Source organism: Arthrobacter sp. 2MCAF14, from assembly GCF_052115645.1.
Taxonomy (GTDB): Bacteria; Actinomycetota; Actinomycetes; order Actinomycetales; family Micrococcaceae; genus Arthrobacter.
The window spans coordinates 1-53,252 of record NZ_JBFRHB010000033.1 but is presented as its reverse complement, the minus strand read 5'-3'; the positions used below and the strand labels follow the sequence as shown (position 1 = coordinate 53,252).

Sequence of the window (53,252 nt, the reverse complement as noted above, 5' to 3'; positions counted from 1 at the left end):
GAAGCAACAATCAGTAGTTCCTGTCGGCGGCCTCCGGTCTCCAAACTCATTTGCGGGCTCCAACCGCACCAAGTCAACGCGGGGTCACCGGGCGACCATAGAATTTTCCTCCATCCGTGGCGCGGCCGGTAGGCGGCCGATCAACTCATTCGGAATCCCCGGCGTTTCCCTCGACGCAAACGCCCTCATCACTCCCTTCGCCGCGGCGATCCTTGGGCTCGGCCTAAATGAGGCCGCCTACATGGCTGAAATCGTCAGGGCCGGAATAATCGCCGTCGACGGTGGACAAAACGAAGCCGGCGCCGCCTTGGGGATGACGAAATTCCAAACCATGTACCGCGTGATCCTCCCCCAGGCGATGCGCGTGATCATCCCTCCCACCGGAAACGAATTTATCGGGCTGCTGAAGACCAGTCGCTTGTAAGCGTCATCGCAGTTCCCGATCTTCTCTACTCGTCCCAGATCATTTACTCGAGGAATTTCCAGACCATTCCGCTGCTGATCGTCGCCAGCATCTGGTATCTCCTTGCGACAACGATCCTGTCCACAGGCCAGTTCTACATCGAACGCCACTTCGCGCGCGGCACAAAGAACATGCCAATGACCCCTCTGCAACAAATCCGCCACTTTTTCCGCACCCACGCGAAGCCGATGGCACCGGCGACGGACAGGAAGAAAAAATGAATGCAACGCCATCCAGCCCCAGCCGCCCGATGCTCAGGGCAGAGAAAATACATAAGTCGTACGGCCGGATCGAAGTCCTGAAAGGCGTCGACCTCGAAGTCCAAGCCGGTGAAGTGTTGTGCCTGATCGGTCCCTCAGGATCAGGCAAGAGCACCTTCCTGAGATGCATAAACCATCTTGAAACGGTCGATGCCGGCAGGCTCTGGGTCGATGGCGAAGTTGTCGGTTACGAGCAACGGAACGGCAGGCTCCATGAACTCGCCGACCCGGACATCTGCCGTCGCCGTGCCGAGATCGGCATGGTTTTCCAGCACTTCAACCTCTTTCCGCATATGACCGTGATGGAAAACCTCATCGAGGCACCTACGAGGGTCCTGAAGGAATCCAAAGCCGTAGCGGTCAAAAGGGCCGCAAGCCTGCTCGAACAGGTCGGGCTGTCCGACAAGACGAACGCGTATCCTCGTCACCTCTCGGGAGGACAACAGCAACGCGTGGCAATAGCCAGGGCACTATGCATGCGCCCAAAACTCATGCTCTTTGACGAACCTACCTCGGCGCTGGATCCGGAGCTGGTCGGCGACGTGCTGAACGTGATGCGCGAACTGGCAAGGAGCGGCATGACAATGATTGTCGTTACCCATGAAATGGGATTTGCCAAAGATGTGGCCGACCGGGTCGCTTTTTTCAACGGCGGGCAGATCGTCGAAATCGGGCCGGCCCGCCAAGTGATCACCTCACCCGCCCATGAACGTACCAAAGCCTTCTTGGCCTCAGTCAGATAAGCCGGAGACCCACTAAATGACGCAGGCAAACGACCACGACACCATGGAATCCGTAGTGACCTTGCTGTCCGATCTGATCGCTATCGACTCCTCCAACCCGGACCTGGTGCCGGGATCTCCGGGGGAAACGGAAATCGCCGACTATGTCAGCCGATGGCTTGATCGGAGAGGATTCGACATCCACCGGCTGGAAACCAGACCAGGGCGTCCATCGATCGTCGCTATCGCAAGAGGAACTGGAGGCGGACGCAGCCTGATGTTGAACGGCCACCTCGACACGGTCGCACTCAACGGCTACGAGGGAGACCCACTCCTCCCCGTCGTCAAAGACGGGAACATATACGGGCGCGGAGCGTTCGACATGAAATCGGGACTCGCCGCGATGATGGTTGCAGCCGCCACGGTTGCAAACGACAGCCACCGAGGAGACATCATTCTGGCGCTGGTTGCGGACGAAGAGTACGCAAGCGCTGGCACCAAGGAAGTCCTAAGGCAATTCAGCGCTGACGCCGCGATCGTCTCAGAGCCCAGTTACTTGGAAGTCACGATCGCCCACAAGGGCTTTGTCTGGTTCGAGGTCACCGTGGAAGGAAAAGCATCGCATGGATCACGACCTGATCTAGGAGTTGATGCGATCGCCAAGACGGGCCGATTCCTTGTCGGGCTGGATCGCCTGTCAAAGCAACTCGCTGCGGGATACGGCCACCCGATGCTGGGCAACGGAAGCATCCATGCCTCCTTGATCAGCGGTGGCGAAGAACTCTCCAGCTACCCGGCCCGCTGCACCGTCTCGCTAGAACGCAGGACGGTGCCAGGGGAAACCCCCGAGACGGCCGAGGCGGAACTCCGCACAATCCTTGCTGAAGTCGCCGAGGAAGATCCAGACTTCAGCTACGGATTGCGGCGGGTTCAGTCGGGAAACACCTTTGAAACGCAACTGGACCAGCCCATCGTCCAGGCAACCCTGAACGCAGCGGAACGCGTTCTGGGCAGATCTGCCTCCCTGAGGGGGGAACCGTTCTGGACGGACTGCGCCCTCCTCTCCGAAAGGGGCATCCCGTGCCTGCTTTTCGGTGTGGATGGCGGGGGTGCCCATGCCCCCACCGAGTGGGCCTCTTTGGATTCCCTGTGGGACGTCACCCGCATCTTGACCGAAACCGTGCGGGATTTCTGCCGCTGACAGGAACCCACCGGCGCAGAACCCGCCGGCAAACACACTGGAAACCCTGTGCCTCACTACTCAAAAAATGGAGGAAAACACATTGAGCACGAACGCACTCGAAGGTACGGTACGGGGACGCCTTAAGGGTCTCAACATTCAACTGCCCCGCGTCGGTACCCCGCTAGGCAGCTATGCCCCTGCGGTAAGAACAGGGAACCTTGTATTCACTTCCGGCCAACTCCCTCTTGTGGACGGCAAGCTGGAATCGACCGGGAAGCTGGCAGACGGGATCAGCGCAGACCTTGGCTACGAGCTCGCCCGCACCTGCGCACTCAACGCCATGGCAGCTGTCGCGGACCTGGTTGATCTCGATTCAATCGTCCGTGTCGTCAAGGTAGTCGGCTTCGTAGCCTCCGCACCGGGCTTCACTGGACAGCCGGCAGTAATTAACGGGGCCAGCGACGTCTTGGCACTGATTTTCGGAGACCAAGGCGTCCATGCACGCTCCGCGGTCGGCGTAGCCGAACTGCCGCTCGGTTCGCCGGTCGAAGTGGAAATCGTTGTCGAAGTCCGCAGACCGCACCCTGCAATCCCACTGCCCAGCACCAGAATACGAACCATCTAAGGAATGACCCACATGTTTGATATCCAGGCGATCCGAGCAGCAAGACCCGGATGCGAAAACCGCATCCACCTGAACAACGCCGGCGCAGGACTCCTCTCGCGTGAAACACTGACCACCATGACCGGCCACCTGGAACTGGAGGCGAGCATCGGCGGATACGAGGCTGCAGCCAGCGAACAAGGGAGGATCGCCCAGACTTACGCGAACATCGCGGAACTGATCAACGGACAAGCCAGCGAAATCGCGCTATTCGATAATTCAACACACGCTTGGAATGCCGCCTTCTACTCCATGTCCTTCAAAAAAGGCGACAGGATTCTCACCGGTCGGGCGGAATACGGGAGCAATGTTCTGGCCTATCTCCAAATAGCCCAACGGACCGGCGCGGAAATCGTCATCGTCCCTAACGACGAACACGGCCAACTCGACCTCCGCGCCATGGAAAACCTCATCGACAACCGGACAAAACTCATTGGAGTGAGCCACATACCGACGAGCGGTGGCCTCATCAATCCGGCCGCAGAAATCGGGCAGATCGCCCGAAAAGCCGGAGTTCCGTTCCTGTTGGACGCAACCCAATCCGTCGGCCAAATTCCCGTTGACGTCGAAGCACTGGGATGCGACATGCTCACAGCAACGGGTCGCAAATTCCTCCGGGGACCCCGGGGCATAGGGTTCCTGTGGGTCAGGACAAGTGCTCTGGAACATCTTGAGCCGTTCGTGGCCGAAATCGCGTCCGCGACATGGAATGGAGACCGCGGCTTTGAATGGCAGCCCGGAGCGACCCGCTTCGAGACCTGGGAATACAGCTACTCCAACATCCTCGGACTCAGCGCCGCGGTTCGTCAGGCGCTGGACATCGGCATGGAAACCATTGCCCACCGATGCGTTGAGCTGGGCGCATCTCTGCGCAGCCAGCTTGACGCAATCCCGGGAGTGACCACGTTCGATCTGGGTGCCAGAAAAGGCGCCATCGTCACTGCAAAGTTCGACAGCATTCCAACAGATGTTGCGGCCGCGATGTTGGGGAAACAAGGCATCAACGTCTCCACCACGGTTCCGGAGCAGACGCAGTTCGACACCGAAGACCGGGGAGTTCACCCCCTTGTCCGCCTCTCCCCGCACTACTACAACACCGAAGCTGAGATCGCCCAGGCAGTCCGAGCCATTAGTGATCTGGCAAGTCAACGGCTCGCCAACGTCTAGCGGCGGCACTCAGTGGTGGCGCGGGTAAATACCTTGATATAGAGCACGCCATAGAGATTCTTAACGCAGCTCATGAGTGCAGGAACGACCCGTCAAACGAGGAAATTTCCGCTGCGTGCTCAAGTGTCCTGGCAGGTACCACCGTTGAACCGCTGAGCTTGCGAGAGAACCGGCGTCTGATTCTGCTCTGCGAGACGATACTTGCCAGTTTCCACGATGGTCTCGATGAGTTGGTTCAGACCCTCAATTTAATATCCGCCGAAATGAGGCTTTCCATCAGGATCAGCCGAAATGCAAACGGAGTATGGGAACGAGGCTTGGAAGCTCCCGCGAAGAATGCCTTCTCCATCTTAGTAGCTGCGATCGTTTCGGCCCTCATGGTGATGGTCCTTGATGCTCCGCTCACCTGCATCAAGACTTGTGGAGCGAGAGCCTGCATGAGGGTATTTTTCGATTCCACGAAAAACCAGTCCCGCCGCTATTGCGCACGGAGAGGGTGCGCGGCAAGAACCCATTCCGCCAACTTTCGACAACGGAAAGGACAGAAGAACCCCTAACGACTGGCCGATCCAGGTCCATATTAGTACCACCGCGCCGATCAACTCACACGTCCCGCTGTCGATCGCCACGGCCGGGCAGGTCCCTTACTCGGCTGGCTGGGACGTAGGGGAGTGCTGTTGATTTCGCGCCCGGTGGAGTCGGTATTCGCGTGCGGTGATCCAGACGATGAAGATGTCGAAGGCCGTCAGGAGGACAAGGCCCCAGGAGAAGGCCACGGCGATCCTGTAGCCCTGGTACAGGATGAAGACCAGCAGGAACGCGATCATCCACGGGTAGGCCCAGAGCTTGTCCTTCAGGACGGCCCAGACCAGGACGATTTTGACCAGCCCGTGGAGCAGTAGGTAGATCGCGCCGAACAGCGTGGCTGAACCTGAGAGGTTGGAGCTCAGGTGCACCAAGCTGTTCGCCAGGAAGTCGTGCGGATCCTGGGCGAGTTCGTGCTGGGTGAGGAACCGGACCAGATCTCCGATTTGTTTCGGCGTGACCACTAAGAGGAGGATTCCGCCGATCAGTTCCAGGACGCCGTCCAGGCCCTTCAGGATGAGGCTCACGCGAAATGTCCGGTCGAGCAGGGTTGTTTCAGCCGGTTTCGTTTCCATCACACTTCCCTCCGCTACCTCAAGATACATTCTTTCTTATGTGGACACTGCGGGACCTCACTGCGCGGGAACGTCCATTCCCGGAAAGGAATTATTTTCATGAACCGCACGGACGTAGACCATGCCTGATCCCAAAGGAGTTCTCGCAATTGAAACGCATGGCCTGAGCAAGCACTTTGGCAGGCATACCGCCGTCGACGGCCTGACCATGCGCGTGCCTGCGGGAGCCATCGCGGGCTTTATCGGTCCCAATGGGGCAGGCAAGACGACCACCCTTCGCCTGCTCCTAGGGCTGGTGCGACCGGATGCGGGGAGCGCTAATGTTCTGGGCCACTCTCTCACTGAATTCGAGCGCTATCTGCCGCGCGTCGGGGCGCTCGTCGAAGCGCCGGCGTTCTATCCGGGCCTTTCCGGCCGGACCAATCTGGAGGTGCTCGCCCGCCTTGGTGGCCATCCCCGTTCCCGCGTGAGCGAACTGCTGGAAGTGGTGGGACTCTCCGATCGGGCGCGTGATCGCGTCGGAACCTATTCGCTGGGCATGAAGCAGCGACTTGGGGTGGCGATGGCCCTGCTGCCCGATCCGGAACTGCTCATTCTCGACGAGCCAGCCAATGGCCTTGATCCCCTGGGCATCATCGAGATGCGCGAGATGCTGCGCCGTTTGGCCGGCGAGGGGAAAACCATCCTGCTCAGCAGCCACTTGCTCGGCGAGTTGGAACAGCTCACCGACTGGCTGATCATGCTCAATCAGGGGAAGGCCCTGTTCTGCGGGCCGGCCCGGGAGCTGTTGGCCCAACGCGTCGAGGTAGTGGTCGAAGCGCAGGACAGAGTCCAGTTGGATCTGGCGGCCAGGATCGCGGGCGAGGCCGGCTATGCGGTCACGAGGGAGGATCAGCTCTTGCGCATCGCCTGTCCTGCCGGTTTTGACGAGACCTTGAACCGGCAGGCCAGGGAGGCCGGCGCGCCGGACCTGACCATCCGGGTAAGGGAAGCCAGCCTCGAGCAGCTGTTCCTGGCTTTGCTGAAAGGAGACCGCTCATGATTTCCGTGATCCGTGCGTTTCGCAGCGAATTGCTCAAGTTCCGGCGCTGGAGTGTTTTGGCGGTCGCGGGGGCGATGCTGGTGGTGAGCACCTTTATCGCTTATCTGACGTTCCACCAGATCGCATCCGGAGCCACCGGCCGTGAGATGACCGGCCTGATTGCAGCGTTCCCCACACCTCAGGGATTGGTCTCGATCATTGGCCAGGCCCGCTCCGTGATCATTGCCATCGCGCTGGTGATGGTGACAGCCAATCTCGCCGCGGAATGGTCCCAAGGGACGCTGCGCAACCTGTTGGTCTGTGAGCCGCGCCGCCTGCGGTGGTTGGCGGGCAAAATGCTGGCGCTGGTACTTTTTGTGCTGCTCTCGATGCTGCTCACGCTGCTCATCAGCGGCACATTCATCCTTGTCGTTGCCCAAGGACAGGGGATTCGGACGGATGCCTGGACGTCTCCGGAGGGGCTGCAGGTCTTTTTGGCCTTCCTGGGCAATGAGGTACTTTGCCTCATCGGGGTGAGCGCACTGGGCATGGTCATCGCCGTGCTCACCCGTTCGGTCGCGGCCAGCGTCGGGATCGCCCTGGCCTACATCCTGGTGGTCGAAGGCATCATCGCGGTGGTTTTGCCGCAGGTCAGCCAGTGGTTCCCTGGCCGGGTGTTCAACACCATCGTGGGGACCACCGTGCCCCTCGTGGGTCCGACGCCTCTCCAAGGTTATCCGGCGGCCCTGGGAGCAGCGCTCCTGTGGATTGTCGGCTTCGTTGTAGTGAGCGCCGTCGTGTTCCCGCGACAGGACGTTAAAGCGTGACAGAAAGAGCACGCAATGTCCGCTCCGGCGTCGTCGGCAACGAGCGCCTGACCGCACTGACAGGTGCCGTAGTGCTGGTGCTGTCGGTGGCCGAGATCGCCACTGTTCCGACCCTGGGCAACCTGATCGTGGCGCACTTTTTCGTTGGCGTGCTCCTGGCCGGGCCGGTGGTGGCCAAGACGGCCAGTACAGGGTGGCGATTCATTCGCTACTACTCACGGGATCCCGCCTACCGCCGCAAGGGTCCGCCCCGGCTGCTACTGCGAATGATCGCTCCGCTGCTCGTGGTCTCGACGCTCGTGCTCATCGGCAGCGGCATCGCCTTGGCCATCACCGGGCCTGCCCCCGAGATCCTCATCCGGGTGCACGTTGTCAGCTTCCTCATCTGGCTCGCCACCCTCGCTGTGCACGTCTTCGCATACGTGAGGCGGGTACCGCAGCTAATCGCCGAGGACTGGCGGCGCCGCACCGACCCGCAGAAGCGCGGGAAACCGGAGCCATTGGGACGCCGGATGCGCCTTGCGGTCAACATTGCGGTGCTCGTGCTGGCCGCGATCGCTGCGGTGCTGCTTTTGCCGACTGCCGCACCATGGGAGGGATGGCGTGGTCAGGCCGTGACCGGCCCTGGGGTCCTCGCCGTCGCAGTGTGCATCGGGACCGCGATCGCGGTGATGCTCAAGCGCCGCTAGCCGGGGAGGAAGGGCTAAATCACGACGCCGGTGAAGCTCGCACATGCGGCCGCCCGGCTCACACCTAGTCTGTGATGTCGGCGTGGTGGTGGCGCGGGGTTCCGTCAAGGGAGTGTTCGGCCTGGAATATGGCATCGGTAACGAGTTGGCGGACGTGCTCGTTCGCGAGGCGGTAGTACACGCGGGTTCCGGCTTGCCTCGTGGTAACTACGCGGCCGAGGCGCAAATTGGCCAGATGTTGGGAGACTGCTGCCTGGGATTTATGGACCAGATCCGCCAGCTGGTTGACGGGCAATTCGCCGTCGCGCAGTGCAAGAATGATGCGGACCCGGGTGGCGTCGGCGAGCATCGCAAACACCTCGACGGCTAGTTCGACGTACTGGCTGTCCGGCTCCCGGCCGCACACAGCGTTATCTGCATCCATGCTTATATTGTTTCATACGGATAAAATGAGGTATATATATTGAGCAAGGTGCCGTTCGTTAGCTGAGGCTCCTTCGCGGAAACATGCCAGCGACCCCCAACGTCGAGAGACGCCCCGGGTCAGGACAGGCCGCCCCGGCATTAAGGGGTGGTCCCGATTGGCTCCTGGACACAGTCCGGGTTCACGCCGCGAAGTGCCAAAGGTCTTACGAGGAGGGGCATGTGCGGGCCTCAATGCCCGCCCTCCCCGCGGCACGTCCAACAGCAGCAGGAGGTGACGGTTCCATCATGAACGATGGTCATAAACCCAGTCTCCCGTCCCGTTTTTCGGACTCCGCTTCAGCCTCCTGACACTCTGCGCTGATTCGGTCCGGCACGCCGGAGCCTGATCACGCCGGAGCCTGATCCAAGCGGCACGTACGTGCCCACCCTTACGCAAAAACGCCCGCCCATGCCACGTGCCCCGGTGAGGCTTATCCATGACTTTTTTGTGCCCGTTTCCGGGCAGAAGGCCGGTACATCATGACCGAAACCAAGACCCTGCTAGCGCCCTCCGCAGCCCTCGACACGGCCCACGTCGGCGACATCAAGGGTGCCTTCGGCACCATCCGCATCAATGACGAAAAGCCGCGCACGGGCATCAAAGCACGCCTGAAGACCCTGCTGGCGATCATCGGACCCGGGTTGATCGTCATGGTCGGCGACAACGACGCTGGCGCTTTCGGCACCTACACCGAGGCCGGACAGAACTATGGCACGTCGCTCCTCTGGACTCTGCTGCTGCTGGTTCCCGTGCTGTACGTGAACCAGGAAATGGTGCTGCGCCTGGGGGTTGTCTCCGGCGTGGGACATGCCCGCCTGATCCTCGAGCGCTTCGGCAAGTTCTGGGGCGCGTTCAGCGTCATCGATCTGTTCATTCTCAACGCCTTGACCATCGTCACCGAGTTCATCGGCATCAGCCTGGGCCTGGACTACCTGGGCATCCCCAAGATCCCGGGAATCCTCCTTGCCACCGCGGTGATCGTGGGCGCCGCGAGCACCGGTTCCTTCAAGCGTTTCGAGCGCGTCTGCCTGACCCTGGTAGCCGGGTCCCTGCTGCTGGTGCCGATCATCTTCATGGTCCATCCCGACGTCGGACAAGTCGCCCACGACTTCGTTGTACCCGGCATGCCCCAAGGCGCGGACCTGTCCACGGTGACGTTGCTGATCATCGGGATCGTCGGAACCACCGTGGCGCCGTGGCAGCTCTTCTTCCAGCAGTCGTACATCATCGACAAGCGCATCACCCCACGGTTCCTGAAGTACGAGAAGGCCGATCTCTGGCTGGGGATCACCATCGTCATCGTGGGGGCCGCCGCGATCATTTCCTTCACGGCGGCGACCTTTGCCGGCACCCCGGAGTTCGGCAACTTCACCGACGCCGGCGGTGTCGCCGTCGGTCTCGAACAGCACGTCGGAAAGGTTGCTGGTGTCTTGTTCGCCCTGGCACTGATCGACGCCTCGATCATCGGGGCCGCCGCCGTCGGGCTTTCGACCTCTTATGCGCTCGGTGACGTCTTGGGGCTCAAGCACTCCCTGCACCGGAAACTGTCCGACGCCAAAGGCTTCTACGCCGTGTTCGCCGGAGTCCTGCTCCTCTCGGCCATTGTGGTCCTGATCCCGGGCAGCCCTTTGGGTTTGCTCACGGTCGGGGTCCAGGTGCTGGCCGGGGTCCTGCTTCCCTCGGCCACCGTGTTTTTGCTGCTGCTCTGCAATGACAAGCAAGTGCTGGGACCTTGGGTGAACGGTCGGTTCATGAACTTCTTCACCTCGGCTGTGATCGCGGTCCTGGTCATCCTTTCCTTGGTGCTGACCGCCGGGGTGTTGTTCCCGGACATGGGCTCCGAGGCCATCCTGGGCATCCTCATCGGAGGTGCAGCTCTCTCCGCCGTCGCCGGGGTTGTGTTCCTGGTCTACCGCGGAATCCATCCCGCAGCGCCGAGCCCCGATGAAGTCGACCGGTCACAGCGGCCAACCTGGCGCATGCCCCCGATCGCCCTGCTCACCGCCCCCAAATTGTCCACCGGGCACCGGATCGGCCTGACGGTTCTGCGCACGTACCTGCTGGTCGCGATGATCCTGGTTATCGTCCGGGTGGTCCAGCTAGCTCTTGGCGCCTGATGGTTTCCGCGTCATCAAGGCCATTACGCGGATGGCCGATTACAATCTGCTTACCCGCTGGTCGCGCCGCGGACCCAGCCACCACGCCAACCGCGGCGGGGACAGGAGAATTTCATGAATGATGGGCACCACACAAGCTCTCAAGGTCCTCGCCATATGCGCCCCAAGTCCCGGCGCAAGTCCGTCATCCTGATCTCGGCGACGGCGGTCGCCGCAACCGTCGCCCTGGCGGCCGCCGTCGCGGTCACCTATGTGGGCGCGACGGCGGTTGCAGTGAACAACAACGTCCACCGCTCGGATGTCCTGAAGGACCTGAAAACGCTGCCCGCGGCGGTGCCGAAGCTGAGCCAGGACACGAACATCCTGGTCATGGGGCTGGACACAAGAGTTGATGAGAAGGGCAAGCCTCTTCCTCCCGAGATGTATGACGCCTTGCACGCGGGGGATGAGAATATCGGCGGCTACAACTCCAACGTCCTGATGCTCATCCATATCCCCGCGGACGGTTCCAAAGCCACGGGAATCTCGATTCCCCGGGATGACTACGTCCAGGTGGACGGCATACCCGGGAGCGGCCCCTTCAAAGCGAAAATCAAAGAGGCGTACGGCTACGGTTTCGCGGCCGAGAAGACCTCCCTGATCAATTCGGGAAAGCCCGACGACGACGCGACCTACCAGGCGGCGCGCGACGCCGGGCGCAAAGCCGAAATAGCAACCGTGACCAAGTTCCTGGGCAGCGTTCATATCGATCACTTCCTCGAAGTCACCATGGCCGCGTTCTATCAGACGGCCCAGGCCATCGCACCCATCACCGTGTGCGTCAACCGGGCAACCCAGGACACCTTCTCCGGGGCCGACTTCAAAGCGGGCATGCAGCAGATCGATGCCAAGCAGGCCATGGCCTTCGTGCGGCAGCGCCGGGACACCTCCGACCCGACCTACCTCTTCTCGGACCTGGACCGCGAACGCCGCCAGCAGGCCTTCATCGCCTCGGTCTCCCACCAGCTCAAAGACGCCGGGACCTTCACCGATATCGGGAAAATGCAAGGTGTCCTGGATGCGGTGAGCAAGAACATCGTGGTGGACTCGGAATTGAACCTGATCCAGCTGGCCCAGCAGGCCACGTCCCTGACCGGGGGCAACATCTCCTTCTCCACACTGCCGATCACAGGCTTCGGCTGGTCCCCGGATGGCGCGTCCATCAACACCGTGGACGTAAGTCAGGTGCAGGCCACCGTCAAGGAACTCCTCACCCCGGTCCCGCCGGCTCCCGCACCGACGACGACGGCGACCGCGACGACGGCGGCTGCCTCGCCTGCGGCGCCCGCACCCGAAGCGCCACCAGCCTCGGAAGCGGCAACCCCAGCGGCGGCCACCCCGTCAGCACCTGCAAGCAACGTCTACGCGGATTCCACCGGGGCCCTCCAGGGCGGTGCCATCGCCTGCGTGAAGTAGCGCAGCATCGAGGTTGCTCTCTCCGATAGGCTCGGCGAATGAGTGAAAATACCCCAAAACTCGCAGGCTACCTGGACAAGCAACAGCCGGGCCTTTATCAAGCCCTGTCCGACTACGCGGGTCAGGTCACTGCCGAGGCGGACAGGACCGGGATCCCGCGCCGCACCCTGGAGTTGTTGAACTACCGGGCTTCGCAGATCAATGGCTGCGCCTTCTGCCTGGATCTGCATCACCGCCGCGCCATCGGCTACGGAGAGACCGAGCAGCGGCTCTCCCTGGTATCCGTGCATGGCGAGGTGGGGCTCTTCAACGAGGCCGAACAGGTGGCGCTTGAACTGGCCGAACAGATCACGCGGATGAGCACCGCCCGTCCGACCCCCGAGCTGTTTTCCCGGGCGCGGAAGGTCTACACCGAGGAGCAGATCAGCGTGCTGTGCATGGCATGCATCGGCATCAACGCCTTCAACCGCTTGTCCATCCTGAGCGAGCACCCGGTGCGCAAGGCCCGTTCGTCGTCGTGAAGCGTGCCAAGTCCCAGGATTCCCCTTAGCCTCGTGGGGGCTCGGTGCTTGAATTCTTCCGCCTACTGTGCCGCCACAGGTAAAGTCCCCAGCATCCGAGGCCCAGGAACAGAACTGATGCGACAGCCCGCCACCAGACAAAGGGTTGCGAAGACGCGAAAAGGATTGCATAGGCAAAGAACGAAGCGCTTATCCAAGGATTCGGAATCTTGTTGGCCATCGGGCCGCCTTTCGGATACGGAGTGCTTGAAGGGGAGCAGGCTACCAGCCGCGACAAGTGGCGAGGGTGAGTCCGATGCCCGAGAGGGTGCCGACGAGAGACCAGCCAACCACCGCTCCACCTGGGGCAAATACGGTGACGATGTTCAGGCCCACACCCACCGCGCACGTCCAAGTGATGCTCGCAGTGCTTCCGCCGATGTTCAGGTTTGCGACCTGCTTGCCTCCGATGCAGACATGAAGGTACCCGGGACAAGTGCTCGGGTTGTTGTTGGTCCAATTGTGGGATCCCCCATACTGACGCAGAAGGAGTAGTACTTTCCTGCCGGTTCTCGCAGCTCCGGTCTGGCGGCTCCTGCTGGTGACTCTGAGATGGATGGTGATGTGACCGGGGGTTCCGCGGCGCTGGCAGGGGCTAGCCCGGCGAACACCAAACCTGCGCTGACTGCCAGGATTAGTGCAATCTTTTGATGTTTTTCAGGGCGCGGAGGGCTTGCCACGCTTCTCGGTGGGGGCGGCCACTAAAAACTTGAGAGCTACGCGCGATCTTCATTTCAGTCATCCTGTTCTTCCGATTTCCACTCACGGGTTCGTAGGAACATAGCCGCCACCAGCATCAGTAGTCCGCCGATCCAGCCGACTATCGCGAAGCTCCCTCCGACTGCTGCGAATGCGAAGCACGCAGGAGCCGCCAACATCGGTAACATGAAGGTTCTGTTTGCCGCCATGAATTGACCCCTACTTTCACTCGGCGATTGACCAAGGCGCGCGAACACGACCCGCCGCGGGCCATCGATGCTTTGCCTGCCGTAGGATCCAAATGTTCTGGAATAACTGCGACGACGCGATGAGTTGCACTGTTCCTCTTTGAATTAGGATCGGCGCCGGTCCTGTGCTGATCCTAACCAGCCGTTTCCACCTTTTGGTCCGGATTCCGCAGAATTGAGTGCCAAATCTGAATAATTGAGTACCAAAGCGGAGCAAATTGAGTAGTGCGCCGACTGTTCTCTGTGAGTGAGCGTGCTTCGCCTGGAAGCGTAGCTAAGAAGTTGGCGTGACGAGGAACAGATGAGCGTTTTGTGCATGGCGTGCATCGGCATCAACGCCTTCGACCGCCTGTCCATCCTGAGCGAGCCCCCGGTGCGCAAGGCCCGTTCATCGTCGTGAGGCGTGCGAAGCGTAGGCGTGCGAAATGAAGGCGTGCGAAATGATGGCGCGCGAACACGGCCGCCAGTGGTCAGCGTGCTTTGAAATTCACTTCAGAAAGGTTGCGTTGAAGGAGTCCAGGTCAACTACGACCCCGTTGAGGCTTTGGTTGAATTTCTGCTGGACGCCGATGCGCATCGTGGTTGGCGTATTCCATCCACCGTATTGGACCGGCGTCGGGGAACGGTAGTTGGCCGTCCACCTGTTGTAGTTGATGTTGCGGGTATCGGTGTCCCAGAGCGGGACGTCGGAGAACGCTGTGGTGTTGTTCATCATTTGCGGCCACATCCCGGACCCTGAGTAGATCACGGGCCGAACACCCATGCCCTTAACCCCGTCGACCATAGCGCGCGTAATTTGAGGTCCGCCCGTTTCGGCGTCAAGAGCAAAGAACTGGAGCTGGGACGCGTAGGGTCCGGCCGCGTTGATCCCGCCTTGCCAGCAGTTGGGGTCCCGCGTGTATACAGCGATTTTCAGACCAGCGTCGAGGGCCATTTTCAGCTGGGTCTGGGTCCGGGACCAAGTGTTGCAGGTTCCCCATGCGGTGGAGTGCATGACATACAGCCGGAATCCGGCCTGATAGGCCTTCACAAACCAGCTGGGGTCGGTGATGGTATTTGCGGTATCGAGGACTTTCACGGAAGAGTTCGCCGCGTTTGCGGCTGGGGCAAAAGCAAGGCCGAGGATGATCAATAGGGCTGTTACGGCGGCGATGGCGTTTCTGGCAATGGTCCTGATGTTCAAGGGGTGCTCCTAGCGCAGGCATGGATGATTCCGACGCGACGATGTTGCGCAGGTTCCGGCCCCAGCCCCAGGTAGACGACAATGCGTCCTGCATCTGATGTGATGCGAACACCTAGGCTATGCCCGGATTCCCATGGGCGGCAAGCATTCGCGCAGATATTTCGCGCACCGCTTGCGGTCACCCTGGGATTGTCACCGGCGTCCGAAGGCCATAACAAGGGCTACCAGTGCAGCACTCATTAGCACCGCTGCAACCCAGATCCACTGCTGTCCGTCCAAGTTCCCCCCGATCTCAGGTCTTGGCTCAGTCTCGGGCCGTCCGGCCTTCTGCGTCTCGGCTGGACACTTGTGCGCAAGACTACTCCGGGCGTCCAGCAACTGTCAGCGGATTTCCGTAATCGACTTCGGAGGCAGCCGCGAAGGACGTAGGGGCATCACCCAGTGCGTAAGGCCCGCTGCTGACGACTTCCTGACCGGACACGCCGAAATCTTGCATCAGGGATTAGCGTTTTTGAAAATCCATTCGTAGGATTTGCCCTATGTCTATGGGGAAACTAGTTCGAAAAGCAGTTATTCCGGCAGCCGGATTGGGCACGCGCTTCTTGCCTGCCACCAAGGCGATGCCGAAGGAGATGTTGCCGGTGGTAGATGAGCCTGCCATCCAGTATGTGGTTGAGGAGGCCGTAAGGGCAGGACTCAGCGACCTGCTGATGATCACGGGCCGCAACAAGCGCTCACTGGAAGACCATTTCGACCGTGCACCTGATCTCGAACGTACTTTGGAGCTGAAAGGCGACGAAGCCCGTTTGGATGCCGTGCAGCATGCCTCCGGGCTTGGGCCTATCCACTATGTGCGGCAGGGCGAACCGAAGGGCTTGGGTCATGCCGTGCTGTGCGCGAAGCAGCACGTAGGCGATGAACCGTTTGCCGTGCTTTTGGGGGACGACCTGATTGACGAGCGGGATCAGCTTCTGTCAACCATGATCGACGTTCAAGCGAAGACCGGCGGCTCGGTGATTGCCCTCATCGAAGTGGAGCCGTCGCAGATCAGCGCGTATGGCTGCGCCGATATCACGCCCATCGTGGGGGAGGATTACGTCCGGGTCAACAGCCTTGTGGAGAAGCCTTCCATTGAAGAAGCGCCATCAAACCTGGCTGTGATTGGACGATATGTCCTGCACCCGGCCGTGTTCGATGTCCTCGAAGAGACGGGGCCCGGGCGCGGTGGCGAGATCCAGCTGACCGACGCCCTTCAGACCCTCGCAAAGGGCGAAGGCGAAGGCGCGGGCGTTTACGGGGTCGTCTTCCGCGGACGTCGCTACGATACCGGGGACAAGCTCAGCTACTTAAAAGCCGTCATCACGCTGGCGTCCGAGCGGGCCGAATTCGGTGAAGACCTCAAAACCTGGATGAAGGAATTCCTCGGCTAGGACGGCTGCATGCTTAGCCGCGCGTAACGGAGAATCCTGAGGATGGCCGGAGCCAGCTCGTCTTCCATCCGCAGGTACGCGTCGGCGCCCTGTTTGTAGGGGTCCGCGACGTCGTTGTCCGAGGATTTTGCCGCCAGGACGAGGTGACGCACGGAGGAAGCCCGTGCCGGCAGTTCTCGCCATTGTTGGGTGTAGTCAGCGCCCGACGGCGATGCGTCACCTCGTTCTTCAAGGGCCGTCACCATCCGCGCGAACTCGCGGATGGTGAACGTCCGTTTGAGCAGGGAGGCGTCCAACTGCAGAACTTCCCCGCGGTGGTGGGACGCCATGGTGAGTACCAGGTCCGATTCCCTCAAGATCTCCTGAGTGAGCTGGCGCGCGGCAAAGTCTTCGGGTGTGCCGCCGTATGTGCGGATAATGTCCGCTGACAGGGGTTGGATGGGACTGCCCACCATGGCGCGGGTGCCGGCACTGCGGACTTCGAAGCCGCCGGGGAGAACCTGGTCCAGCCCTGCCTGAAGCAATCGTTCGGCTACGGGGGAGCGGCAGATGTTGCCGGTGCAAACGGTCAGTATCCGAACGGGGTGGGGCGATTCCAAAGGTATAGCTCTTTCACTAGCTGGCAGGTGCGCGTGACACCTGTGTTTTACAAGTTAACACGAGAGTCATTATCACGTGTGCCGCATGAGTGCGAAGGCAGCAACACTGAAGGAAACCGCGGCCAGCAGGATCAGAAAAATGATCGGCCATGCCGCACTCGGAATCGCTGGAATTCGTGGAATCGCTGGCAATCCCACCCTGAAGCTGAGCCGCTTGCGGCGTCGCCAATGTCTCCCCATGTTCATAAGTTACCGTAGGCGGAAACAAAGAGGGGTTGTTTCCGGATCACCGGAAACAACCCCTCCTTTTATTTAGCGTTTAGGCTGTTGCTGCGGTTTCGTTCTTTGCGCGGCGGCGGGCCACCACTACAGAAGTCGTGCCGGCTACGAGTGCGCCAGCGCCAACCAAGCCCCAAAGGATCAGGCTGGAGTCCACGCCGGTGTTAGCCAGGCCGGTACCACCGGTGTTGGCCAGTGCTGCTCCACCTGTGTTTGCCAGAGCGGCCGGTGCGGCCGCAACGACGGTTGCCGTGACAGTGTGTCCGGAGCTCACACCAACGGCGGTCAGCTGATAGGTGCCCGCTTCGGTGAGCGTGACTGGCAGAGCGAAAGCGCCGTTGGCGTCGGCCACGGCGGTCACTTCGGTCGGAGCGAGCGAAAGCGAGCTGCCAACTGCCATGACTGCAGCACCGGCGCCCGGTGCTGCTGCGCCCTGCGGCTTGCCGGATACTGTGATGACGATAGTGATGCGGATGGTTTCTCCGGGCTTGAAGCCGGTGCCGGAGAAGGTGATGGTTGCACCGGGTGTAACGATGGAACCGGAAACGGTGCCCGGTGCCGGTGCCGGGTAATCAACGGCCATTGCTGGTGCCGAAGCGGCAAGTGCGATGCTGCCCGCAAGCGCGATCGCTGCAAGTGATTTCTTCAATTTTAGTCCCCCTGAGACCTTGGTACGTGCTTGAGACCTGCTGCGCAATTCATTGTGTTGACGTGATTTCATCCACCACGAACACGTGAACTGAAATCTGAGACCTACCCAAGAGAGAAACTACCATCCTAAGGGTGCTTACTGCAAAGTAAATCCAAACTCGTTACAAAGGGTTAACGTGCCGTCTATCCTGCGGCGCCGCATGTTTCCGATTTGGTAGGGAGAACCACCTTGTCAACGGATTCGACGGTTGGTGTCACTACCACTTCGGGTTGGTTGTGCTGCACGATTTTTCCGAAGGTGAATTCCACGGTGCTGCTTTGTCCAGGTGCCAGCCGCACTGAAAGGGTTGCAACGGGCCTATTGTCGTGTTGCTGTGCGCCGAAGGGGACTTTGTTCCCATCCTGGGTAGCCGTTACCACCTGGGACTGGGCGGGCCCATAGGCGATCACATTGCTTTGGGCCGTACCTGGCGGCACACCAAAGGCTCCACCGCCGGTCACATATCCCGGCAATGAGGTCGCTGCATCAGCGGGAGCCGTGTTAGTGCTGGTGACCTGCACCTTGACGGTCCCGTAACCGTCGGCCGCCGGGCATTCCTGGATGAGCTGCACGGTGCGTTTCACGTAGTAGTCCATTTTTGCGCCAGTGCCATCATTGAAGTAGGCACCGAACTGGGCCGCGGGGACGCTGGGACCGGAAATAGATCCACTGAGCGTGTATTTCCCGAGAGTGGACTGTTCTGCCGTGTCCGCTGACCAGAGCAGCACCCTGTGCTCGGCTACGCCCTTCCCGACGCCAGCCAAGAGATTCTTGGCTTCGCCTTTCCCGGAGGAGAGCGCTCCGAAGATTTCCTTGGCCACGGCGGCGAAGTAGAGGTCCTGCGCTTTTGGATCGTTGATTTGGGCGTACACGTCGGAGAGAACGGTTTTTACAACGTTCTTGCCCGAGAGCTGGGTCGGTAGCTTCCCTTCGGTCAGCGCAAGCATCTGCGGGTCTTGGAGGCTAACGGGTCCTGTGGCGTCGAGGATATAGCCCAGAGCCACCGGGTCGATCGAGACGACGCCGTCCAGGTGGTCACCCTTTTTCTGTTCCCACATCCTCAGTGCCGTAGTAGCCGAAGTGGGAAAATCCGGGGTGAAGTTAACGTCCTGCATAAACGTGCCCATGCGGTCGGTATAGATGCGCTCTTGCTCGGCATCCACGGATACCGCAGGATTGAATACCCCAAGTTCGGCGGCGCTGGTCTCCGCGGAAAGGCTGACTTTTCCCCTGTCGGCAGTAAGCACGACCAAGGCTCCGGGAATACCGCCCGTAGCGCGGGCCTCGGCATTATTCTGGACAAGGAGCAGGTAATGCCGTGGCTTGTCAGATCCCAACATGACGGGGGCCAAGTTCGCCGCGTCGGATGCCGTGTCCAACTCGTCCACAACAGCGCTAAGTTGTTGCCTCACCTGCGTTAATGGTCCGGCGATCTCGGGAAGCAGTTTACCGGCGTCGATAGCGTTCAGCCGCTCGGCCGACGCGCGAACGGCGTTCGCGGATGACGCCACGGCCGGCGCCGCTTTTCGGATCGGCTCCAGATCCGTACCGCTGCCGCTGGGGACTAGCTTGTCCCAATTCACGGCGCTGTAAACCTTCACCAAGGGGGCGACGCCCAAAGTTGCGACATCGTCCGCTGAACGCGCTATTTCCGAGGTCGCGGAGAAGTTTGCGCCCAGCCCTGGAGTCACCGAGGCTAGGGACCAGACAGGATCGGTCGCCGCATCGCGTGCGGCGGCGGTGTGACGGCGTAGCTCGTCTACGGCGGCGGAAGCCTCAGCGGGATGGTTCTGGAGGATGCTCTCCTTAAGTTTGGGCACCAAATGTGTAGATGCTTCAAGTTCTGCCTTGATAGTGGAGGCCTTCGCACCCAGCCAGAGGGCGGCGGCGCCGGCCATCACTACGAAGACCACAAGGCAAACTCCGGCTGTTAGCAACCGCCGGCGACGCTTGCCTGGAACGGAGCTTCGCTTCCCCCTGCGCAGTTCGGGTTCCTCGGGGATGGCTTCTGATTGTTGAGTATCAGTCACGCCTACGGCCTTCCGAGTCCGCGGTAGTGCCAACCGGCGGTACGCCATTTGGCAGCGTCCAGGACATTTCGTCCATCCAGGATCCGGAGTCCGGCGACGCCGCTGCTCACCTCGAAGGGGTCAAGGTCTTTGTATTGCTGCCATTCAGTGAGCAGGAGGAGGGTATCGGCTCCAGCCATCGCCGTTTCCAGGTCCGGTTCATACTGCAGTTCCGGGAAGCGTTTTGCCGCGTTTTCCAAGGCCTTCGGGTCGGTTACGGTGACCACTGCTCCCTGGAGTTGAAGTTGTGCGGCGATGCTGAGCGCTGGCGAGTCGCGGACGTCGTCGCTTTCGGGCTTGAAGGCAGCACCGAGGACCGTGATGTGGTGTCCCAGCAAGCTTCCTCCGCAGAGTTCGCGGGTGAGCTCAACAACGCGCGTGCGGCGTCGCATATTGATGGAGTCCACTTCCCGCAGGAAGGTCAAAGCCTGATCGGCACCCAATTCGCCGGCCCTTGCCATGAAGGCCCGGATGTCCTTAGGGAGGCATCCACCACCAAAACCGATGCCCGCGTTGAGAAATTTGCGGCCGATCCTGTCATCCATTCCGATGGCGTCTGCGAGCCGGGTGACGTCTGCGCCCGCTGCCTCGCAAACTTCGGCCATGGCGTTGATGAAAGAGATTTTCGTAGCCAGGAAGGAGTTCGCAGCTGCTTTGACCAGTTCGGCAGTCGGGTGATCGGTGACCAATCGAGGGGTTCCTGTGGAGAGCGGAACGGCATAGACCTCGTCCAGAACCGAAACGGCAGTGTGATCTTCCGAGCCGTCGGCGACGCCGTAGACCAAGCGGTCAGGTGAGAGGGTGTCCTGTACAGCATGACCTTCGCGTAAGAATTCGGGATTCCATAGGAGGTGTGCCCCGGGTTCACTCTCGGTGACGAGGTCAGCTAGGCGGGAGGCGGTTCCCACGGGGACAGTGGATTTTCCGACCACAATGTCGCCGTGCCGTATGTGGGGGATGAGCGCTTTCACAGCAGCATCGACATAGCGTAGGTCGGCCTGATTTTCACCTTTTTTCTGGGGTGTCCCGACGCATATGAAGTGGACGGCGCTACCCTCGGCTGCGGACATTTCGGTGGTGAAGGACAGCCGTCCCGTCTCCTGCACGTCTCGAAGGAGTTCATCCAAACCCGGTTCGAAGAACGGGGCACGGGCAGCGGAGAGCGTGCTGATCTTTCGCTCGTCCACGTCGATGCCGACCACCTCGTGGCCAAGCTTGGCCAGGCAGGCGGCATGTACGGCGCCGAGGTAGCCGCAGCCTATGACTGAAATGCGCATTATGTTGGCCTTCCCCAGAGGGTTGTTTCTGCGTCAGAGCTGGTTAGTAAGCGCCATGGCCGCCGAAGACGGCTCGGGCGGTGCGGAGCAAGATAATGAGGTCTCCGGCCAATGACCAGTTTTCCACGTAGTACAGATCCAGACGCACGGAGTCTTGCCAGGAGAGATTTGACCTTCCGCTGACCTGCCAGAGCCCAGTAACTCCCGGTTTGACCAGAAGGCGCCGCCGCACGTCCTGTTCGTAGGCCTCCACTTCCTTTGGCAATGGTGGACGAGGCCCCACCAAACTCATCGAACCGAACAGGACGTTGAACAGCTGGGGAAGCTCATCCAAGCTATATCTGCGAAGGAAACCCCCCGTGCGTGTTATGCGCGGATCGTTCCTGATTTTGAAGAGAACGCCGTTTCCTTCATTCCGGTGAGCGAGATCGGCGAGCCTTGCCTCTGCGTCAGCCACCATGGTGCGGAATTTGAGCATCTTGAAGGGTGCTCCCTCAAACCCGACGCGTTCTTGCCTAAAGAGGATCGGACCGGGACTATCGAGCTTCACCATGAGCGCCAGCACTGTCAACAATGGTGAAGACAGAACAATCAGCCCCGCAGAGACCGCCACGTCGAACAATCGTTTCGCGACGCGTTGACCGGCCTCAAGACTAGGCGTAGTGACGTGGATGAGCGGGAGTCCGGCAACCTGCTGTGTGTGGATGCGTGGTCCGGCAACGTCGGTGAGGGCTGGTGCCAGAATGAGACCGATGTTGCGGTCGGCCAATTCCCACCCAAGTTGGCGCAGCGTTCTCGGATTAAGCTGCATCCCCACGGTGACGGCGACGGCGTCAGCTGCGCACCGTTCGATCGCGTTGAGAATCGCGTGTGTCGTCGGCTCATGGCCAAGTACCGGGAGCCCGATGGCGGCCAGTTCTTGAGAGTGGGCGGAGTCGCCTGTCGTGTAGGCGCCGATGGGAGTGTAGCCGGCGTGCTTCTCGCGGACCAGGGTCTCAGCCAGGTGGATGACTGCCCCAGGACTTCCGAGCAGCAGAAGCCGCGACATGCGCCGGCCCTTCTGCCGGTGGATGCTGAGGTGCTGCCGAAGGAGCCAACGTGCCAGAAGGAGACCGCCGAGGCCTGCAGGTAGGGCAATCCCGACGTATCCGCGGGCAGTGTCTACCCGGAAGACGTAAGAGAAGATGGCAACAAAACCAAATAGCCAAAGGGAAGCAGCTGCCACGCGCTTGTACTCGTCAGGTCCTGAGCCGAGGATCCGGCTCTGTCTCGTGTTCCAAGCCCCAAGCATGAGCCACCACGTAATGGCCAGGATTATCGACAACGAAACATAATCTTGTCCGGAAATTGAAACGCCCGAGTCCAGTCCGAACCGGATGCTGTAGGCGCCGGCAACAGCCCAGACGATCACCAAGGCGTCAACTATTCGGAGGGTACGCGAAGTACGCGCCCTCCAGTTTGCCTCTTGACTCAAAGAGTCCCCCATTTCAAATTGAGCGCCGCTTGGATTTCTCAGTTACGGATTTCAGCCAAATTTGATCGGTACCAATCCACAGTGGCCTTGATTCCTTCTTCCAGACCAATGGAAGCAGACCATCCAGCGTTGGAGAGCTTGGAAACGTCCAACAGTTTTCGTGGTGTGCCATCTGGCTTGGAAATGTCCCATTCGATGGCACCGGAGAAACCGACGGAGCTTGCCACGATCTCGGCAAGCTCCTTGATAGTCACATCCGTCCCGGTTCCGACATTCACTTGTTCCGGGCCGTCGTAGTTCTCCAGCAGATGCAGGCAAGCGGCGGCCATATCGTCCACGTGCAGGAATTCACGTCGTGGCGACCCGGTGCCCCAGTTGGTGACCACTGGGGTACTGGACTTGGCCGCTTCGTCGTAACGACGAATCAGCGCAGGCAAAACGTGTGAACCTTCCGGCGAGAAATTGTCGCCGGGCCCGTAGAGGTTGGTGGGCATGGCTGATATCCACGGGAGCCCATACTGTCGGCGAACTGCCTGCACGTGCATGATGCCTGCGATTTTCGCAATCGCATAGGCGTCATTGGTCGGTTCGAGGTGACCAGTGAGTAACGAATCCTCGCGAATTGGTTGCTCTGCGAACTTCGGATAGATGCAGGATGACCCAAGGAAGAGGAGGCGTTCGACACCGTGCTCGCGGGCCGCGTCCAGAACATTCACCTGGATACGCAAATTGTCGCTGAGGAAGTCCACAGGATAGGTGTCGTTGGCGAGAATACCACCCACTTTCGCGGCTGCCAGCACCACATAGCGGGGCTTGCTCCGCGCAAAGAACTCGAAGACAGCGTCGCGGTCCTTGAGGTCGAGCTCGGCCGAAGACTTGCCCACAAGCTGGGTGAACCCTTCGGTTTCCAGCTTGCGCCAAATAGCGGATCCCACCAAGCCGCGGTGTCCTGCTACATAGAATGTCGAGTTACGGTCAAGGCTGCCCGGCGTGAAAGAGATGGGCTCTGACATCAGTTCTTCCAACTGTCGAGATCGACTCCATCGATCCAATGGTTGCCCGCGTGCTTCAAAGCCTCGATATCGGCGTCCACCATGATTCGAGCCAGCTCTGGGGTGTGGACCGTTGCCTTCCAACCAAGTTTCTCTTGTGCTTTCGAAGCATCACCCACCAGGGCGTCTACTTCGGTTGGACGCAAGTAGCGCTCGTCAAAGCGCACGTGGTCTTCCCAGTTCAAGCCTGCGTGCTCAAAGGAGATTTGGAGGAAGTCGCGAACGGTATAGTTGCCGCCGGTGGCCAGAACGAAGTCGTCCGGCTCATCAACTTGCAGCATGCGCCACATTCCCTCTACATACTCGGCCGCGTAGCCCCAGTCGCGAACGGCGTCGAGATTGCCCATGTAGAGCAGGTCCTGTTTGCCGGCCTTGATCGCGGCGACGGCCCGCGTAATCTTCCGTGTCACAAACGTTTCACCGCGGCGGGGCGATTCGTGGTTGAACAGGATTCCGTTGACGGCAAACATTCCGTAGGCCTCACGGTAGTTCTTGGTCACCCAGTAGCTGTAAACCTTTGCGGCCCCATACGGGGAGCGGGGGTAAAAGGGCGTTTCTTCGTTTTGGGGAGGCGGGGTTGCACCGAACATTTCCGAGGAAGACGCTTGGTAGAACTTCGTGTCTACGCCAGACATGCGGACGGCCTCGAGCAGACGAATGGAGCCAACGCCGGTCGTGTCCCCAGTGTGTTCCGGTTCGTCAAAGGAAACACGAACGTGCGACTGTGCCGCGAGGTTGTAGACCTCGTCCGGCTGGATTTCGGCAAGCAGCGTCACAAGGCGGGCTCCGTCGCTCAAGTCCCCGTAGTGTAGGAAGAGCTTTGCCTGAGGGTCGTGTGGGTCTACGTACAAGTGGTCGATGCGGGCCGTATTGAATGTTGAAGCCCTGCGGATCAATCCGTGAACCTCGTAGCCCTTGCTGAGAAGTAGTTCAGCCAAGTAAGACCCATCTTGCCCCGTGATACCGGTGATGAATGCGCGCTTAGTCAAGATTTAACCCCCAAGATGCGAAAAACGTCGAATGCAGCCTAGCGGCCGCGCGATGATGCCAAGCTTGATACGAACTCATCATAGTGTGAGATTGCCACATCCTTCGACAACGTGACTTGCCTAAACCGCAATCCATTGTTAGCCAATTCCGTGCACTTTTCGGGATCCAGTGCGAGTGCTTCCGCAGCCTCCAGAAGCGCTAGAGGCTTTCCTGGGTCGACTCTGATGCCGCCGCCGGACGCATCGATTTCAGACGCTGTGACACTGCCGGGGTCTGTCGCCGCAAGAACTGGAACTCCCGCGTTGAAGTATGAGGTGAGTTTGCTGGGGACCGCCATATCTTTGACGCCGGGCAGCTCATTAACCAAGAGCATGTCGGCAGCAGCGAGAGCCCGTTGGAATTCATCCCCCGGAAGGGGACTTATAAAATCGACGTGCGCCACTTCCACCGCGGATGCTTCCAAACGCTGACGTTGATTACCATCGCCCATGAGGACAAAACGCACTCGGCTTTGCCGTTCATCGGCCAACCGGGCAGCCGCAACCACGTTCTCAAGTCCCTGTTTCTGGCCCATGTTTCCAGCATGCAGAACAATTATGTCCTTGGACGACCAACCCAGGCGCTCGCGCATTTCTTCCTGCCCGGATGCTGGTGATGGAGGCAAATGTGTCCAGTTTCGAATCACCCACGTGCGAGCAGACCGGATGCCGAGTTCAACAATCATGTAGTTCTGAAATCGCTCGTGGATCGCGACAACGCCATCGGCCGCGCCAAGTATCGACGCCTCCACTTTGGCCATAATTCGCCCCATCCTTGCGCCACTTGACCCCGTCTCAACGATGCCGCGGCTGTAAAGATCCTGGACCCAGATCCCAACGGCGGGTCGGTTTGGGCTGAGCCGTGCACGCAGAATCGCAAGACCAGAGGAAAAGAGTGCCGGGCTTACCACCACCACGACGTCCGGCCGTTCCCAACGGGTGAGCATCGACCTTAACCCGAAACTAAGTTCCATGTGCATCCGCTGGAGAGCCTTGGGTGTTCGCGGAATGTAGTGTCGAAGTCGTTTGACCCTCACGCCATCAACAACCTCGTTTTGCGTCCATCCGGCGTATCCAGGTTTTGGCCGCCACTCCGGATAGTGCGGAAAACCCGTGATCACCTGAACAGTGTGGCCCAAAGCAGAAAGACTAGCCGCGAGGCTTGCCGTGTATGGGGCATTGCCGGTTGGCTCTGGGGCATAGTTGATTCCTAGTATGGTTATGCGGAGTCGCGAAGCAGTCATGACGTAAGCCTAGTTTCAGGTTCAGGTACGTGCACGATCGATGAGGAGGGCCAAATGAACTCAGACGAACACAAAGCTAGCCAGGACCAGTTCATTCCGACGATAGATCTTCGATTGGCCCCCGGCGCGAAAGAAGCGTGGGACCGGCCGAGGACATTCGTCTACCTTTGGTCCATGGTCGAGCTCTTGCTGGTCACAAATCCATGGCAGGTGTCGTCAAAGATCCGGGTTGCTGCCCTGCGGGCCTTTGGCGCCAAGATTGGTGAGAACGTCATATTTCGGCCTAGAACTCGCGTTAAATTCCCGTGGAAACTCTGCGTAGGAGACTCAACCTGGATTGGCGAGGGCGTCTGGTTTCATAACCAAGACTACATAGTCGTTGAGGACAACGTCGTTATTTCGCAAGAAACCCTTCTTACAACCGGCAGCCATGCGCACCGTCAGGACATGGCACTAATTACGCGTCCGATACTAATCGAATGTGGGGCATGGGTTACGAGTCGATGCGTGGTGCTGGGCGGTGCACAAATAGGACGTTCGGCTATAGTGGCCCCCATGACCGTTGTCAGCGGCAGGGTCGATGCAAACACTATCGTTGAGACTCGCTCTGCGTCCGTCCGCGGCAAGCGTTTTGATGGGCCTAATATAACCCAGCGTGATGCAAAGAGTTGAGGACATGGGGTGAATTTCCTGGATGACGTCGGCTTCTCCAGGTGTTGGAGTTCAGTGAGCGGCCTTCTTCCAGATCGACACCCACACCCGTGAGCTCACGACCCCCCGGGAGCCATCGAGGTCCTGATCCTTCCCTTCCGACGGACCCAAGATGTGCTCGCCACGAACCCGGAAGTCTGCGGGTCGGTGGCCAGGTCATCAGCGTCGAAACCAAGGCCGAGACAAGCATTTTCCCAAAGGCAGGCCGCTTGGCAGCATGGGCAGGTGTGAGTCCAGGTTCCAACGAATCGCCAGGCCCGTGACCTCTGGCCCGGTAACAATACTTCAGGGCGAGGCTCGACATCGCGGCGCTCGCGCCCTCCCGCAACCAAAGGCACCCACTTGTCGGCGATCTCGGGATATCTCCGTCCGTCGAGGTCTTATGAAAGCCTTCGTCTCTCGATCCACACGGGAACAGGACCGAACCGTATGCTATCCAAAACTGAACCGTCCCGGGTTTGATGCCGCCGTCTTTTGTGAGAAAGATGGCCATTATGCCCAAGCAGTATCCTTCGGACGTGCGTGATCGTGCCGTGCGCATGACCCTCGATCGGCTGTCCGACTACCCGTCCGTTTTCGCTGCCTGCAGGGCCTTGGCGCCGAAGCTTGGCGCCGGCCTGAAACGTTGCGTCGCTGGGTGGTCCAGGCCCAGATTGATGCCGGCGAGAAGGCGGGCCCGAGCAGTGAAGAACCGGAAGAGATCAAGCGTCTCCGCGCCGAAGTGCGTGACCTGAAGGAATCCAACGAGATCCTGAAACAGGCCTCGATTTTCTTCGCGAGGGAACTCGACCCTCGCCGCCGCTGATCTGCCGTTTCATCGATGAGATGAGGGCTGAAGGCCATGCTGTCGAGTCGATCTGTGCCGTCCTGCGTGGGCAGGGCGTGCAGGTCGCCGCGCGGTCTTACCGGGCCTGGAAGAGCCGGCTCCCGGCCCTGCGGACCCTGGAGGACGCCCGCATCACCGACGCGCTCCGGGACCTGTTGGTTTCGACGGGAAGGGCCGGCCCCGGCCCGAGGTGATCTACGGGCGGCTGAAGATGACGGTCTGGTTGCGCCGCAACGGCTTCCCGGACGTCTCGAAGCACACCCTGGATCGGTTGATGCGTGCCGAGGGCATGAATGGGCTCGTCCGCGGCCGCAGGACGCGCACCACGATCCCCGGCAAGGACGGCCGCAGGGCCCGGGATCTGCTGAACCGGGACTTCCATGTCCCCGTTCCGACCCATACCTGGGTGACGGATTTCACCTATGTTCCGGTCTGGTCCGGATTCGTCTACGTCGCCCTGGTCATCGACCTGTACTCCCGGGCCATCGTGGGCTGGGAGACATCCTCGGCGAAGGACACGGCGTTCGTGGAGCACTGCCTGCGCATGGCACTGTGGAGGCGTGAAAACGCAGGCCGGCCCGTGGCCCAGGGGCTGATCCATCAATCGGATTATACCGAGGTAATCGTTAAGCCGAGGTTGGGGAGTTTGCCTCTGTGAGTCCTGGGTCGCGGGACCGTTTCCCGGCTTAATGTTTTGGCCTAACCTGCCATGTATCCATGCTCCCAGCGGAAGGACAAGGCAATGGATACGACAGTCACGGCTATCGGAGATGTCGTTGTGGCCGCGTTGGAAGACGCCGGTTATATGCAGTCCACGATCGGCCAGTATTGCAAGTCCATCAAGTGCTTGGGTGTTCTGGCCAAGAAACAGGATGGCGTCTATACAAGCAAGCTGGGTGCGGAATTCGCCTCGATGACGACGAGCCCACGGACCGGCAGGTACAGCGCCCAGCGCCACACCGATTACAGCCGGGTGGTGTTGTTGTTCGACTCGTATGTGCTCACCGGCACCGTGGATCTTTCCACGAGACTCCGAGGGCAGCAGAGGGAAGGGCCCAACAGTCCTGAATTCTCCGGATTGTTATCTGCTTGGTCCCACGACATGGAGCAGCGGGGCCTCGCGCGTTCGACGCAGAACTGTTTCGGCGGATTGGCCTGCGATTACCTGAACTTCTTGGAGGCTTGCGGGATTTCCTCCTGGGATGACGCCGACGGATCCAGCGTCCTGGCATTTCTTCAGTCCCTTCGAAGCCGGTGGGCTGATTCGAGCATGTGGTCGGCGGTCGCCAGCTTCCGGGCGTTCCTGAAATTCACATCCCGCACGGATCTGCTCAATGCACTGGCCTTGGCCCGGGCGAGACGGCATCACGAGATTGTTGCCTTGCTCGATTCCGAAGTTGAACGGAAAGTTGTTGATACCTGCCGGCAAGGATTGGTCTCCTCACGGGACTCAGCGATTGCGCTCCTCTCGCTGATCACCGGTCTTCGTGCGTGCGATATCCGCAGCCTGCGGCTGGCGGACATCGACTGGCGGGGCGGCACGATCGGAATCGTGCGGCAAAAGACCGGCAACCCCCTGACGGTGCCGCTGCCGCCACTGGTCCTGGCCAAGCTGGCCCACTACGTACTTGACGAGCGTCCGGTCTCCGCCGAGGAGGAGGTCTTCCTGAGGCTGAAGGCCCCGCATGTTGCCTTGGACGATCATGCAACGATTTACCTGATCCTCAACAAGGTGTTTCGTACGTCCGGGGTGGAGGATGTGAAGGTTGGAACGCGTGCCCTTCGCTACAACGCGGCGACGAAGCTGTTGCGGGCGGGCACGGCGTTGCCGACGATTTCGGCGATCCTGGGCCATGCCCATAGCGACTCGACGAATGTGTATCTGAGCGCCGACACCGAACGATTGCTCTCGTGCGTCCTTCCGCTGCCGGAGAGGGAAATCATATGAGCACGTACGAGTTCTCCAGTGTTTTTGCCGGGGAACTGACGCGGTATCTCGCCTTCAAACAGAGCATGGGGTGCTACGGGGCATCGCGAATCTGGTATCTGCGCAGTTTCGACGCTTACTGCACGGAACACGGAGTGAGGGCTTTCAATCAGCAGGCCGTCGAAGGTTGGGTCATCTTTAAGAAGTCCTCCCAGCCGGGCTCCAGTCCGTCCTGGATGTCATAGACCAGGGATTTCGGCCGCTGGATGCGGACCCACGACGATCCGGAAGCGTATGCGCTTGCCGAGTCCTGGAAGAGCGGGTTCTTCCGCTCCCAGCCGTACTTGTTGAGCCGCGAGGAGATCTCTTCCGCTCCGCTGCCGAGGTGGAAACCACTTCGCCGTGGAAGTGGCAGTCCGTCGCGTTTTTTCGGCTGATGCATTCGTGCGGGCTTCGGACCTGTGAAACCCGCAGGCTGCGACCCCGGGACGCTGACCTCGTCAAAGGGGAAATCGATGTGCTGTGGTCCAAAGGCAACAGAAGCAGACGCCTGCCAATCAGCGGCCAGGTCATCGATATCCTCGCCGACTGCGACCGCATATCCCGCAGGAAGTTCGGGCAAACGCGTCCGGGGTTTTTTGTCTCCTCGACCCCAGCGCCGGTCTCACCGGCCTCGATCGGGGTTACGTTCAACAGGATCTGGGACCGGGCCGGATTGCCGCGAGCAGTTGGTGGCAAACAGCCCCGACCCTACGATTTCAGGCATCATTTTGCCTATGCCAACATCGAACGATGGATGGCCGACGGCACCGACGTCAACGCGATGCTGCCCTACCTTGCCCAGTATATGGGGCACGCATCGCTGGACAGCACTTTCTACTACATCCACACCTCGCGGACTTCATGGATGGCTACGCAGCACTCACCCATGACGGCCAGGGTGTGTTTCCCGAGGTGGGATTCGAATGAAACGCAGAACGCACGAACCGACCCCTGATTTCTGGGGCTATGCCCGGAACTACCTGCACGACTTCCTGCCCAAGGTCAGGGAGATGGCACCTCGCAGCATCGAGGCGTACAGGATCAGTCTCGAAAGCTACGTCAATTACCTGGTCGCCGAGAAGCAGGTCCGCCACCAGGAGATCTGCTTTGACCACTTCGAGAGGCAAGTCCTGAAGGGTTGGCTGGTATGGATGCGACAAGCCAAGAACTACAGGCCCGCAACCATCGGCCTGCGCCTAAGCGCCGTCAAGTCCTTTCTGAATTTCGCGTCTGCGGAAGAGATCACCTTGGTCGCGGTTTACCAGGCTGCCAAGAACGTCAAGGCGCCGGCCACACCGCGCAAACCCATCGAATACCTCCAGGAGGAGGAGACGACGGCTATTCTCGCCGCCTACGACGGCAAGGACGTGAAGTCACGCCGGAACCGCATGCTGCTCATCCTGCTCTACGACAGCGGCGCACGGGTCAGTGAGATCACGGCGCTAACCATTGAAGACCTGGCACTGGCAAAACCGGCCCACCTGACCCTCACGGGGAAACGGGACAACAGCCGCGTCGTCCCTCTGGGAGAGAAGACCGTTGAACACCTGAAGGTCTATCTCGAGGAGTTTCACCCGCGACGCGTCGCCCAGTCCGCGACGCGGCCCCTGTTCCATAGCTTCCACCGCGGTCAACCAACTGCCCTTTCAAGCGACACCGTCCCCGCGGTGCTCAAGAAAGCCGGGGACATCGCCCCCGAACGGTGCCCTTCGATCCCGGGCAACCTCCACTGCCACATGCTGCGGAAGACCAAGGCCATGGACCTCTACAAGCAAGGCATACCGTTGCCGATCATCATGCAGCTGCTCGGCCATGAAAGCATGAGCACCACGTCGGCATTCTATGCCTTCGCCACCCTCGACATGATGAGGGCAGCGATGAATGCGGCCACCCCTGCAATCGGCGAAACGAGCACCGAGGCGCTCAGCGACGACGAACTCCAGCTGCTCTACACACTCAAATAGCACCAAACATTAAGCCGGGAAATGGGCCAGCGACCCAGGAATCACAGGGGCAAACTCCCCAACCTCGGCCTCACGATTACCTCGGCACGCTGTGGAAAATGGCGTTGGGGGTCAGATGGCCCCGGTCCCTGGCCATCGTCAAGGCTCCGGTAACCAACGACGCGCGCATATGCTCAGCCATGGCCCAGCCGACGACCATGCGGGTGCACAGATCAATCACGGTGGCCAGATACAGCCAGCCCTCGCCGGTGCGCAGGTAGGTGATGTCTCCGACCAGCCGTGTTCCAGGGGCTTCTGCGGTGAAGTCACGGCCGATGAGGTCAGCGAAGACCTTCTCCGGATCCGAGGGGATCGTGGTGCGCTTGAAGGCGCGCATCCGCTTGGCGGCCCACCCGTTCTCAGCCATGATCCCCGCGACCGTGCCCACCGACACCTCGATGCCGGCGGCGGTCAGTTTGGTGGGCACCATGCGGTGGCCGAAGATCTCGTCGGAGGAATCGAAGACGGTCTTCACCTGATCCGTCAGTTCCCGGCGGCGGAACGAGGTCGGGGTCTCCTTCGCGTCCAGCCGCCGGTAATACGTGGCCCGTGGGAGATCCAGCTGGCGGCACATCCAGGCCACCGGGAAGTCGGCGTTCTTCTCCTGAACAACACGGTACAAGTCCTCTACCGTTGTTCTTTGGCGAAGAACGCCGAAACTTTTTTCAGGAAATCGTTCTCCCTCTCCAGCTCCCGCAGCCGTGCCTCCAGAGCCCTGTATTTCGCAGAATCCACCGGATCATCAGGTTTGCCGCCCTTCGGCTGCCTTTCCCGGGACAGACGCACCCAGCGTTTCAACGCGGTGACGGAAATGCCGAGCTCCGGAGCGACAGAGGCGGGCGAACGGCCAGATGAAACCACGAGCTCAACGGCATCAGCCTTGAACTCATCGGAATAGGTAGGTCGGGCAGACATGAGCACAATCCTTTCAAACTGTGTCTCACATCAGTAGTACACCTCAGGCAAAGAAGATCGCTATTCCCGGGGTCAGGATCATTGAACGGGCCTGCGCACAGGCCCTGACCAAGGCGAACCGGAACATTCACGCCGCCCTATGCGGCCACCTCTCGGTCGAGCACCGGAAACGCCTGGATGGGTTGTTGCTCCGCCGCCCCGATAGTTCAATGACCGAAATCGGCTGGCTGCGGCAAGCACCGCTGCGCCCCAACGCACGTGCTATGCGTGAACACATCGACCGGTTGACTGCCTGGCGTGCCCTTGATCTTCCCTGGGCGGCGGGCCGGCTGGTTTACCGGAACAGGTTGCTGAAGCTTGCCCGTGAGGGCGCTTCCATGACCGCGGCCGATCTGTCCAAGTTTGAACCCGCGCGTCGCTACGCGACTCTTTTTGCCATGGCCGTGGAAAGCAAGGCAACGGTCACCGACGAAATCATCGATCTGCACGACCGCATCATCGGACGGCTCATCCGGACAGCGCAGAACAAGCAAAACCAGGCCACCCTGGCGTCCCGTTCCACCGTCGCGGCCATGATGCGCCTTCATTCCAGGTTCGGTGATGCCATCTTCGCGGCGAAGGAAAACGGTGAAGGTCCCTTCGCCGCGATCGAAACCGCCATCGGCTGGGAATCCCTGGCCGAAAGCATCGCCCAGGCCAAGGACCTGACCCGGACAGGCCTCGAAGATTATCTCGCTCTCGTCAGCGCCCATTTCACCACGCTGCGCCGCTACACGCCGGTTCAATCCAGACGACGGGCAACTATGTCCCCGTGACTATGATTGGTCGCTTCCCGGCGACGCCACATGACGACGGCAGAGCGCCCGACGTCGTCCGCCGGACTGCCTGAGCGTCAAGTTACCACTCGGAGGGTGAGCACTTGGTGGCACGGCGGTGTCCAGGAAGTGGATATGAGTGCCCAGGGAGACGGAGTTTACGTCCTATCAAAGGATCCCTTGATGAGACGGATGGAAGGCGCCCGGGTCCAGGCTTGAACGTGATCGCAATTTACCGCCTTTCTGCGATCGATGGGTGACTTGATCGGTGTTGTCGTGTCCTAACAACGTGTCTCACTTTGATATTCTCAGGATCAGAGATTTTGTCCTTTGATAAGACTGGGGGAGTGCGGTGGCGCGTCTTGGGTATGCGCGGGTCAGCCTGGCGGATCAGAACACCGATCTGCAGCTTCGCGAACTCGAAGCGGCCGGGTGCGACCGCATTTATATGGACCACGGAGTCAGCGGGACCCGGATAAGACGCCCGGAGCTGGACCGGATGTTGGACCGTCTCGGTCGCGGTGATGAGGTCGTGGTGTGGAAGCTCGACCGGCTTGGGCGCAACACCCGCCACCTGCTGGAGCTGCTCGATGACTTCAAGTTCCGCGGGATCAAGTTCCGCTCGCTGCGGGACGGTATCGCCACTGACTCTGAGAGTGAGATCGGGGGAGCGATTGCCCAAGCCATGGTCACCATCATTTCCGCTTTTGCCCAGCTTGAACGAGACCAGCTCTCCGAGCGCACCAGAGCTGGCATGGCCGCAGCGGCTGCCGCCGGCCGAAGGGAAGGACGACGGGAGGTCACGGCTGACCACGAGAAGGTACAACGCGCCCATGAGCTGAAGGAGCGCGGTCTCAAGCCAGTCGATATCGGAAAGATCATCGGCGCCAGCCGCGCCACCGTGTACCGGTACCTGGGGATGGAGCTCTGAGCCGCGACGGCGTCTATCTCGAAAGTCGCAGCCGAACTCACATCTTACGGCCATGCTTTGGAACAACATCTGGGTCGAATATTACGGATCACTCCGAACCCTGACCTTGGCAACTGCGAGCTGGCTCGGGATCTTGTGTCCGACGTCCGAGGGTATGGTCGACCCATGTCCCTCACGCGCCACCTCAGCAACAAGGAATCGCCGATTCGGCAATTTATTTACGGGAGCGCCCCGCAGCTCGCGGTAGCTGGCACCCGCGGTCGACAGGGCCAGCTGATGGCGTCGGCGTTCGGCTTCGACGAGCTCACCGCCCTTAGCGGCCCTTCGTCTCTAAGCGTGGTTAGTTCCGCTGAGTTTTCGGTTTGGGCGGGTCCGGCGTGGTGGCGGGAGGGATGGGTCGGGGCCTCTTTGAATTGGTAGCGACCAAGCTTCCATTTTCGAGTCAGACCCCGACTTGTCCCACTCTACTTCCTGCTCCGGCGGGCGGTGGTGTGAACGTGCCGATACCCTTCTGGGTGTCCCCGGCGTGCACATTACCTCCGTCACTGAGGCCGCCACCGGCCTGATCCTCCACGTCGAAACCGAACAAACCATCAATGGTTGCCCCGCCTGTGGTGTCGTGGCCGTGGGCCACGGCCGGCGGCAGATCCGTCTTCATGACATCCCGTGTTTCGGCAGGCCCGTCCGGCTTGCGTGGGCCAAGCGGCTGTGGCGTTGTCCCGACGAACACTGCCCCAAGAAGGTCTTCAGCGAAGAACATCCACTGGCCGGAAAACGGGCGATCCTGACCAACCGGGCCGTCCGCTGGGCCGTCGATGCGCTGGAGAAATACGACACCTCCGTCTCCGCCCTCGCCCACCAACTCGGCGTCTCCTGGCGGGCCCTCTGGAAGGGCATCGAAGCCGAAGCCAGGCGCCGGATCGGAAAGCCCGAACGCCTCGCCGGCATAGACGCCCTCGGCGTGGACGAGCACGTCTGGACCCACACGGGGTTCCCCGGCACCGGCATGGTCACCGGCATCATCGACCACACCCGCGACGCCGACGGCAACGTCCACGCAAGACTGCTGGATCTGGTTCCGGGCCGTTCCGGGAAGGCCTACGGCGACTGGCTCAAAGAACAAGGCCCCGGCTTCACCAACGGCATCAAGGTCGCCACCTTGGACCCGTTCCGCGGCTACGCCAACGCCATCCGCGACGAACTCCCCGAGGCCATCACCGTTGTCGACGCGTTCCACATAGTGAAGCTTGGAACCGGCATGGTTGACGACGTGCGCCGACGCGTCCAGCAGGACACCCTCGGTCACCGCGGCCGAAAGGAGGACCCCCTTTACGGCATCCGCAGAACCCTGCAACAAGGCATCGAATCCCTCACCGGGAAACAAGTCGCCAGGCTCGAAAAGAAGCTCGAGGCCGGCGACCCGAACAGCGAGGTGACCATCGCCTGGCACTCCTATCAAAAGCTCCGGGCCGTCTACCACGCCCGGCCCGAAAAAGGACGCGAGCTCATCACCGAGATCCTCGCGAGCTTCCCCAGCTGCCCGATCCCGGAGATCGCCAAGCTCGGACGCAGCCTGCGGGCCTGGAAGACAGCGATCCTGGCGTATTTCGACACACGAGGTGCCTCCAATGGTCCCACCGAAGCGATTAACGGGGTCATCGAAACCACCCGCAGAATCGCCCGCGGCTTCCGCAACTTCGAAAACTACAGAATCAGAAACCTCCTCGCAGCAGGAGGCCACCGCCCCTACCGAAAGAAATCACCCAACCACGCTTAGAGACGAAGGGCCCCCTTAGCACCCAGCTTCCCCTTCCTGAAGGGGTAAAGGGGCGCCAGAGCCACGCCATCATAGCGGGCATAGCTCTCGGCTACCGCCTTCGGATGGATCTGCCCGGCTTCGACTTCGCGGACACGGTAGCGCAAAGAGGCCTCGACGTCCTTGCCGCTGATCCCAGCATCGTGCACAGGGGAAAGCACATCCATAATGTGTTGGAGATGGCTTTGGGCTTTGCCTATCTCACTTGGAAGCAGAAGAACAGCCATCCACTGAGCCTGGACAGGGCGTCGATTCCGCTGGCGTGGTGCGAGAGCATCGCGCGGACAGGACCACAGACGGCGCTCTCAGGTGAACTGGGCCGCCGGATTAAGCGAGTGAAGAACGCCGCCGATCTCATGTTGAGCATCGATGAGCCTTTGCTTTTTGACGTCGCCCGCATGCGCAACGCGGTCGAGCCGCTCCTGGTTGAGTGGAACCGCGACGTAGAGGCCGGCGGTTTCTACGTGCCCAACCCGGGCTTTCTCGGAAGCTCGGCAGTGGGCGGGGCAGACGCTGATTGGGTTGTTGGGGACACTCTCGTGGACCTAAAGACTCGCGAGACGATCACCAGACCCTGGATCAGGGACACACTTTTTCAGTTGCTTGGCTACACTCTCCTCGACCTCGATGATTCGCTGGGCATCCGTAAGGTCGGCATATTGCTCCCCAGACAACCCTACTTTGCGGTCTGGACGCTCGAGGACCTCCTCCAGGAGGACGCGGATGAGGCACTTCCGAGCCTCCGATCGGATCTAGCCGTCCCGGAATTTTTCAAGCTGGACGGTACCAAGGGGAGTTAGGCGGCTGACTGTTCGGTGGTTTCCTTGGGTTGGTTGATCCACGCCGGTCCCGGGAGCGCGAGGATTTGGGGGTCGGTGTTTTTGGTGAAGCGTTCGGGGTGTTTTGCACGGGCTGCGGCGAGCGTGGCCGAGCGTTCCTTGGCGACGCCGGCGGCGTGGCCGTAGTGGACGTTCGCGGGTGCGTGGAAGCCGATTCCTGAGTGTTGGTGGTGATGGACTCTTCTATGTCTGTCAAGCCGCTTCCTCGACTCTTTTCGCGGAAGCCTCGGCACTCAAGATTCGGAACCCCGGTCCGCGTGCACGACCTGGGGGATGCCGTGGATGCCGAAGATCCCCTTCATCATCTCCACCGCCAGCGCCCCGGATTCGGTGGCGTGGACGTGCGCGCCGACGATGAACCTGGAATGGATATCGACCATCATGTAGCAGTCGAAATACTTGCCCTTGACCGGCCCAGCAAGTTTGGTGATATCCCACGTGAACACCTGTCCCGGGGCCGTGGCCACCAGTTCAGGAACCGCCCGGGGCGGATGTTTGGCCAGCCGTCGGCGTTCCTTGACCTGCTTGTTTTCCTCCAGCACACGGTAAAAAGTCGACAGGGACCCCAGATAGATTCCCGCATCCAGCAGCTTCGTATAGACCTGCATGGGTGCCAGGTCCACGAACTCCGGTGAGTTCAGTGCCGCCAGGATCTCCGCCCTCTCGGCGGCGCTGAGTTTGTTCCTCGGGGTCACCGGCGCATGGTCCCGGTGCGGGGCCGGTCTGCGGTTCGCGGTCGTCCTGGAAACACCGGTCAATGATGCTGCACGGCGCGTGGGGATCTTCAGTTCCAGCATCGACCGGTAGGTGCCCATCAGCGTTTCTTGGACCGGGGCCCGTCCGGCATATCCTCTGAGGCGCTCTCTAAGAACGCCTGTAGTTTTCCCATCAGTTCCAGGGCTGCCTCGGTCTTCTCCAACCGGCCTTGAGTCACCTCTAGCTGGCGGCGCAACCGCGCGTTCTCGGCCTGGTCCGCCGACAGTTTCCCGATCGATTCCCCGGCCTTCTTCCCGGCCAGGACGCCGGCGTCCCGCAGCCGCCGCCACTCGGTCATCTGCGAGGAAAACAGGCCTTCCCGGCGCAGGAACGCCCCGCCCTCGCTGTTCTCGCAGGCGTTCTCGTAGGCGGCCAAAAACTCGAGCTTCTGGACCGGGGTGAACGACCGTCGAGACCGCGGTCCATCCGCTCGGGGTCCGGGACTACTACTACTCCTACTCACAGCTCTATCTTCGCGTACCGCACTTAAAACTGGACTGGACATGATTACTGGATTCCTGGTTCTCGCCCCACGCGATTAAACGGACTTGCTATGAGCCCCTGGTACCGTTCCAGCCTGACACGTAGGGTCCTGCTGATCAGCAACAGGGCCACTGCCATGGCCAACGCCCTAGGCGGTGACTCTAGCGCGGGAGCCGCCAGCGTTTAGCGGCATGGGAGTCCCATCAAGATTGTTCAGATTCCAAGGAAGTGGGACACCGAAACGTTCTTATCGGTTCTATCGCCGAAGGAACCACGGGGAGGACAAGTACGTTCGGAGCTGCCCTCCTCGTCTTTGTTAGCACAACATCAGGCAAGAGCGTTTGTCAGGTTGGGGCCGGAGCTGTGTTGTCCCGGCCCCACCGAAGACGTGGAGCTACTGGATCCTATTTGGTGCAGTATGGAAGCCTTGTTTTAGAATCCCAGATGCCCTTGGTGCCTTTGTGCATGCCTTTGCAGACCGCTGTCCACGAGTACGTCACGGTCTGGGTCTTGGGCCAGAAGTTGAGGACCGCATACATGTACTTGCAGTCGACGCCACTGGGGGTGGCTACTGCCGTCTTGTACCAGTATTTCGGTGTTGTGCTTCTATTGCTCGTCAGATGTTGTGTGGGAGTTCTGTCGTAGCAGAACTGGTAGTACTCCGGGATCTGTCCCGCGTTGTAGGCAGGCACACTCGTGATGACTTTCAGCGAAGTGGATGCCGCAGCTACGCTCGTCGCCATTGGGGATGCGACCTGCACACTTGTTGAGTTCGCGTAGCTAGGTGCAGCGAAGAGGACGGAAAGCGCCAGCATTGATGTCATCGCTGCAAGTGAGATCATCTTGCGGAAGGTGTCCATGACGACTCCTGTCTGTGGAGAACGGATGTGGAGCCGAGGTTGGAGGTGCTCCGGAATCCACTGTGCCCATGCTGAGGTCCGAAGTACATCCTTTGAACATCTGTACGGCGAAAAATGCACCACATGGCTATATGTACCTTCAAGGCGGAAAAATATTGCCAAGATTGAGCCATGACGGCTACGGGTAGAAAAGTGCGAGTCTCACGCGGCATGCCGTGTGTAGTGTGTGGCGCGCCTAGTGAAATCCCACAAACGCGCCCAGACGAAAGTTCATCGATTGTTCGGAGAGTGCGTACGTGCGAGAACGGACACACATTTCGGACCGTGGAAGTGCCCACTCAACCGGACATTGCCCACTTCGCCGTGCGCAGGTCGAGCGACAACAGGCTCGCACCCGACCCCTTCAGCCGAGCGAGGCTCCGCAAAAACGTGTTCGACATCCTGTTCAAGCGAAAAGGGCCCCTTGACGATGGCCAGATCGATGCCGTCGTGGACAACGCGATCAGGCGCATCGAACGAAATCTGCCCGAAGTGAGGACACTCCTCACGGAAGAGGAATATCGCAGGCACAAGCTCATCGTGGGTGCGATTCCTGACAATGTGATCTCCGATGCGGTGGAATCGGAGCTGCGAGAACGCGATGGCGGCAGTTTCCGCATGGCCGAACTTCTCTACGCTATGGCGATCCATGGCCGGAACGACAATCGCCCTGGGTGGCCCGACGCGGTCGCCGTTATCGCGTGGGTTCAGGAAAGACACCCGGACATTCATCCACTGGTTCAGCGGGGGCACGTGTCGGATCAGTCGTGGCCAAGGTTCGCGGCGCCGAGAAGACTGGAGTGGCGGCCCGAAAGTGTCCTGAAACGTGATGGGCAAAAACCTGCCTTTTCCATAAAACAGCTCCGCAAAGGAGTCCAGGCTGCGCTGTGGGGGAGGGAAGACGCCGACGCGAAGGCCCTGATGGTCGCCCACCTTGTGCTCAGTGACCTTCGAGGACAGCGCATCGTTTCGTCGACTCAAATCTCGCATTCGGTTCTCATTCATCTACGACGGACCGACGATATCGGATACCTACGGTGGGCAACGATCGTGAAAAACATTCGTGGCATACGTGAATTCGCTAACGAAGCCACGGACCAGATTGACGTGCCCTTTCCGCGTCAACGAGTCACGAAAGACTGGAGACACTGGGCACGCGCAAAGTGAGCTGCACCTAAGCCCAAGGCATTAGATGATCTACGCCGTCGAGTCTGTACACGCCTCTAACGCGCCTAAGGTCGCATACCGTTGCCCCTGGCGCGGTCCCAGTTCCAAGGAAGTGGGACGAAGCAGATTCTCAAGACCAGCAACGGCGGCCGGTCACTGGACGAGGCATCGCTGGCGCGGGCACGGCGCTTGGTCGGGCTGAAAGGCTACGTCACCAACATCCCTCTCGGCGTGATGCCCGCCGGCGAGGTGATCGCCAGCTACCACGACCCGTGGCATGTGGAGCAGTCCTTCCGGATGTCCAAGACCGACCTACGGGCCCGGCCCATGTTCCACCGCACCAAGGACGCGATCGAAGCCCACCTGACCATCGCGTTCACCGCGCTGGCACTCAGCCGCGAAGCACAGAACCGGCCCGGGCTCGCGATCCGCAACCTGATCCGCCAACTACGGCCGCTTCGTTCAGCCACCATCGCCATCAACGGCACCGAGCAGACATTCCCACCCGCCATCCCCGGCGACAAACAAGCAGTCCTCAACGCAATCCGGAACCCGCGGGTCAGGCACTAAATCGAATGACCGAAGTCAGGTGGAAAGAAATCGATGTTCAGAATGTACTCGGCACCGTCGCGAGCTTGTATCCCAGCGCGCGGAGTAACAGCAAGCAATCTCCGACCAGCCCCGAGAGGTCCGCCGACATCATGCTCCTGACACACCGTCCCCGACCGGCCAGGGGCGTGCCAGCGCGGCCTGCCGAGTCTGATCTGTCTTCGCGTAGATCGCCGTCGTGGCCGGGCTTGCACGCCGGAGCAGCTGAGAGACCTCCTCCAAGCTCGCTCCGGCAGTGAGGATCCGACTCGCCGCGGTATGACGCAACCGGTGCCCGTGGATCGTGACCAGCCCTGCGCGCTGTGCCTCCCGGGCTACGATGCAGCTCAAATGGTTAGTTCGTAAAGTCTACTCAACTCTGTCAGTTGATGTTCTAGCGAGAGTTCTAACTTGGCAAAATTTCTCGCGCCAGCACATGCGGTCTTGTACTTTTCGGAGCTATTCAGCAACGAATGTACGGCAATCGCAATTGCAGTAGAGTCATTGTCCGGGACAACGATGCCAGCCCCATATTCGCGAACTCGCTTTGCTAGAGCGGCAGATTCCGGCACGACTACTGGAACTCCACTTGCGATGGCAATTGCTAGAACGTTTCCCCACGGCTCGTTTTCTGAAGACAAAACGAAGACGTCGCAATTCCGAACTCGCTCGGTGACACCTGCAGAGCTAAGCGTTCCTTCGTAGAAGAAGTTTCCAGGGTCCTGGCTTGCCGAATGAACTAGATGTAGGTCTCCTTCGTCGGGTCCGACTACCGAATACTTTTCATCCCAACCATTGCGATGCGACATATTGGCAGCACCGATGAAGAGATCCACTCGTTTGCGCGGATGCAGGCGGGCGATGAAGACGACATCCCCTCTAGAAGGAGCGTCCCGCGACCTCGGATGCAATCCACGCGGGAGCGGGTTACCCAAGATCGAAATTGGAGGAGAACTTCGGTGGAACCAGGCCTCAAGTTCCTCTGCTTCTGTAGACGTAAGGGCAATGACTCCAGCCGCTCCAATAAGAAGGGGGCGTATCAGCAGATCAAGAAGTCTGTGCATCGAACTAGTTCTTGAGGTCATCATGCCGTGCGTTTGAACAAGCATCCGTTTTCTGAAAACTACAGCTAAGATGACGGCGGAGATTGGAACAAGCTCTCGCGACACTGACACATGAACGACATCGGCGTTTCGGACCTCCGTTACAAGTGCTCTAATGGCGGTCCAGGAATGGAAACCAATGAAACCACGTACCGGCAGAAGCCGGCGAACCCGGTGAAAAGATGAGCGAAGCGATTCGCAATCGATGTTTACTTCGGGTTCGTCGCCCTTTAGCACGCCCGCGAACAGGGTACTGTCACAACCGAGCTCGGAGGCAAGAAGTGCCTGCCTGACCGAGGTGTCATAGGGCCCCCCGTACTTTCCAGTAGAGCTTGCTAACGTGACAACATTGAGCACTCGTTTTCGACGCACAGACACCGTCCTTAGCATATTTTACGGACTCGACTCCCCGACTCGCTTGGAAGCAATGCCCTGGGACTCTCAGCAAAATCGAAACCCAGCAGCGGAAGGGTGCGTGACCGGAAGCTCCCGTCTAACTGGCAGTGAAGCCTTGACTCCAAGATACTATACAAGACTAGATAGCCATCACGTGCAGGCCAGTTAGAACGCCCGCGATCGTCTGGGGCTAGGAGATAGGAATTGGGGACAAATGGAGCGCATCAATGTCATCGCTACGGTATTCAATCGGGTCGAAACTTCACTGCGGGCATTTCGGTCGCTCGAGGCTCAGTCTGACCTAGGCTCGGACTTCGAGCTCCGCTACTTCGTCGTCGACGATAAGAGCAGCGACGGGACCCGACTAGCCTTGGAATCCGAGTTCCGAGAACGAATGACAGTCCGTTCTGGTACTGGTGATCTATTTTGGTCCGGAGGAATGGCTGCCGCTCAGCGTTTCGCCATCAATTCGGACCCGGATTGGTTGTTGTGGTTGAACGACGACGTCGAACTAGATCCAGACGCCATTAGTAGACTCCTCTCAGTCGCGCGAAAGCAAAGCAGGGCTTCAATAGTCGTGGGTGCGATGATGTCTAGATCCAGTTCGACAACGACCTATAGCGGAATGTTGAAGACGGCCCCATGGCCCGGCGGGTTGACGATGGTTGAGCCGACCGATTCGCCTCAAATAATTGACGCTTTTCACGGAAACTTCGTCTTAGTGCCACGCGAAATCTATAATTTATTAGGTACCATAGATGACCGATTTGCCCATGCTTACGGCGATATAGATTACGGACTACGTACGAAGCGAGCAGGCTACGTTTCCATTCTTGCACCCAATCACTTTGGTTTTTGTGAGTCGAATCCTAAAGATGGAAGCTGGATGGACGCCGAACTTTCGTTCGTTGGGAGAGTAAAACTTCTCTTCAGTCGAAAGGGTTATCCATTTCGGAGTCACGTTCTATTCAATCGAAAACACGGCGGCCTGCTTTGGCCCGTTTTCTTAGCTGCGTCCTATCTCAAGGCCTTTTCAAAGATCTTGAAATCTAAATAGATCGAATTGTGGATCCAACATCATTAATGAGAGAATAAATGAGTTACGCAAAACCGGCACTTCATGCAACCAATGTATATCACTATGATCACGTGATTCTTGCTCTGCGGAATGTAGTAGAAGATGTTGATTTGGTTCGAAGATTCGAGCTCGATGCCCGTCAAATGGAAAAATGTCGAAGCCTGCACCTTCCCAATTCTGTGTTAAAAACTTTGGCTCGCAGAGTTCGAGATACCGCAGAAGTCGATCATAAGGCGCATTCTCTTGGCCCGGTCCAGCTGGTATTACCGGCTCTGACTCGGGCTGGATTTACAGTCCGTCCGTGGCATATTCGATGGGTTACCGCTAGCTACGCCAAGAGAGTTGCCAAGTTATCAAAAGGACATAGTATATTACACTTTTCCGAGGGGCTTGGATACAGAGCTCTTGAGTCCAACTCATTTGATCTATCAATATGTGAGCGAAGAAACTTTCATCACAACGTCTATGAGCAAGAGCTGGAAGCGTATGGCGGTTTTCCTGATAATGGTCATCCGGATCCGATTGGGGATATTCTTGATTTCGAATATGCGCAAGCCGACAAAGTTTTGGTTTATTCTGAAGCGGCGAAAATGTCATTTACCGAACGCGGTTTCGAAGAGGGAAAAGTTCAGGTCTCGCCAATAGGCATCGGACCGCAGCTTTCTCGGATTCAAGTGGACCGTGAGACCAATCAACTACTGTATGTCGGGCGCGGTGACGTCTATAAAGGACTTGATGTCGCTGTGGCGGTGACCAAACTTCTGGGCCCGCCGTTCAGGCTCGTCGTTGCTGGGGTAATGCCCCCTTCGGTGGCTAAATGGCTAAAGGGCCAGCCACTTGTTGATTACGTTGGGGTCCTGGATCGTAGCCAACTTCGGGTCGCTTATTCGACTTCAGCGGCGATGATACTTCCTTCTACAGAGTCTTTTGGGCTTGCTGCTGCTGAAGGTGTCTACCATGGGTTGCCGCTTGTGTGTAGCGACAGGACCGGAATCGCCGAGTACCTGCCGTCGAACGCGAAGGTGATTGTTAGCGGTCGCGAACCGGCCATCTGGGCCGATGCTGTACTCCGAATGCTGCAGAAAAACGAGACGCTTGATCGTCAACTTGTGACCGATGAGGTAGACGTCGCCCTTGCCAAGCTATCGTGGGAATCTGCGGCGGCGAGGCTTGAGGATCTCTACCTCGCAGAGTTGAAAGGAGCCCCAGGTGTGGAAAGGTAAGCGCCATAAGTCCCACTTCCAGGAGCGAACTTCAAGGTGTACGTGTCATGGGACGACCGCGATGCGTAGAGTTGCATCCGTCGTTCTGGTCGCCAGCGCGTCCACATCCGCCGACGCGCGGAAGCTGCCGCCGATGCCTGAAGGTTCCGGACGCTTGCGGGCGACTGTGAGAGATCGAGAAACGTATTGGATAGTCCGATGCTGAAGACCCGGGGCGATCGCGCATCCGCAATGTTGTCGAACGGCCGCAGGCCCTTAGAGGCAGCAACTCCTAAACTTGTGGTGGTCATAACAGTGCTCTATGTTCACCTATGGATTATCGAAGGGGCTATTCGTAAATGGGTGCCGGGAACTGAACAAGCACTTTACGTTGCAAGAGACGGCCTGACTATAGTTGGGCTAGTTCTGGCGATACTCCTTCCAGGCGTTCATAAGAAAAGAAGTGGTATATCGATCTGGATTTTTGCCTTAAGTTTATCTTTACTTTGCGGGCTTCAGGTTGTTATTGGCATTGCGCCCATAAATGTCAGTCTCGTCGGATTGCGAAGCTATTTAGCCCCATTCCTTCTGGTGTATGCGATTTGGTGTTACGGAACGAAAGATTTGTTGAGCAAGATTAGTCGGATCATTATTTTTTATGGGCCGGTTGAATTGGCTGTATCAGCTGTGCAGGTACTGAGTACTAAGACTGCGTGGATAAACAAAGAGGTAGGCACGGAAGCCGCATACTTTGTCAACGGGACTGTTGTGCGAGCGAGCGGAACTTTTAGCGCTCCCGCTGGTCTCACTCTATTTATCCCGCTTTGCTTGGCCATCTCTCTTTGGCTTTTACACGGCGCAGATCGAAAGTCAAAAATTCCCTCGATTGTTGCATTGAGCTCTGCCATGATAGTCACCGTTATATCAGGCGCACGCGGGACTGTTCTTGCGGTTGTGATAATACTTTTAGCCTATATCGCATTTCAGGCGTGGACCATGAATCTGTCTGGCCTAAAGAGTATTTTCCTAATTTCCACTTTTGGTATCCTGATTTTCTGGTCTGCTCTGGCTGCATTTCCGGAGGTATTTTCATCATTTGTAGCGAGATTTGACAGCGCGGCTCAGAGCGAAGACTCTAGCGGAAGAGTTCTGACGCAGATCTTGTCCTTTGCGACCGCTCCGGTAAGCATAGCGGGCGACGGTGCGGGAACTCACAGCATGGCCGGCATTGCGTTGGGGGCCGTGGGTCCATGGATTGAAACAGAAAGTCTTAGATGGGTGGCAGAACTCGGGTTTTTTGGATGGATGTTGGGGTTTCTTCGAATTATTTCCTGCGTCGTCTTTCTTTTTCAAATATTTCTGGCCCCGCGGGAGCACGCCTTGCGCGCAGCCTTGCTTTGCGCTTGCGTAATACCAGTGGTTTTGTACGGCCAGATTACCCAATTTCCGAGCGCCCAAGCCTTTTTCTCTGTCGGGTTATCAATGTTCATTCTTAGTCGCCTTCCGGACGCGTCGTCGCAGGACACACTGGTTTCCCCTCGCATGCAGAAGACCGAAATCTCCTGACGAGAAAGGAATTTTGAATTATGCGGTCACATCCGACCTCTCGTATCGATCTGACATATACGCTCTCTCGTTTGGATGGAACATTTTGAATATTCTCCTGGTCTCGCATGGATTTTCGCCGAACGTCGGTGGAATTGAGACAATGTCTGAGTTTCTGGCGGAGGGCTTCCATGCTGCCGGTCATGAAGTTCATGTATTGACACGAACGTCATTACCGAGTTCCACGAAGAAAGAGCCTTTTAGTTATGCCGTGACGCGAGCACCCGGCTGGCTCAAAGTATGGAGGTCCGTAGCCGCCGCTGATGTGGTCTTTCACAACAACGTCTGCATGAGATATGCGTGGCCCCTGCTGTTCCTCCGGCGTCCGTGGGTAGTGGCAAGCCACACTTGGGTTCGCCGTCATGATGGTCGGCGGGGGATCCTGGATGTGGTGAAACTCAGGCTGTTGAGGTTAGCGATTTTGATTTCGGCGAGTGAGGCCCTTGCCAAAGATATGGATCAGCCCTCAACTAGGGTATCGAATGCGTATGATGACCAAGTATTTGCCATCGACGCTAAAATACCGCGTATTCCCAAAACTTTGATATTTGTCGGCCGACTTGTGCCCGGTAAAGGGGTTCACGTGCTTCTAGAGGCGCTTAAGAAGCTGCGCGAATCTGGTTTAGAGCCGTCGTTGACAGTCGTCGGGAGCGGTCAAGAACTGTCAGCATTGAAAGCTATGCGCGCGGAATTTAAGCTCGATAACCAAGTCAAGTTTGTCGGCGCTCTGCGGGGCGCGGACCTAGCCGAGGTGCTTAACAGCCACGAAATAATGGTGATCCCCTCTCTTTGGAGTGAACCTTTTGGCGTCGTAGCGCTGGAGGGCGCCGCTTGCGGTTGTTTCTTGATCGGGACGTCGGGCGGTGGCCTTGCCGAGGCGATTGGCCCGTGCGGCACAGTTGTGCGAAATGGTGATGCCCAAGAGCTGGCAGTTGAAATTCAACGGGCTTTATATGCTATACCCGAGGGCGATGAGTTTCAGCTACGGCGTAAACGCCATCTGGATCAGCACCGTCCGGCAGCCATGGTGCAGGGCTATCTTCAGGTTCTTCTTGAGGCCAAGGCTACCCATACCCGTTACAAGTTTCCGACTTTTTTGTCGAAGCGTGGAAACTGATTAGGGGCAACTTTTGAACAAGCGAAAAGGTCGGCATCGATCATCCGTCTCCGATGAAAGGTTGCGTAAATGGAGCTCGATACTAATCCGTTTTGCATCGGCGCAAGGGCTTGTGCAGATATTGGGATTCATTACCGGAATTGCAATTGTAAGCGCAATCGACAAAGCATCATACGCTCACTACACAGTGGTGGTTGCGCTCTTGGCAGCTATGACGGCGTTGTCTGAATCTGGCCTATCAAGTGTACTTTTGTCTATGGGTGGCAAATTTCGCAATAGCCCTGAGCGTCTGAGTTCTCTATTCTCAGCCGGCCTAATTTTCCGGCGCAAGCTAGGACTGGTTGTGGGGGTCGTGGGCATCGCAGTACTGTTTTATGCTCTAATCCAGACAGGATCTGGAGTTGCTGCCGCGCTCGGCTATGTTGTTCTTGCAAGCCTTACATTTGTCCCCATTTTGTCAAAGGGAGTATTTCAAGTACATCTGCGTTTGAAACTTGACGTCTCATCACTGCAAAGAATTGCTGTTCTGTCGAGCTCTTTGCGTTTTGCTTTGATCATTCCACTTGTATTTACTCACTCGGCAAACGTTTTGTTATTGTTAATACTCGGATTAATAATCGCGGTTGTGGAAGCTTGGTTGCTTCGAAGAAAGTCGGCTTCCGAAATCGACTACTCGTCTCGCGTTATTTATGACGACGTGTCGGTTTTTCGCCGAAGCCTCAAGCAAACGATGCCAATGAATCTTCCATATGTAATGCAAGGGCAGTTGCTCTATTTGCTGCTGGGTATCTCGGGAAGTGCCTTCATTTTGGCGGACATTGCAGCGCTGTCGCGCTTCGGATTAGTTTTTGCCGTACTTAATTCCGTTCTCTCGGACATTGGCGCAGGCTTTATGGCGCGCTCCCAAGGCAATAAACGTGCTGTTTTAAGGCTATACGTTGTGATCCTTGGCGGATACATTCTGTGTGCGGCAGTTCTTGTTGGACTTCTTGCTATTTTTGCTCAACCTCTGGTCGGCTTGCTTGGGGCTCAGTACGCAGGTCTGGAGGCTCCGTTAATCGTGGTGGCATGCGGCTCTGCCTTGATTAATATTGGCAATGCGCTTGTCACACTAAATCACGCACGGGGCTGGCTCAAGTGGTCCTGGGTATTTGTTCCTATGACGGCATTTTGGTGCATTTCCGGGTTGCTCTGGCTGGATCTTCGCAACGTGTTCCTAGCAGCAGTCTTCATGGCGGCCCAGGCGATTCCTCTCATTGCTACTCAGATGGTTTGTCTGCTTTCCGGGTCACGGGGTCAGGCTCAGTTGGGGGCAGCGGTCGAGAAGGAAAAGTCCGCAATAGACTCCGCATGACTGGAGAGCGCTTCGGGAATTAAGGTTCCTCCTTCAATTCCTTCCCCGCGCACGATATCGACGCGAGCATGGTCAAACTTCATGGCGCTGGCGAAGGTGGAATGTTAGGTTGGGCGAATTGGCGTCCAGAAACTTTCAAGTTTGGGTTTGTAACTATTTGCCGAACCGAATCATTGGAAAGACTTGGCGACTCGGCGGCGCACGCTGAGCCGCGACCTTAGTGTAGGATCATAGATGTGCTGTGTGTTGTCCACCTCGCATAAGTCAGGATTTCCGCTCCTAGTCAACTCGCTTTTACAGTTGGAGGTAATTGTGAAACTAATCCCACGGATATGGCAAAGAATTGAATCAACGGTTCTGATTTATTTTCTGAGAAGGACCTACCCTGCAATAGACTCCTCCGTGGTCTTTATTGGACGGCCTTTCGTTCAACTTCTAGGAATTGGATCTTCACTCTCAATAGGTCCGGGGTCCTCTGTGGTGTCGATTTCGTCACGAACTGCCTTGGCTCTGAATCATCGATCGAACTTCCGGGCGATAACCTCGGGTGCTCAAATCGTGATAGGTGCCGGGGTGGGGATCAGTGGTGGAACTTTCGTGGCCGCTCGCCGTATTCAGATTGGCGACGGCACCTTAGTCGGCGCCAATGTGACGATCTGCGACACTGACTTCCATCCCGTGGCAAGTCTCCGGAGGAACAGAGAGCCGCTTCCTGAGGCTCAACCTGGAGACGAAATAGTAATTGGTTCCAACGTTTTTATCGGAACTGGGGCGACAATTTTGAAGGGGACTAGAGTCGGCGACAACTCAGTCGTTGGGGCTGGCGCGGTCGTGAAGGGCCGGTTCCCGAATGGGGTAACGTTGGCCGGTAATCCAGCAAAGATAATTCGCCAGATAGATTTCCAGTAGTCGACTCTAGATTCGTTTTCGTGTTGGATTTGTGACAGGTTCGGACAACTTTTCCCCTTCGGAAGATTGGGCATCCAGAGGTCCGTCTCTGCGGCGGTCCTGGACTAGAACGGCAAAGAGATTATTATTCGGAGGCGCCACTCAGGTTCAGTCCCCTTCGACCTAAGCGGTATGATTGCGGTAATCGTGCAACACAGCCGTTCTGGCGGCACGCCTCAGGGCTGCTCCCAGTAATTGATATAGGGGGATCCAGACATGGACATCCGGGACTATACGCGCGTTCTGCGCCGCAACTGGCTTTTGATCACTGCAATTGCGCTCGGCGGACTCCTCTTGGCCGGCCTGGCGTCGGTCCTCATCAAGCCGACTTACACATCGCAGACGCAACTCTTTGTGGCAGCGCAGACGAGCGGGACCTTGGCCGATCTGCAGCAGGGCAACACATTTAGTCAGGCGCGCGTGCAGTCGTATGTTAAGACGGTCACGACCCCGGTGGTGCTCCAACCTGCAATAGACAGCCTTGGCCTGAGTATCTCCCCGGAGGAACTAGCCACACGAGTTCAGGCCACTGCAGATGTTAATACGGTTCTGATTAACATTTCCGTTTCGGATGCGTCACCAGCTCAAGCCAAAGCCATTGCTCAAGCCGTAGCGAATAGCTTGATCGCTGCGGTCGATACCTTAGAGAAGCCGAAGTCGGGTGGGCCAACCGCTGTAGCGTTGTCTATCATTACTCCGGCCCAGACGCCATCCACGCCGTCGGCCCCCAATACGCGAATTAACCTTCTCCTCGGCGTTCTCCTTGGTTTTGCGGTTGGTATTACCACGGCGATTCTTAGGACGAAATTGGACACTCGAGTTCGAGGCGAAGCTGACCTTCGTCAAGTGACAAGTGCTCCTCTTCTTGGCGGTATTGCGTTTGACCCGGATGCCACAAGGAAACCGTTGTTGACCCAGTCCCCCCAACAGAGTCCCAGGGCGGAATCTTACCGGCAGCTAAGAACAAATTTGCAATTTGCTAACGTTTCCGGGCGTGCTAAGACCATTCTTGTGACCTCCTCCGTTCCAGGAGAGGGAAAGACAACAACCGCCACGAATATGGCCATAGCATTGGCGCAAGCTGGCCAGACCGTTTGTCTTGTCGATGCCGATCTTCGCCGACCGATGGTGGGTGAGTATCTGGGTCTCGACAAAACGATTGGCCTGACGACCTCGCTGATAGGCGAGGCTGATGTGAACGACGTGCTTCAGCCTTGGGGCGACGAGAACCTATTCGTTCTCACATCTGGAAGCATTCCTCCCAATCCAAGTGAGTTACTGGGATCAGACGAGATGAAGTTCCTGCTTAACCGACTGGAAGATGCATTCGACACGGTCATTGTTGACACGCCACCTTTGCTGCCAGTAACAGACGCTGCGGTTCTCGCTCATCACGCGGGCGGTGTGGTGCTTGTCGTCGGGTCCCAAAAGTTGAAAAATTTGGATTTGGAGAAAGCTCTTAAGGCCCTGGAATTGGTAGATGCAAACCTCTTGGGTGTCGTTCTAAATYAGCTGCCGATCAAGGGGCCAGATACCCATGCTTACGGTTACTATTCCCAAAGAGACAGTGAGGTGTCCGACCGTTCGTCGTCGGGGTCCGGACAATACTCGGCCGATTTCGATACTAAGTCACAGTATGAGAACGCATTGTCAATGGATGGCTCTCGTCCAGCGCGAACTTTCCCTCTCAGGAAAGATACTCGACTCTAGGACGATGTTCCTGCTGACCCATCGATGCGGCCCTCTGAGGGAGGTTTGAGTTAACCGAAACCGGCTCGTCGCATTTGGGCATGGCTGGTCTGTTTAACTCGGTGGGGGTGGTGGCCGCCAGTGGCAAGTCCGAGTCTGTAGTTGACATGATCGATTACGCCGCCTGAGTTGCCTCATTTCCTTAGAGATATGAAGTGGAACGGGTTGCCTGGCCGTCCGAGCGGTCCATTATCGCCGGGCGGTCCGGCAGATCAGGCTCGAGTTTGATTTGGCTGCCCCGGCGGGTGATCTGCGACGCTGTTCCCGGGGCATGACACTCATCCGGAAATCCGGCTCGTTCAAGGCTCATAGTCCTGTTCCAGTTTGAATGCTTAGCGAACCAGCGGCTACGCCGCGCCGTGAGGACCGAAAATGCCTATGGTTGCTGCTTTGGTTTCGGTTCCACCGGCGGTCCGAGCGCAAGATCGATATCTCCAAACGCGCCGCTAAGGTTTGCCGGCTCTCCGTGGTTCATGGTGAAACGGATTCCTGTCTTGAAAGTTGAAGGGCTCGTAGCCCTGCTGTGATGGATGTTCTCTACGCATTCATCACGAGTCAGGAGCTACGAGCCTTGATCGAGCCTACTTCCCCGCGCCCCGATGCTGCCGGCGGCCTTCACCCTGCTCGTGATCGACGAATGGCTTCTCGACCACCCCGACGAGGGCATGCGCAGCATGCTGCTGGAACTGCTGGAACGCCGGTACGACACAGCATCAACGGTGTTCTGCACACAGTACGCCAAGAAAGACTGGCACCAGCGGCTCGGCTCCGGGGTCCACGCCGACGCGATCATGGACCGCATCGTGCACAACACCATCTGGGTCGATACCGGCAACCACAACATGCGCCAACACGCCACCATGAAGCAGTAAGAAAAACGTCGGTGGGGGCCAGTGGCCCCCACAACCTCGGCCACTGGCCCCCACCAGCAATATCAATGGCCCCGAAAGGCAATATCGAGTGGCTTCCAAACTTTCAAATACTCAGCGGGAATGCACGCGGGTGCTGATCACGCCACAGCACGGGCACCCGACCTCGGTGGTGGCTTCAACGCGGATCCGCCGCTGTCCGAAAGCGGGGATCTCAGTGTCGGTGACGCGGTAGTCGGGCAGGTTGAAGATGGCGGTTACCCTCAGGCACACCACCGCCATGAGCTTCCTGCATGCGACATCACGGTCATCGCTCTATGGCTTGGACATGAACAAACCTCCACGACCGATATTTGTCTCCACGCCCACATGGAGACAAAAAACGCGGCGCTGGAAAAGACCAGAGCACCAGAGGTTGCTCCCGTACACCTGCGCGCCAGGCCCCGGGATCCTCATATGGCTTGAAGCCCTCTGACTATGCCGACAACACCACGAAGCAACCGGCCCCGAACAAGCCCGACATGAGTTTTGTCGGCACCACCCAGACCTGAGAATAGGCAATCAACGGCATCATCGAAACCATCCCCAGAATAATCGCCCGCGGCTCCCGCAAGGCACACTCCCCTCGGGCCTACTTCGCTGCAGTATCTACGAGATGGTGGTCTCCAGTTTTCGCTCTTTTGCCACCCCTGGGCCCAAACCGTTTCGATATGGACTGGGCCAATCTGTGGCTAGGCAATTCGACTACGAGGTTGAAGCCCCAAGCGGCAAGCAAGGCAACCGAGATCCCAACGATGGCCCGGACTGCTGGGCCGAGTCCGCCTAGAAGGTAGGCGCTTGCGATCAGGATCGGTTCGTGTAGTAGATACAGGCTGAATGAGATCTTCCCGAGCCACTGAATCGTACCCCTGCTCAGAATGGTTGCTGCCGGTTTCCAGGCTCATCGCATTTGAGGGTGTAGCGGGGGTGGGCGCGTCGGTGGCCGGATAGAGGTCGAGGTCTTCCGATGATGGAAGTTCCTACACTGCCCATCCGGAAGACCTCGACGTGTCCAACGCTACCTTCCTGCCTCCTGACCTGACTACG

The 53,252-nt window shown here is 58.8% G+C and carries 50 protein-coding genes, 4 pseudogenes and 1 riboswitch; of the genes and pseudogenes, 34 read left to right on the top strand and 20 right to left on the bottom strand.

Going from position 1 to position 53,252, the window contains the following annotated elements:
* From AB4074_RS19590 to AB4074_RS19565, 6 genes are all read left to right on the top strand, one after another.
* Positions 1 to 424 (top strand): ABC transporter permease subunit (locus tag AB4074_RS19590; protein WP_441414876.1); only part of this gene is annotated, 424 nt, incomplete at its 5' end.
* 256 nt (positions 425 to 680) lie between these two features.
* Entirely contained in the window at positions 681 to 1,466 is a 786-nt protein-coding gene (locus tag AB4074_RS19585; protein ID WP_441414875.1) for an amino acid ABC transporter ATP-binding protein, read from the top strand.
* A 16-nt stretch (positions 1,467 to 1,482) separates the two neighbouring features.
* Positions 1,483 to 2,646 (top strand): ArgE/DapE family deacylase, encoded by a 1,164-nt coding sequence (locus tag AB4074_RS19580; RefSeq protein ID WP_441414874.1) that lies wholly within the window; start codon positions 1,483 to 1,485, stop codon positions 2,644 to 2,646.
* A 67-nt stretch (positions 2,647 to 2,713) separates the two neighbouring features.
* Complete coding sequence (locus tag AB4074_RS19575) at positions 2,714 to 3,253, top strand: RidA family protein (RefSeq protein ID WP_441414873.1); 540 nt, start codon at positions 2,714 to 2,716, stop codon at positions 3,251 to 3,253.
* 12 nt (positions 3,254 to 3,265) lie between these two features.
* Positions 3,266 to 4,459 (top strand): aminotransferase class V-fold PLP-dependent enzyme, encoded by a 1,194-nt coding sequence (locus tag AB4074_RS19570; RefSeq protein ID WP_441414872.1) that lies wholly within the window; start codon positions 3,266 to 3,268, stop codon positions 4,457 to 4,459.
* Positions 4,460 to 4,722: 263 nt separating this feature from the next.
* Complete coding sequence (locus tag AB4074_RS19565) at positions 4,723 to 5,016, top strand: CGNR zinc finger domain-containing protein (RefSeq protein ID WP_441414879.1); 294 nt, start codon at positions 4,723 to 4,725, stop codon at positions 5,014 to 5,016.
* Positions 5,017 to 5,103: 87 nt separating this feature from the next.
* On the opposite strand, the gene AB4074_RS19560 is transcribed toward AB4074_RS19565, so the two are convergent.
* Complete coding sequence (locus AB4074_RS19560; RefSeq protein WP_441414871.1) at positions 5,104 to 5,619, bottom strand: DUF2127 domain-containing protein; 516 nt, start codon at positions 5,617 to 5,619, stop codon at positions 5,104 to 5,106.
* Between the two features lie 121 nt (positions 5,620 to 5,740).
* On the opposite strand from AB4074_RS19560, the gene AB4074_RS19555 reads away from it, so the two are divergent.
* The 3 genes from AB4074_RS19555 to AB4074_RS19545 are packed head-to-tail and all read left to right on the top strand — an operon-like array spanning position 5,741 to position 8,156.
* Positions 5,741 to 6,661 carry an ABC transporter ATP-binding protein gene (locus AB4074_RS19555; RefSeq protein WP_441414870.1) on the top strand — a complete coding sequence of 307 codons (921 nt, stop codon included), beginning with the start codon at positions 5,741 to 5,743 and terminating at the stop codon, positions 6,659 to 6,661.
* On the top strand, positions 6,658 to 7,467 hold the full coding sequence (locus tag AB4074_RS19550) for an ABC transporter permease (RefSeq protein ID WP_441414869.1): 810 nt from the start codon (positions 6,658 to 6,660) through the stop codon (positions 7,465 to 7,467). The genes AB4074_RS19555 and AB4074_RS19550 overlap by 4 nt, the downstream gene beginning before the upstream one ends.
* Complete coding sequence (locus AB4074_RS19545; protein WP_441414868.1) at positions 7,464 to 8,156, top strand: hypothetical protein; 693 nt, start codon at positions 7,464 to 7,466, stop codon at positions 8,154 to 8,156. The genes AB4074_RS19550 and AB4074_RS19545 overlap by 4 nt, the downstream gene beginning before the upstream one ends.
* A gap of 64 nt (positions 8,157 to 8,220) precedes the next feature.
* Here the strand turns inward: AB4074_RS19545 and AB4074_RS19540 are convergent, their stop codons facing one another.
* On the bottom strand, positions 8,221 to 8,580 hold the full coding sequence (locus tag AB4074_RS19540) for an ArsR/SmtB family transcription factor (protein WP_441414867.1): 360 nt from the start codon (positions 8,578 to 8,580) through the stop codon (positions 8,221 to 8,223).
* A 47-nt stretch (positions 8,581 to 8,627) separates the two neighbouring features.
* Positions 8,628 to 8,802, top strand: a riboswitch (M-box (ykoK) riboswitch).
* 299 nt (positions 8,803 to 9,101) lie between these two features.
* Between AB4074_RS19540 and AB4074_RS19535 the strand changes: the two genes are divergently transcribed.
* From AB4074_RS19535 to AB4074_RS19525, 3 genes are all read left to right on the top strand, one after another.
* Positions 9,102 to 10,739 carry an NRAMP family divalent metal transporter gene (locus AB4074_RS19535; protein WP_441414866.1) on the top strand — a complete coding sequence of 546 codons (1,638 nt, stop codon included), beginning with the start codon at positions 9,102 to 9,104 and terminating at the stop codon, positions 10,737 to 10,739.
* Between the two features lie 156 nt (positions 10,740 to 10,895).
* Positions 10,896 to 12,194, top strand: coding sequence for an LCP family protein (locus tag AB4074_RS19530; RefSeq protein ID WP_441414865.1), 1,299 nt, complete (start codon positions 10,896 to 10,898; stop codon positions 12,192 to 12,194).
* Positions 12,195 to 12,232: 38 nt separating this feature from the next.
* The gene (locus AB4074_RS19525) at positions 12,233 to 12,715 is read left to right on the top strand and encodes a carboxymuconolactone decarboxylase family protein (RefSeq protein WP_441414864.1); all 483 of its coding nucleotides are present in this window, start codon (positions 12,233 to 12,235) and stop codon (positions 12,713 to 12,715) included.
* A 1,473-nt stretch (positions 12,716 to 14,188) separates the two neighbouring features.
* Here the strand turns inward: AB4074_RS19525 and AB4074_RS19520 are convergent.
* On the bottom strand, positions 14,189 to 14,884 hold the full coding sequence (locus AB4074_RS19520) for a hypothetical protein (protein WP_441414863.1): 696 nt from the start codon (positions 14,882 to 14,884) through the stop codon (positions 14,189 to 14,191).
* Between the two features lie 358 nt (positions 14,885 to 15,242).
* Positions 15,243 to 15,365, bottom strand: a complete 123-nt coding sequence (locus tag AB4074_RS19515; RefSeq protein WP_441414862.1) for a hypothetical protein — start codon at positions 15,363 to 15,365, stop codon at positions 15,243 to 15,245.
* A 58-nt stretch (positions 15,366 to 15,423) separates the two neighbouring features.
* On the opposite strand from AB4074_RS19515, the gene galU reads away from it, so the two are divergent.
* Entirely contained in the window at positions 15,424 to 16,314 is an 891-nt protein-coding gene (gene galU, locus AB4074_RS19510; RefSeq protein ID WP_441414861.1) for a UTP--glucose-1-phosphate uridylyltransferase GalU, read from the top strand.
* On the opposite strand, the gene AB4074_RS19505 is transcribed toward galU, so the two are convergent.
* From AB4074_RS19505 to AB4074_RS19470, 8 genes are all read right to left on the bottom strand, one after another.
* Positions 16,311 to 16,913 carry an arsenate reductase/protein-tyrosine-phosphatase family protein gene (locus AB4074_RS19505; protein WP_441414860.1) on the bottom strand — a complete coding sequence of 201 codons (603 nt, stop codon included), beginning with the start codon at positions 16,911 to 16,913 and terminating at the stop codon, positions 16,311 to 16,313. The two genes, galU and AB4074_RS19505, sit on opposite strands and share 4 nt — an antisense overlap.
* A gap of 319 nt (positions 16,914 to 17,232) precedes the next feature.
* On the bottom strand, positions 17,233 to 17,841 hold the full coding sequence (locus AB4074_RS19500; RefSeq protein ID WP_441414859.1) for an LPXTG cell wall anchor domain-containing protein: 609 nt from the start codon (positions 17,839 to 17,841) through the stop codon (positions 17,233 to 17,235).
* Positions 17,842 to 18,026: 185 nt separating this feature from the next.
* A complete protein-coding gene (locus tag AB4074_RS19495; RefSeq protein ID WP_441414858.1) occupies positions 18,027 to 19,913 on the bottom strand; it encodes a DUF4012 domain-containing protein in 1,887 nt (628 codons plus the stop codon).
* A 2-nt stretch (positions 19,914 to 19,915) separates the two neighbouring features.
* Entirely contained in the window at positions 19,916 to 21,229 is a 1,314-nt protein-coding gene (locus AB4074_RS19490; RefSeq protein WP_441414857.1) for a UDP-glucose dehydrogenase family protein, read from the bottom strand.
* Positions 21,230 to 21,272: 43 nt separating this feature from the next.
* Positions 21,273 to 22,715, bottom strand: a complete 1,443-nt coding sequence (locus tag AB4074_RS19485; protein WP_441414856.1) for a sugar transferase — start codon at positions 22,713 to 22,715, stop codon at positions 21,273 to 21,275.
* 26 nt (positions 22,716 to 22,741) lie between these two features.
* Positions 22,742 to 23,716 carry a GDP-L-fucose synthase family protein gene (locus AB4074_RS19480; RefSeq protein ID WP_441414855.1) on the bottom strand — a complete coding sequence of 325 codons (975 nt, stop codon included), beginning with the start codon at positions 23,714 to 23,716 and terminating at the stop codon, positions 22,742 to 22,744.
* On the bottom strand, positions 23,716 to 24,744 hold the full coding sequence (gene gmd, locus AB4074_RS19475) for a GDP-mannose 4,6-dehydratase (RefSeq protein WP_441414854.1): 1,029 nt from the start codon (positions 24,742 to 24,744) through the stop codon (positions 23,716 to 23,718). Before gmd ends, AB4074_RS19480 begins: the two co-directional genes overlap by 1 nt.
* A 38-nt stretch (positions 24,745 to 24,782) precedes the next feature.
* Positions 24,783 to 26,027 carry a glycosyltransferase family 4 protein gene (locus tag AB4074_RS19470; RefSeq protein WP_441414853.1) on the bottom strand — a complete coding sequence of 415 codons (1,245 nt, stop codon included), beginning with the start codon at positions 26,025 to 26,027 and terminating at the stop codon, positions 24,783 to 24,785.
* A gap of 1,348 nt (positions 26,028 to 27,375) precedes the next feature.
* On the opposite strand from AB4074_RS19470, the gene AB4074_RS19465 reads away from it, so the two are divergent.
* The 5 genes from AB4074_RS19465 to AB4074_RS19445 all read left to right on the top strand — a co-directional run bounded on the left by AB4074_RS19465 (position 27,376) and on the right by AB4074_RS19445 (position 29,736).
* Entirely contained in the window at positions 27,376 to 27,543 is a 168-nt protein-coding gene (locus AB4074_RS19465; RefSeq protein ID WP_441414852.1) for a hypothetical protein, read from the top strand.
* A gap of 20 nt (positions 27,544 to 27,563) precedes the next feature.
* Complete coding sequence (locus AB4074_RS19460; RefSeq protein WP_441414851.1) at positions 27,564 to 27,758, top strand: hypothetical protein; 195 nt, start codon at positions 27,564 to 27,566, stop codon at positions 27,756 to 27,758.
* A 17-nt stretch (positions 27,759 to 27,775) separates the two neighbouring features.
* On the top strand, positions 27,776 to 28,222 hold the full coding sequence (locus AB4074_RS19455) for a DDE-type integrase/transposase/recombinase (RefSeq protein ID WP_441414850.1): 447 nt from the start codon (positions 27,776 to 27,778) through the stop codon (positions 28,220 to 28,222).
* Positions 28,223 to 28,306: 84 nt separating this feature from the next.
* Entirely contained in the window at positions 28,307 to 29,512 is a 1,206-nt protein-coding gene (locus AB4074_RS19450) for a tyrosine-type recombinase/integrase (RefSeq protein WP_441414849.1), read from the top strand.
* Positions 29,509 to 29,736: a hypothetical protein gene (locus tag AB4074_RS19445; RefSeq protein WP_441414848.1), complete on the top strand. Its 228-nt coding sequence runs from the start codon at positions 29,509 to 29,511 to the stop codon at positions 29,734 to 29,736. The genes AB4074_RS19450 and AB4074_RS19445 overlap by 4 nt, the downstream gene beginning before the upstream one ends.
* Here AB4074_RS19445 and AB4074_RS19440 read toward each other — a convergent pair.
* Positions 29,661 to 29,933 carry a hypothetical protein gene (locus AB4074_RS19440; protein WP_441414880.1) on the bottom strand — a complete coding sequence of 91 codons (273 nt, stop codon included), beginning with the start codon at positions 29,931 to 29,933 and terminating at the stop codon, positions 29,661 to 29,663. The two genes, AB4074_RS19445 and AB4074_RS19440, sit on opposite strands and share 76 nt — an antisense overlap.
* Between AB4074_RS19440 and AB4074_RS19435 the strand changes: the two genes are divergently transcribed.
* Both AB4074_RS19435 and AB4074_RS19430 read left to right on the top strand, forming a co-directional pair.
* A complete protein-coding gene (locus AB4074_RS19435; protein WP_441414878.1) occupies positions 29,928 to 30,488 on the top strand; it encodes a tyrosine-type recombinase/integrase in 561 nt (186 codons plus the stop codon). The two genes, AB4074_RS19440 and AB4074_RS19435, sit on opposite strands and share 6 nt — an antisense overlap.
* Positions 30,457 to 31,497, top strand: coding sequence for a tyrosine-type recombinase/integrase (locus AB4074_RS19430; protein ID WP_441414847.1), 1,041 nt, complete (start codon positions 30,457 to 30,459; stop codon positions 31,495 to 31,497). Before AB4074_RS19435 ends, AB4074_RS19430 begins: the two co-directional genes overlap by 32 nt.
* Positions 31,498 to 31,573: 76 nt before the next feature.
* Here the strand turns inward: AB4074_RS19430 and AB4074_RS19425 are convergent, their stop codons facing one another.
* Positions 31,574 to 32,158 (bottom strand): IS3 family transposase, encoded by a 585-nt coding sequence (locus AB4074_RS19425; protein WP_441414846.1) that lies wholly within the window; start codon positions 32,156 to 32,158, stop codon positions 31,574 to 31,576.
* A 5-nt stretch (positions 32,159 to 32,163) separates the two neighbouring features.
* On the bottom strand, positions 32,164 to 32,451 hold the full coding sequence (locus tag AB4074_RS19420) for a transposase (protein WP_441414877.1): 288 nt from the start codon (positions 32,449 to 32,451) through the stop codon (positions 32,164 to 32,166).
* Positions 32,452 to 32,495: 44 nt separating this feature from the next.
* Between AB4074_RS19420 and AB4074_RS19415 the strand changes: the two are divergent.
* From AB4074_RS19415 to AB4074_RS19400, 4 genes and pseudogenes are all read left to right on the top strand, one after another.
* A pseudogene (locus AB4074_RS19415) lies at positions 32,496 to 33,230 on the top strand (Tn3 family transposase); the annotation flags it as partial.
* Between the two features lie 388 nt (positions 33,231 to 33,618).
* On the top strand, positions 33,619 to 34,197 hold the full coding sequence (locus AB4074_RS19410) for a recombinase family protein (RefSeq protein WP_441414845.1): 579 nt from the start codon (positions 33,619 to 33,621) through the stop codon (positions 34,195 to 34,197).
* Positions 34,198 to 34,651: 454 nt separating this feature from the next.
* Positions 34,652 to 35,974 carry an ISL3 family transposase gene (locus AB4074_RS19405; protein WP_441414844.1) on the top strand — a complete coding sequence of 441 codons (1,323 nt, stop codon included), beginning with the start codon at positions 34,652 to 34,654 and terminating at the stop codon, positions 35,972 to 35,974.
* 104 nt (positions 35,975 to 36,078) lie between these two features.
* Positions 36,079 to 36,813 (top strand): hypothetical protein, encoded by a 735-nt coding sequence (locus AB4074_RS19400; RefSeq protein WP_441414843.1) that lies wholly within the window; start codon positions 36,079 to 36,081, stop codon positions 36,811 to 36,813.
* On the opposite strand, the pseudogene AB4074_RS19395 reads toward AB4074_RS19400, so the two are convergent.
* A pseudogene (locus tag AB4074_RS19395) lies at positions 36,810 to 38,113 on the bottom strand (DDE-type integrase/transposase/recombinase). The gene AB4074_RS19400 and the pseudogene AB4074_RS19395 sit on opposite strands and share 4 nt — an antisense overlap.
* 382 nt (positions 38,114 to 38,495) lie before the next feature.
* The gene (locus AB4074_RS19390) at positions 38,496 to 38,933 is read right to left on the bottom strand and encodes a hypothetical protein (protein WP_441414842.1); all 438 of its coding nucleotides are present in this window, start codon (positions 38,931 to 38,933) and stop codon (positions 38,496 to 38,498) included.
* A 342-nt stretch (positions 38,934 to 39,275) separates the two neighbouring features.
* Between AB4074_RS19390 and AB4074_RS19385 the strand changes: the two genes are divergently transcribed.
* Both AB4074_RS19385 and AB4074_RS19380 read left to right on the top strand, forming a co-directional pair.
* Complete coding sequence (locus AB4074_RS19385) at positions 39,276 to 40,157, top strand: ATP cone domain-containing protein (protein WP_441414841.1); 882 nt, start codon at positions 39,276 to 39,278, stop codon at positions 40,155 to 40,157.
* Positions 40,158 to 40,274: 117 nt separating this feature from the next.
* Positions 40,275 to 40,727: pseudogene (locus tag AB4074_RS19380) on the top strand (IS1634 family transposase); the annotation flags it as partial.
* Positions 40,728 to 40,856: 129 nt separating this feature from the next.
* Here the strand turns inward: AB4074_RS19380 and AB4074_RS19375 are convergent.
* Positions 40,857 to 41,096, bottom strand: coding sequence for a tyrosine-type recombinase/integrase (locus AB4074_RS19375; RefSeq protein WP_441414840.1), 240 nt, complete (start codon positions 41,094 to 41,096; stop codon positions 40,857 to 40,859).
* Positions 41,093 to 42,238, bottom strand: coding sequence for a glycosyltransferase (locus AB4074_RS19370; RefSeq protein WP_441414839.1), 1,146 nt, complete (start codon positions 42,236 to 42,238; stop codon positions 41,093 to 41,095). Before AB4074_RS19370 ends, AB4074_RS19375 begins: the two co-directional genes overlap by 4 nt.
* A 220-nt stretch (positions 42,239 to 42,458) precedes the next feature.
* Here AB4074_RS19370 and AB4074_RS19365 point away from each other — a divergent pair, with 220 nt between their 5' ends.
* From AB4074_RS19365 to AB4074_RS19330, 8 genes and pseudogenes are all read left to right on the top strand, one after another.
* Entirely contained in the window at positions 42,459 to 43,301 is an 843-nt protein-coding gene (locus tag AB4074_RS19365; protein WP_441414838.1) for a glycosyltransferase family 2 protein, read from the top strand.
* Between the two features lie 38 nt (positions 43,302 to 43,339).
* A complete protein-coding gene (locus AB4074_RS19360) occupies positions 43,340 to 44,545 on the top strand; it encodes a glycosyltransferase family 4 protein (protein WP_441414837.1) in 1,206 nt (401 codons plus the stop codon).
* A 198-nt stretch (positions 44,546 to 44,743) separates the two neighbouring features.
* Positions 44,744 to 46,090, top strand: a complete 1,347-nt coding sequence (locus tag AB4074_RS19355; protein WP_441414836.1) for a hypothetical protein — start codon at positions 44,744 to 44,746, stop codon at positions 46,088 to 46,090.
* 13 nt (positions 46,091 to 46,103) lie between these two features.
* Positions 46,104 to 47,246: a glycosyltransferase family 4 protein gene (locus AB4074_RS19350; RefSeq protein ID WP_441414835.1), complete on the top strand. Its 1,143-nt coding sequence runs from the start codon at positions 46,104 to 46,106 to the stop codon at positions 47,244 to 47,246.
* Between the two features lie 61 nt (positions 47,247 to 47,307).
* Positions 47,308 to 48,600, top strand: a complete 1,293-nt coding sequence (locus AB4074_RS19345; protein WP_441414834.1) for a hypothetical protein — start codon at positions 47,308 to 47,310, stop codon at positions 48,598 to 48,600.
* A gap of 234 nt (positions 48,601 to 48,834) precedes the next feature.
* On the top strand, positions 48,835 to 49,509 hold the full coding sequence (locus tag AB4074_RS19340; RefSeq protein WP_441414833.1) for an acyltransferase: 675 nt from the start codon (positions 48,835 to 48,837) through the stop codon (positions 49,507 to 49,509).
* A 255-nt stretch (positions 49,510 to 49,764) separates the two neighbouring features.
* On the top strand, positions 49,765 to 51,258 hold the full coding sequence (locus AB4074_RS19335; protein WP_441414832.1) for a polysaccharide biosynthesis tyrosine autokinase: 1,494 nt from the start codon (positions 49,765 to 49,767) through the stop codon (positions 51,256 to 51,258).
* A gap of 647 nt (positions 51,259 to 51,905) precedes the next feature.
* Positions 51,906 to 52,169, top strand: a pseudogene (locus AB4074_RS19330) (ATP-binding protein); the annotation flags it as partial.
* A 111-nt stretch (positions 52,170 to 52,280) separates the two neighbouring features.
* Here AB4074_RS19330 and AB4074_RS19325 read toward each other — a convergent pair.
* On the bottom strand, positions 52,281 to 52,448 hold the full coding sequence (locus tag AB4074_RS19325; protein ID WP_441414831.1) for a hypothetical protein: 168 nt from the start codon (positions 52,446 to 52,448) through the stop codon (positions 52,281 to 52,283).
* Between the last annotated feature and the right edge of the window lie 804 nt (positions 52,449 to 53,252).

Bases quoted from the DNA above. Each gene is read 5' to 3' on its own strand.
- AB4074_RS19485 (WP_441414856.1), bottom strand. From the start codon at position 22,715: ATGGGGGACTCTTTGAGTCAAGAGGCAAACTGGAGGGCGCGTACTTCG.
- AB4074_RS19340 (WP_441414833.1), top strand. From the start codon at position 48,835: ATGTGCTGTGTGTTGTCCACCTCGCATAAGTCAGGATTTCCGCTCCTA.
- AB4074_RS19580 (WP_441414874.1), top strand. From the start codon at position 1,483: ATGACGCAGGCAAACGACCACGACACCATGGAATCCGTAGTGACCTTG.
- AB4074_RS19370 (WP_441414839.1), bottom strand. From the start codon at position 42,238: ATGCTAAGGACGGTGTCTGTGCGTCGAAAACGAGTGCTCAATGTTGTC.
- AB4074_RS19390 (WP_441414842.1), bottom strand. From the start codon at position 38,933: ATGATCTCACTTGCAGCGATGACATCAATGCTGGCGCTTTCCGTCCTC.
- AB4074_RS19550 (WP_441414869.1), top strand. From the start codon at position 6,658: ATGATTTCCGTGATCCGTGCGTTTCGCAGCGAATTGCTCAAGTTCCGG.
- AB4074_RS19435 (WP_441414878.1), top strand. From the start codon at position 29,928: ATGCATTCGTGCGGGCTTCGGACCTGTGAAACCCGCAGGCTGCGACCC.
- AB4074_RS19420 (WP_441414877.1), bottom strand. From the start codon at position 32,451: ATGTCTGCCCGACCTACCTATTCCGATGAGTTCAAGGCTGATGCCGTT.
- galU (WP_441414861.1), top strand. From the start codon at position 15,424: ATGTCTATGGGGAAACTAGTTCGAAAAGCAGTTATTCCGGCAGCCGGA.
- AB4074_RS19565 (WP_441414879.1), top strand. From the start codon at position 4,723: ATGAGGCTTTCCATCAGGATCAGCCGAAATGCAAACGGAGTATGGGAA.
- AB4074_RS19555 (WP_441414870.1), top strand. From the start codon at position 5,741: ATGCCTGATCCCAAAGGAGTTCTCGCAATTGAAACGCATGGCCTGAGC.
- AB4074_RS19450 (WP_441414849.1), top strand. From the start codon at position 28,307: ATGGATACGACAGTCACGGCTATCGGAGATGTCGTTGTGGCCGCGTTG.
- AB4074_RS19525 (WP_441414864.1), top strand. From the start codon at position 12,233: ATGAGTGAAAATACCCCAAAACTCGCAGGCTACCTGGACAAGCAACAG.
- AB4074_RS19540 (WP_441414867.1), bottom strand. From the start codon at position 8,580: ATGGATGCAGATAACGCTGTGTGCGGCCGGGAGCCGGACAGCCAGTAC.
- AB4074_RS19430 (WP_441414847.1), top strand. From the start codon at position 30,457: ATGAAACGCAGAACGCACGAACCGACCCCTGATTTCTGGGGCTATGCC.
- AB4074_RS19585 (WP_441414875.1), top strand. From the start codon at position 681: ATGAATGCAACGCCATCCAGCCCCAGCCGCCCGATGCTCAGGGCAGAG.
- AB4074_RS19575 (WP_441414873.1), top strand. From the start codon at position 2,714: ATGGAGGAAAACACATTGAGCACGAACGCACTCGAAGGTACGGTACGG.
- AB4074_RS19445 (WP_441414848.1), top strand. From the start codon at position 29,509: ATGAGCACGTACGAGTTCTCCAGTGTTTTTGCCGGGGAACTGACGCGG.
- AB4074_RS19535 (WP_441414866.1), top strand. From the start codon at position 9,102: ATGACCGAAACCAAGACCCTGCTAGCGCCCTCCGCAGCCCTCGACACG.
- AB4074_RS19360 (WP_441414837.1), top strand. From the start codon at position 43,340: ATGAGTTACGCAAAACCGGCACTTCATGCAACCAATGTATATCACTAT.
- AB4074_RS19490 (WP_441414857.1), bottom strand. From the start codon at position 21,229: ATGCGCATTTCAGTCATAGGCTGCGGCTACCTCGGCGCCGTACATGCC.
- AB4074_RS19400 (WP_441414843.1), top strand. From the start codon at position 36,079: ATGGATCTGCCCGGCTTCGACTTCGCGGACACGGTAGCGCAAAGAGGC.
- AB4074_RS19455 (WP_441414850.1), top strand. From the start codon at position 27,776: ATGACGGTCTGGTTGCGCCGCAACGGCTTCCCGGACGTCTCGAAGCAC.
- AB4074_RS19460 (WP_441414851.1), top strand. From the start codon at position 27,564: ATGAGGGCTGAAGGCCATGCTGTCGAGTCGATCTGTGCCGTCCTGCGT.
- AB4074_RS19530 (WP_441414865.1), top strand. From the start codon at position 10,896: ATGCGCCCCAAGTCCCGGCGCAAGTCCGTCATCCTGATCTCGGCGACG.
- AB4074_RS19355 (WP_441414836.1), top strand. From the start codon at position 44,744: ATGCTGAAGACCCGGGGCGATCGCGCATCCGCAATGTTGTCGAACGGC.
- AB4074_RS19560 (WP_441414871.1), bottom strand. From the start codon at position 5,619: ATGGAAACGAAACCGGCTGAAACAACCCTGCTCGACCGGACATTTCGC.
- AB4074_RS19365 (WP_441414838.1), top strand. From the start codon at position 42,459: ATGGAGCGCATCAATGTCATCGCTACGGTATTCAATCGGGTCGAAACT.
- AB4074_RS19470 (WP_441414853.1), bottom strand. From the start codon at position 26,027: ATGACTGCTTCGCGACTCCGCATAACCATACTAGGAATCAACTATGCC.
- AB4074_RS19440 (WP_441414880.1), bottom strand. From the start codon at position 29,933: ATGCATCAGCCGAAAAAACGCGACGGACTGCCACTTCCACGGCGAAGT.
- AB4074_RS19570 (WP_441414872.1), top strand. From the start codon at position 3,266: ATGTTTGATATCCAGGCGATCCGAGCAGCAAGACCCGGATGCGAAAAC.
- AB4074_RS19480 (WP_441414855.1), bottom strand. From the start codon at position 23,716: ATGTCAGAGCCCATCTCTTTCACGCCGGGCAGCCTTGACCGTAACTCG.
- AB4074_RS19325 (WP_441414831.1), bottom strand. From the start codon at position 52,448: ATGGCGGTGGTGTGCCTGAGGGTAACCGCCATCTTCAACCTGCCCGAC.